Origin of the sequence: Flavobacterium sp. UBA5153 (assembly GCA_002413745.1) — a bacterium.
Taxonomy (GTDB): Bacteria; Bacteroidota; Bacteroidia; order Flavobacteriales; family Flavobacteriaceae; genus Flavobacterium.
In genome coordinates, this window is the sequence record DHXP01000070.1 from 57,672 (window position 1) to 112,822 (window position 55,151).

Genomic DNA, 55,151 nt, shown 5'->3' on the forward strand with positions numbered 1-55,151 from the left:
TATATTCAGCCAATCCCCTGATTGCAGGAATGGCTTGTTTGGGGTCTTTTCTATCGATAAGAACCGAGCCCCCGTGACGTAAATTATAGGACACGCTAGGAATTCCTTTGCCAAGTTCTATTTTACTTACAAATTTTGGATGAAATCGTCGCAAATACCAAATCATGGTAACAATATCATACAAACTTTGATGATTGGACACAAAAATCAAAGGAACATTTTCTGGAATTAATTCCCTGTTTTCAAAAGTATAAGTGGTTCCCAATAGATTCGTGCATCGCAATAAAAAAAAGTTCATATAATCAACGCTTACTTTATGGGCTTGATACCCAAAAACGTTCAAACAAACCCACTGAATTGGATGAAAAATAACCAAAACAAGTCCGAAGCACAAATAATAAATAATGGATATAGGATACGAAATTAGTTTTTGCATCTTGAAAATTTTAAGCTACAAAAATATGAAATATATTTTTAGCGGGATTTTAATCCCAAACAATAATGCCATTTAGGGTTTAATTGTACCTTTGCCTTCGAAAATCTTTGTTATTTTTTATACTAAAATGAACTTCACTTATCCAAAAAACGAAAAGCTAAAAAGTAAAATCACGATCGATTTGCTTTTTTCCAAAGGTAAATCCGTGTCAAAATATCCTTTGAGACTGGTTTATGTGGAAAGTGATTATGGCATTCCGGAAGGTTCAGTACAAAAATTAAAAATGGGCGTTTCGGTATCCAAAAAATATTTCAAGAATGCCGTGGACCGAAATTATTTCAAGCGTGTCCTTCGCGAAACTTATCGATTGAACAAGTATTTGCTCATTGACAATCTTGACACACCGTATGCTTTTATGTTTTTTTATCAAACGAAAGAGCGTTTGTCTTACGAAGAAATCAATACCAAAACGATTCAATTATTTGAAAAATTCCTGCTTCAAATAAAAAAAGAAGAATAGCGACTTCTTATTTTTCTCTAATCTCTTTATTTTAAAAAAAAGACTTCAATTTTGATAGATGATAATCTAAATTCTTTTTTGTAGTTTTAACTCTAAATTCAAACACTTATGAAAACCGTATTCTTGTTTTTGATGTTACTTTTATCCTTTTCAAGTTGTAAAAAAGCTGAAGAAGCTGTTGCGGCCGATACAATTGTTGACCAAGTAAAATTTGTTAAACCTGTTGTTGCAAAAGCAGAGGAAGTTACCCTAGAGGCTGATTCCAAAAATTCAATAATCGAACAAAAAATCATTAAAACCGGTGACATAAAGTTTGAAACCAATAATTTAGATTCTACTTACAAGCAAATCATAACGGCTGTAAAAAACCACAAAGCTATAGTTCAAAACGACACCGAAGGAAAAGATGATGAATCGGTTTTTAGAAGACTAATTGTCCGCATTCCTAGCAAAAACTTCGATCTGTTTTTAAGCGATATTTCAAAAGGTGTTGCCTATTTCGACAACAAAGAAATTTCGTCACAAGATGTAACCGAAGAATACATTGATATTGATGCTCGATTAAAAGCAAAAAAAGTGCTCGAATCTCGTTACCTTGAACTTTTGAAGAAGGCAAACAAAGTTACCGAAATGTTGGAAATCGAAAAGCAAATTTCTGTTATTCGCGAAGAAATTGATGCAAAAGAAGGGCAATTACGATATATGCAAAGTCGAGTTTCAATGAGCACAATTACAATTGAATTTTATAAAACCGTCGCCGAAAAAAGCGGAGTTAGAGTCTCTTATGGAACAAAAATTTGGAATGCAATAACATCTGGATTTAATGGATTTTCAAGTTTTTTCATAGGGTTATTAAGCATTTGGCCTTTCCTAATTATGTTGGTGGCATCGGCCTATTTTATTAGAAAACGATTTAAGAAAAAAACGATTTAAAAATGACTCCCTTTTTTAAAAAAAAATATATAATCCCAGTTGTCGCTTCGGCATTTTTGTTTGTAGGCGTTAGTTTCAAAGACAATTTTTTTGAAATCGCCAAGCAAATAGAAATATTCACTACGCTTTTCAAGGAGCTGAACATGAACTATGTCGACGAGACAAATCCAGGCGAGTTAATGGACAAAGCCATTAAGGGAATGCTGGCCAGTCTTGACCCCTACACGGTTTATTTCAACGAACAAGATGTAATAAAATTCAAAATTAACAACACGGGTGAATACACCGGAATTGGCGCCTTAATTACTCGAAAAGAGGATAAATTAATCATTCGGGAACCGTATAAAAATTTTCCAGCTGACAAAGCCGGACTTAAAGCCGGTGACGAGATTATTCAAATAGGCGACGTGAGAATATCGGATTTCAAAGATGATGCTTCACAACTCTTGAGAGGAGCCAAGAACACCAAAGTTGACATTAAATACATTCGTCAGGGCAAAACAATGGCTACCCAAATCGTTCTTGACGAAGTCGAAATCAAATCGGTTCCGTTTTTTGGAAAAATAGACGCTAAAACCGGCTATATCGTTTTGTCGCGTTTCAACAACAAAGCGTCGCTTGAAACCAAGGAAGCATTGGAACAACTAAAAAGAGAAGGTGCCGATAGAATTATTCTGGATTTAAGAGGAAATCCAGGAGGTCTTTTGAACGAAGCGGTTAATATTTGCAATTTATTCGTTCCAAAAAATGAAACAATCGTAACCACAAAATCAAAAATAGAGGAACACAACAACACCTATAAAACATCCAAAAATCCCGTAGATACCGATATTCCTCTGGTTATTCTTGTCAATGGAAGAAGCGCTTCGGCATCGGAAATTGTTTCTGGAGCCTTGCAGGATTTAGATCGTGCCGTGATAATTGGCAGCCGAAGTTTTGGAAAAGGATTGGTACAAAGACCGGTAGATTTAACTTATGGAACTCAGTTAAAAGTTACCATTTCTCGCTATTACACACCTTCCGGAAGATGTATTCAAGCTTTGGATTATACCCACAAAGACAAAAACGGAATTGCCACGAAAACCGAAGCTAAAAATTATAACGCTTTCAAAACCCGAAAAGGAAGAACCGTTTATGATGGCGGAGGCATTCAGCCAGACATAGAACTCGAGGAAACCAAGTCGAACCCAATAACGGAGGCTTTGGTGAAAAACGACGGAATCTTTAATTACGTTACCAATTATTATTACAAAAATCCAAATTTAGGCGACCAAATTCCAACATTTTCAGATGCCGATTTCCTCGATTTCAAACAGTTTTTAAAAGCCCAGAAATTCTCTTTCAACACCGAAACGGAACTCGCTTTGAAAAACACTTTGGCTGTGGCCAAAAAAGAAAAAATAGACGAAAGCATTAACCCGGAATACCAACAATTGCTGACCGCTCTTCAAAAAAGTGAAGACAATTTATTGGATAAAAATAAAATAGAAATCAAAAATTTAATTGTTGACGAAATCATAAAACGCTACCAATATCAAGAAGGGTTGTATCAATATTACCTACGAAATAATTCCGAAATCAAAAAAGCCGTGAACGTTTTGAACAACAGTCCAGAATATAAATCTATTTTGAAAATGTGATGAAAATTGCAATAAAATTATAACTGCTCTTTTTTCATCTCAATATGCGGAATATCATCTTCCAGATACATCTCGCTGGTTTGGATAAATCCGTGGCTTTCGTAGAATTTTTTTAGATACAATTGTGCGCCAATGGTGATTTTGCTTTCGCCAAAATGACTTTTAATTCCGGCAATTGCTTCTCGCATCAGGTCGTGACCCCATTTTCTGTCACGATAGTTTGCATCGACGGTGACTCTGCCAATTGATGAATTGTCAAAGGAAATACCGGCTTTGAAAAGCCTGGAATAAGCTACAATTTTGCCGTCGAATGTGCCAAAAAGATGCAATGCCAATTTGTCTTTCCCATCAAGATCGAGATAAACACAGTTTTGTTCCACCACAAAAATGGCACTTCTTAATCTGAGTATGTCATATAATTCGTGAGTCGAAAGATCCTCAAAAGACTTTATTTGCCATTGTAATTCCATGATATATATTGTTTTATTTTATTTTAAGATAATAATAGATTTGATAATAGACTCTAATTCGTGCATAAGATCTCGTTTTTTTCTCGACGGTGAATAGCAAAATCCCTCCAAAACCAGAATTCTGTCATGTTCCTTGTCCACAATAGCGTAATTAATGAAAGGCCCTGCCATAAAATTGTTTTTTAATTCCCAGGTTCCTTTGGTTTCATACGTTTCCTTTCCGTCTAATTTTATTTTGGAAAAATAGGGCGCATATCCTTCTTCAGTAATCATTCGGGAATCAGGTTCAGTTCCGTGAATATATAAATTCCCAATGGAATCACGCATTTTGATAATATTGGAAATCAGATTTGAATCTTTTTTTATGGAACTTATTGGAACTTGGTAAATTAACAAACTGTTATTGCCGCTGATGATTTCTTTTTTCAGCCAAATAAAATTACTCTTTTGAATAACGTACGAATAACCCGAAAGCACTTTTAAAGAAATATGGAATTTATTGGTGATTATTTTCGTGTTAAGTAATGCCTGATCAATTATCCTTTGGTTTTCGGTGATTTCGGTTTCCTTTATGATTTGAATTATTTTTGGCGCATTTTTTTCAATGTTTTCCAAAATATCATCATTTGTTTTACCAGAAATATGAAACACATTTTGAGGTAATGCGTATTGATTTTTCTTTATTTCAAATTTATTTTTTTCTTCTTTTTTTACAATTATAATCGTTCTGCTATCAGTCATAAATCCCTCCATAAGTTTGATGGGATATTGATTTATGGTAAAAAGAGGTTCCTCTTGTGGTAATCCAATCACTGGCGATGCAAATTTGTTTCGAATGCTGTCGCCAATCTCGCCATTCCATAACTGGTCGTCAATAATAACCGAAATGGTATTGATTTTGCCAGTAGCTTTTCTTGGCATATCTATATCTTCACCTTGTTTTTTACAGGAAAAAAACAAGAAGGGAATTAGAAGAAATAAAAAAAGATTTTTATTCATAGATCCGGTATTCTATAAAAATGTTAATTACCAAATGAAGAGAGAAAAACACCAACTTTTACAGAAAAAAAGAATGTTTAATGGGAATTAATTTTACTCTTTATGGAGGTAAATTAGTTGAATATTCCTAAAATCAATTGGTGAACCTTCATAATTTAAAGAAATCTTTCCCTCTTTAGAAGTTACTTCAACACATTCATTTACTAACTTTCCGTTCAAATATTGAGTACATTTTCCATTGAATGATCTGATGAGGATTTTATTCCATTGTCCAAAAGGATTCTCATTGCCACTAAATTTGGGAGAAACCACACTTGCGCCAGCCTCAACCAGCTTTCCATTTACTGTTGCTGTTACATTATCCAAAAAAATAAAATCACCGGTACTATCCTCTTTTATTTGAAATTGTATTCCTTTAGGCCAAATGTGATCGGGTGAATTTGAAGGCACATTATACATCACGCCACTATTTTTTTTTCCATCCCCTCTATAAAACTTTTCTTCTACATTCCACCTGAACTCTAAACTTAGCTCAAAATTTTTATAGACACTTTTTGTCATTAGATACCCTATGTTATCTCCATACATTCTTACCGTGCCATCAGTAAATTCATATACTTTTGAAGGGGCTAATCTTTCAGTACTGTTTTTAGTAAAAGCATACCAATCATTCATTGACAATCTTTTTTGTTTAACAGCACATGAATTTAAGAATAAAAGAAAAGCAAAAGCAAAAGTTATTTTTTTAAACATTGTAATCTTTTATTTAAATTAAGAACAATACTCTTTTTTATAGAGCCTAAAATGAAAGGAAAATTAGCTAAGATAAAATCTATCCAAATTGATTTATCCGTTAATTTTTAGCTTCATTCCGGGTTTAAGTTCTCCCCCACGAATATCATTCCATTTTTTTATATCCGAAATGGTCACGCCTGGATATTTTTTGGCAATACTATATAAGGAATCCCCTTTTTTTACATAATAATCAGTAGAAGTATTTTTAGACACGGACGCCAAATTTTCTTTTTTCTTGAAAGTATTGGCAGAGGCTCTATTCATAATTGCCACTTCATTTTTGGCAACAATTAAGGTGCTTCCCAAGGCGACATTATGGTCTTGCAAATTGTTCCATTGTTTCAAATCGTCCAAGGATGTTCCGAATTTTTTGGCTATCTTTCCTAAATTATCCCCTTTTAAAACTACGTATTCAATATTTTCTAACTTAGGAGTCGGAGCAGTTTCTTGCTTAATATCAGCCTCTTTATTGGCAATTTGTAATGATGCACCAAGCTGGATATTTACGTTCGAAAGATGATTCCATAATTTAATTTCTTCAACGGTAACATTATGGTTTTTGGCGATATTACCCAAATTATCTCCTTTTTGAACTACATAATAAGAAGATTTACCCTGTGATACCGTATCCGCTTTAGTTATAGTATTGTTTTTGACATCTGAAGCGGCAATTTTTTGGTTATTTGTAACAATTTCCAAAGGAATTTTATTAGTCTTAGGTTCTTTCCTTACGGTTCTAACAATACTTTCGTTCGTGATGATTTTTAAGCTTTTCCCATAAGAAACAGTATTCTTTTTTAATCCGTTCCATTTTTTCAAATCAGCAATAGTGACACTATATTTATCGGCGATTTCACCCAGATTGTCTCCGCGTTTTACCTTGTAATATTTTGTTTTGGGAAGTGTAATACTTTGTGTGGTATAATTAACTATGTCGTTCAGAGCAATTGCATTAGTAAGCTGAAATGGTTTTTCCCGAAGATCCATTTCGTGTTGAACGTAGGCATAAATTCGGTTTTCATTTGAAGTAAAAACGGCAATTTTTTCTTTTGGCAATCTCAAAAAATGATTTTGATTTTCATAAAACGGAACCACATTCAGCTTATAGGAAGGATTGAGCAATTGCAATTGTTCCACGGAAACATCGAGCAAATCAGAGATTTGTTTGAACGACATTTGCTTTTTAATCATTATTGTGTCGGTCGAAAAATGCTTTATAATCGACTTGTCAGGCCGTATTCCGTGTTCATTATGGTATTCGAAAATGTACATGGTAGCCAAAAATGCCGGAACGTAAGCTTGGGTTTCTTTTGGAAGATTTTTTCTGATATTCCAATAATTTTGCTGTCCGCCAGAGCGACGAATCGCTTTGGCAACATTGCCGGGACCAGAGTTATAGGATGCCAATACCAAATCCCAATCTCCAAAAATGGCATACATTTTTGTCATATAAGTTGCCGCGGCTTCACTTGATTTTAACGGGTCGCTGCGTTCATCAACATAGGAATCAATATTTAGATTGTATTGCTTTCCGGTTTGATACATAAACTGCCAAAGTCCCGTTGCGCCCACTCTCGAAACTGCTTTTGGATTCAATGCTGATTCTATAACAGCTAGATATTTTATCTCCAGCGGCACATTTTCTTTGGCCAAAGCCTCTTCAAATATTGGAAAATAAAAGTCAGAAAGAGCCAACAGCCTTGAAAAAGATTTTTTTCTGTTTTTTAGAAATGACTTGATGATGTTTTCCAGACCTTCATTGTATTCAATGTTGAATGGCGATTTTTCATCCATTGCTTTCAGTCTTGCTTTCAGCAAATCTGTCGGCAATTCATAATCCACTTTTTCGTCGATATTAATCGTTTTTATATCTTCGTTTAAGTTGTTGTACAAATCTAAATCTGTCAATTGCTTTGCCCACAAACTGTCAACGCAAGAAGCCATATCGTCCTTTACGAAAGTTTTTTTAATAGAATCTAAATAAGATAATTTGGTTTCAACTTTTGCAATTTCCTGCGAAAACAACTGAATTGACAACAACAGAAAAAATGATAAGGCGGCTTTTTTTATAATCATAATTTTTAATCAATAGGCTATATTCCAAACGATTATACAACCGTTTTTTTGCAAACATAATAACTTACAACTAAAACTCTCAGTAAATATTGTTAAAAATACCGTTTTTATTCCAAAATGGCTGCAATACCAGGTAATATTCTGCCTTCAAGCATTTCGAGCATTGCGCCTCCGCCTGTAGAAACATAACTCACTTTATCTTCAAAACCGAATTGTTTTACCGCTGCTACTGAATCGCCTCCGCCAACAAGCGAGAATGCTCCGTTTGCAGTTGCCTCGGCAATAAAGTTACCTAATTGTATCGTTCCATTTGCGAATTTTTCCATTTCGAAAACGCCTAAAGGACCGTTCCAAAGTATCGTTTTTGATTCTAAAATCACTTTTTTGAAGTTTTCCAATGATTTTGGTCCGGCATCCAATCCTTGCCATCCATCAGGAATTTCCCTTACATCGACAATTTTAGTATTGGCCGTATTCGAAAAATCATCAGCAGCAACAACATCAACCGGAATATGAATTTGAACTCCTTTTTCTTTGGCCAATCTTAATATTTCTAGTGCTAATTCTTGTTTGTCATCTTCACAAATAGATTCGCCTATTTTCCCTCCCAAAGCCTTCACGAAAGTAAAAGTCATTCCGCCACCAATAATCATATGATCCACTTTGTCCAGAATATTTTCGATAACCGTAATTTTAGAAGATACTTTTGATCCTCCAAGAACTGCAGTAACTGGTTTTTTAGAATCTTTCAAAACCTTGTTCAAACTTTCGATTTCTTTTGCCAATAATAATCCAAAACATTTTTCATTCGGGAAAAATTGTGCAATTATGGTTGTCGAAGCGTGTGCTCTGTGTGCGGTACCAAAAGCGTCATTCACATAAATATCGCCAAGTGAAGCCAACTCTTTTGCAAAAGCAACGTCTCCTGCTTCCTCTTCAGCGTGAAAACGTAAATTTTCCAACAATAAAACTTGTCCCGGTTGTAGGTTTTGGGAAGCCTTTTTGGCCTCGTCTCCAATACAATTTGAAGCAAACTGCACTGGTACCCCAAGAATTTCCGATGCTGTTTTTAAAATGTGTTTCAATGAATATTTTGCTTCAACCCCTTTTGGTCTGCCCAAATGCGACATTAAAATTACGCTTCCGCCATCGGCAAGAATTTTATCGATTGTAGGTTTTGCCGCTTCGATACGAGTGGCATCCGTAACATTAAAATTTTCGTCTAAAGGCACGTTAAAATCAACGCGAATTATGGCTTTTTTGTTTTTGAAATCGAAATCGTTTACAGTTTTCATAAGATCCTTATATTTAGTTTTTTTAGAAGAATAGCAAAGATAGAACTTTTAGGCTACGGATAAATCCAAAAATGGCAAAACAAGGTACTTTTTAGCAACGAAATCGATATAATTTAATAAATAATTTATATTTTAAGCTTATTTATTAAGTGGGAAGACGATTCATTTATCAAAATGACGGCAATAATTTCAAAAAAATTGGAATCCTCTTTTTATGAAACTTTACGACCGAAATTTAGAGAATCGTCCATTTTCTTCTATATTTGCCTTATGCAGTTTTCAGAAATTTTAGGGCAGGATTACATCAAGAATCATTTGACACGAAGTGCCGATTTGGGCAGAATTCCTCACGCACAATTATTTGTGGGACCGGAAGGAAGCGGTACTTTGCCAATGGCGATTGCCTATGCGCAATACATTTTATGCGGCAATCAAAACGGCGAAAATTCAGGTTCCAACGAAGCCTGTAATCTTAAATTCCAAAAAATTTCGCATCCTGATTTGCATTTTGTTTATCCAACGGTAAGCACCGAAGACGTGAAAAAAAATCCAAAAAGCCTCGACTTCATTACCGATTGGAGATTGTTTATTGCACAAAATCCTTACGGTGGTTTGTTCGATTGGTATTCCATTTTGGGCGTCCAGAACAAACAGGGCGAAATTCGGGTCGATGATGCCCAAGAAGTTTTAAAGTCATTATCCTTAAAATCATACGAAGGCGGTTATAAAATTATGATTGTTTGGATGGCCGATAAAATGAATATTTCTGCTTCCAATAAATTGCTAAAATTATTGGAAGAACCGCCGGAAAAAACAGTTTTCATCCTGATTTCGGAAAACGAAGAAGACATTATTCAAACCATTCGTTCCCGTTGCCAAGTCTTGCATTTCAACGGATTGAGCGAACACGTCATTGCCGAAGCTTTGGTTTCGCGTGAAAATATAGAATCAAAACTGGCCGCAAAAATCGCCCATCAGGCACAAGGAAATTACAATAAAGCCTTGTATTTACTCAAGGATGACAACGACGAATTCCCCTTCGAACAATGGTTCGTGGTTTGGGTTCGTGCGGCTTTTAAAGCCAAAGGAAATCCTGCCGTGATTGCCGACCTGATTCTTTGGAGCGAACAAATTGCAGTTTTGGGAAGAGAAACCCAAAAGAAATTCCTGCAGTTTTGCATCGATATTTTCCGTCAGGCGTTGCTATATAATTACGAAACTCCGAGTTTGGTTTATTTGGAACCTACGGTCGAAAATTTTACAATAGCAAAATTTGCGCCTTTTGTCAACGGCAACAACATCAACGAAATATTACAGGAATTGTCCGACGCCATTTATCATATCGAACGCAACGGAAATGCGAAAATTATTTTAACCGATTTATCTATAAAACTGACCCGTTTAATCCACAAAAAATAAGCTTATGAATAATGCCGCCTCTATTTTACTTTTGGTTTTTTTGGCCGTCACTTTTATACAATCCGGCTATGACAAACTGTTTTATTGGAAAGACAATCTCGATTGGTTAAAAGAGCATTTTGCCAAAACCCAATTGAAAAACCTTGTCCATTTAGCCCTGCTGAATATTCTGGTTTTAGAATTAATTTCGGGGGTTTTGTGTGTCGTTGGATGCGTCGAATTGTTTGTAAATAATGGAAGAACATTCGGATTATATGGTGCGGTTTTTTCTTGCATCACTTTATTAATGTTGCTTTTTGGACAACGATTGGCCAAAGATTATGATGGAGCCAGAACAATTGTCATTTATTTTATTCCGGCGGTTATGGCGGTTTATTGGTTAAATTAGAAAATATGACTCAAGTAAAACTGTTACAAACATTCTGTTTTTTAAACCATTAAGATATTAAGTTTCATTAAGGGAATATTATAAATCTTAATCAACTTAATATCTTAATGGTTTAAAATTGAAAAAAAAATAGTGTTTTTTGAATACAAAAAAATTAAATAAAAATGACTTCAAAACATCCTTCTGAATCTTTGACCGTATTAACTGATTTGGTTTTGCCAAGCGAAACCAATCCCTTGAACAATCTTTTTGGTGGCGAATTGTTGGCTCGAATGGATCGTGCCGCCAGCATTGCCGCCGGAAGACATTCCCGCAGAATTTCCGTTACGGCCTCCGTAAATCACGTGGCTTTCAACAAAGCCATTCCTCTGGGAAGCGTCGTTATTATTGAAGCAAAAGTGTCGAGAGCGTTCAAGACTTCAATGGAAATTTACATCGACGTTTGGGTCGAAGATCGACAGTCAGGAAACAGAACCAAGGCCAACGAAGCCATTTACACTTTTGTGGCGGTAGATGACAGCGGAAGACCTGTTGAAGTGCCGCACATAATTCCCGAAACGGAACTCGAAATTCAGCGTTTTGATGCGGCTTTGAGAAGAAAACAATTGAGTCTAGTCTTGGCTGGAAAATTGAATCCTCACGAAGCTACGGAATTGAAGGCGTTGTTTGTGTAAGAACTTGATTTTGTTAAATCAATTTAAAAGATAGTTGCAATTAGTAAAAACAAAACTTAGAAATGAAAAATAAGATAATAATAATGGGTGTTTTAAGTATAATACTGGGTTTAGTTGGTTGCAAAAAAGATAATCAAGAAAATAAAAATTCAAACAGCTCTTTAATGCAATTTGCAAAGCAAATTACGATTAATCAATTGTCCGAAGAATTACAAAAACTCAAAGATGGAAAAACTGAATTTGATTTTATTGGAATAACATCCAACGGAGTTGATTGTATTTACTTTGTAAAGGACGGAAACAACTTTCAAATTGAATTTGAAGCTATGGCTCAAGAACAAATTCCTTTTATTCAAAAACTTAAGCAATTTGCCAATTCAAGCGGCTTTATGTTTAAAATGACAACTTATGGAAATAAGCCACAATATAGTAACGAAAAAAAAGCTCCCGTAATTAGAATAGAGATAAACTCAAAGCTGACTAAAACAAGTGAAATTGGAAAAACGATTGAAAACATAATATTTGGGAATACTGAGAACACAAAATATGATGTTGTTCCATAAATAAATACCTCTAAAAAGAGATTTTTTTAAGAGCCTTATTAACCCAAAACATTCCTATTGCAACTTCCAAAAAAAGAAGTATTTTTACAAACGAAAAGCACAAAAACATATGAAAGAAAAGATGAAGGAAAAGACGAGTTCAGAAAAAGAAGCCAAATTAAAAGCGCTACAACTTACGCTTGACAAACTGGATAAAACCTACGGAAAAGGTACGGTTATGAAAATGGGAGACAAAGCCGTCGAAGAAGTGGAAACTATTTCATCCGGATCTTTGGGTCTCGATTTGGCCTTGGGAGTTGGCGGTTATCCAAGAGGAAGAGTTATCGAAATATACGGCCCGGAATCTTCGGGAAAAACAACCTTGACTTTGCACGCCATTGCCGAAGCCCAAAAAGCCGGAGGAATCGCTGCTTTTATTGATGCAGAACACGCTTTCGACAGAAATTATGCCGAAAAATTGGGTGTTGACATCGAAAATTTAATCATATCGCAACCTGACAACGGGGAACAAGCATTAGAAATTGCCGAGAATTTAATTCGTTCTGGAGCGATTGATATTGTCGTGATTGACTCGGTTGCGGCTTTGACTCCAAAAAGTGAAATCGAAGGCGAAATGGGTGATTCTAAAATGGGTTTACACGCTCGTTTGATGTCTCAAGCCTTGAGAAAACTGACTGGAACCATCAGTAAAACCAATTGTACGGTTTTCTTCATCAACCAGTTGAGAGAGAAAATTGGCGTAATGTTCGGAAATCCAGAAACGACTACGGGTGGAAATGCGTTGAAGTTTTATGCTTCGGTTCGTTTGGATATTCGTCGTTCCACGCAAATAAAAGATGGCGATAACGTACTTGGAAACAGAACCAAAGTTAAAGTCGTGAAAAACAAAGTGGCTCCACCATTTAAAGTGGCCGAATTTGATATTATGTACGGAGAAGGGATTTCAAAAACAGGCGAAATCTTGGATTTAGCCGTTGAATTTGAAATCATCAAAAAAGCGGGTTCTTGGTTCAGTTATGGCGAAACCAAATTAGGACAAGGCCGTGATGCGGTAAAATCTTTGATAAAAGACAATCCTGAATTAGCGGATGAATTAGAAGCCAAAATCAAGGCTTTGATAAAAGAAAAAAATGCTTAAAATTAGAAAAGAGTCCCGCAATGCGGGACTCTTTTTTTTTGCGACAGACATATTCTACTCTATTTGTCACGCTGGAAGCGTCTTAATTATGTTGCTCTAGTATGTTGAGACGCTTCCAGCGTGACAAATAGAACTAATTATTTAGGACTAAAAACTACTTTTTCTTCTGAAACTCTTCTAATTGTTTATGAATTGTTTTCCAGGACTGGTCTTTAAGACTATTCTTGTCGGCCATTGTTTTTCCTTTAGTTTCAACAAAAGGAAGAATTCGTACCCTCAAAACTCCAGGACTTCCGCTAAAAATCGTATAGGAAAAACGTTTTTTATTATCCGCAAAAGTAATGGGAACAATCGGTAATTGATGATTAATTGCCAGTCGGAAAGCGCCGTCTTTAAAGGTGTCCAAAAGTATTGATTCGTCATCGGGAACGCCGCCCTCGGGAAAAATACAAATGCTAAGTCCTTGATTTATTCTTTTTTGGGCCCTTTCGAAAACGCCGTGTTTACTTCTGGAACTATTTCTGTCGACCAAAATGCAGGTTCGTTTATAGAAAAATCCAAACAAGGGGATTTTTGACAACTCTTGTTTTCCCACAAAAACGAATGGTTTTCGTATCGTGACAAGCATCAACATAATGTCGACCATCGAAGTGTGATTGGCAACAAACATATAGCTTTTGTCGGATTCGAGTGTTTGATCTTTATCAATTTTATAATAAAATCCCATCCCAAAAAGAATGAATTTTGACCAAATTCTGGCCATCTTAAAAAAATACGGATAACCGCTTTCGGTCAAAATGGAAGCCACCAGAAAAGGAAACATAATAATAATGGGAATGGTCATTAAGACATAAAACCAAATGCGCCAAACCACCCAAAAAATAATTTTTATTCCTCTCATAGCGTCAAAAGTAAGGAAAAGTGTGTAACTTTTAGTAAAAGAATTAACTTTGTCAAAAATAGCAATCTTTTACAATGGCAAAAATACTCACCGGCGTTCAAAGTACAGGAACCCCGCATTTAGGAAACTTACTTGGCGCAATCATTCCCGCAATCGAATTATCGAATAATCCCGAAAACGAATCGTTTCTTTTCATCGCCGATTTGCATTCGATCACCCAAATAAAAGACGGCAAAACATTAAGAGCAAACACCTACAGCACAGCTGCAGCTTGGCTTGCCTGTGGTTTGAATGTGGATAAAGTGGTTTTTTACCGTCAGTCCGATGTGCCACAAACAGCGGAATTATCTTGGTATTTGAGTTGTTTTTTTCCTTTCCAAAGATTGACATTGGCCCATTCCTTCAAAGACAAAGCCGACAGATTAGAAGACGTAAATGCCGGATTATTTTCGTATCCGATGCTTATGGCTGCCGACATTTTATTGTATGATGCCCAATTTGTTCCCGTGGGAAAAGACCAGTTGCAGCACGTTGAAATTACTCGTGATGTGGCTTCCCGTTTCAATCACCAAATGGGAGAAACGTTCGTGATTCCTGAAGCCAAAATCCAGAAAGACACGATGTATGTTCCCGGCACTAATGGCGGAAAAATGAGCAAATCAGCCAATAATTTCATCAATATTTTCTTGGACGACAAAGCCTTACGCAAGCAAATAATGGGAATTGAAACGGATAGCACTCCGCTTGAAGACTCAAAAAATCCGGAGACTTGCAATGCTTTTGCCCTTTATAAATTATTGGCGAATGAAAGCGAAATACAAACAATGACTGCCAATTATCTAGGCGGAAATTACGGTTATGGTCACGCCAAACAAGCCTTATTTGAATTAATCATAGAAAAATTCAAAACCGAAAGGGAAAAATACAATTACTACATCAACAACCTCGCCGAAGTAGACGCCTTATTAAAAACTGGCGCCGAAAAAGCGGCTGTTGTTGCCAATGGCGTTTTGGGAAGAGTGAGGGAGAAATTGGGGTTTGAGGTAGTTTAATACCAATTATGTATTCGAAAAGACTTTCAAAAATTTTCGAGAGTCTTTTTCAAACTATAACAATTAAAATGAATCGTTTAAAAAATTCCAATCTGGATTAATTGTGTTAATTAATATTTCTTTTTTATCCCGTTTCAAATCTTTAATTTCTTTCTCACGAGCAATAGCAAGCTGTATCCAAGTAAAATGTTCATAATAAAGCAAAAATTCAACATTATATCGTGCAGTAAAACTTTTTGGATTTATTTTTTCTTTATGCTCCTGTAAACGTTTTTTTAGGTTATTTGTGACACCTGTATATAGTACTGTTTTATTTTTGTTAGTCAGGATGTAAACATAAAAATTGTATATGCCTTCTGTGTATTCTATCATAATGATTCTCTTAAAGTCAATTGTTAAGCCCTCTCAAATAGAGACGCTTCCAGCGTGACAAACGGAGTAGAGCGTTTTGGTTGCTCATACTATTTTCAACTTATTTTGTCACGCTGGAGGCGTCTCGATTTGTCACGCTGGAAGCGTCTCAATTTTCTGTTTTTTTCATTCGTTTATATCGCCTCAAACAATTTCCCGGGCAAAGGTCGAATCACGCCTTTCAATTCCATATTCAGGAGCATTCCCGATATTTTGTAAATGGGAAAATCACACCGTAGAGCAATAATGTCGAGCAATTCCTTTCCATTTTTAAGGAGGTAATCATACACTTTTTGTTCGTCATCATCGAGTGTGACAAAGAGTTGCTTTTGCACGGGTTTTGTCTTGCTTTCAATGTCCCAATTCAGGATATAAACCAAGTCGGCAGCACTGGTAAGCAGGTTTGCTTTTTGGGTTTTAATCAAGTTGTTGCATCCTTGACTGTATTTATCGGTTGTTCTTCCCGGCACGGCAAAAACATCGCGGTTGTAATCATTGGCCATATTTGCGGTAATCAAAGAACCGCCTCTTTCGGCAGACTCGATGACAATCGTAGCTTCGGAGATTCCCGCCACAATACGGTTTCTACGAACAAAATTTTCTTTGTCCGGATTGGACGAACTCCAAAATTCAGTCATAAATCCGCCGTTTTGCTCTACTTTGGCAACGTATTTCTTGTGGGGTTTAGGGTAAATTTGGTTTAAACCGTGCGCCACAACGCCAATAGTTTGCAGGTTGTTGTCCATCGCCAATTGATGGGCAAAAATATCGACGCCATATGCAAAACCACTCACGATTACAGGGTCAAGAGGAGCTAAATCTTCTATCAATTTTCGGCAAAATTCCATTCCATAAGAAGTGATTTGTCGCGTTCCCACAATGCTGATGATTTTTTTATTTTTTAAATCGATATTGCCAGAAGTAAACAACAAAACCGGTCCATCGATGCAATGTTTCAAACGATCCGGGTAATTTTCATCCTGAAAATAAGCGACGTTGATTTCGTTTGATTTTATAAAATTTAGTTCCTGTTCCGCCTTTTCGAAAACAGATTTACTTTTTAAATTTCGTAGCAACGTGGAACCAATACCGTCAATGGCAGCGATTTGGGAAGTTTTAGTATTGAAAACCGCTTCAGCACTGCCGCAATGGTTTATCAGTTTTTTGGCCATAATATCGCCAACACCCTCCACTTGTTGCAATGCCAATAAATGAAATAAATCTTGGTCTGTCATACTAATCGTTTGAGGTTGAAATGTATAAAAATTTATGCGGATTGTTAATAAAAATTGTGAATAAAATTTTGATAACTATTTTCAATGTATAACTTTGTGTCTATGAACATCGAACCATACATCGCGCAGCTTTTATACCGTTACCAATGTGTAACCGTTCCGGGTTTCGGGGCTTTTTTGACTGAAATACAGTCGGCACAATTAATTGAAAGTTCCAATTCGTTTTTTCCACCAAAAAAAATGATTTCGTTCAATGCTTATCTAAAAAATAACGATGGATTATTGGCCAATCATATTGCCCAAGCAGAAAAAACATCCTATGAATATGCTATTAGCGCGATTCAATATGAAGTTTTTAACTGGAAAAAAGCACTTCAGGAAAACGGATTATTCTCTATAAAAAACGTGGGGAATTTTTCGCTTAACGCCGATAAAAACTTGATTTTCACTCCTTATGACCAAACCAATTATTTGACCAATTCCTTTGGTTTAGGCGCCTTTGTTTCGCCAATGGTGAAAAGAGAAATTTTTGAACAAAAAATCGAAGCTCTTGAGGAAAATGAAGTAATTGTTTTCAATCCAGAAAGAAGAAGAACGAGCGCCTATTTGAAATATGCCGCTATTTTCGTCTTGGGATTAGGTATGACAGCGGGTATTGGATATCCTATTTATCAAGAACATATTGCATCAGAAACGATTCTTGTTGAAACAGCCGTTCAAAAACAAGTTCAGAACAAAATTCAAGAAGCCACTTTTTTTATTAAAAATCCAATTCCAGCCGTAACGCTTACCGTAAAAGAGGAGAAAATGTCCTACCATATTATGGCGGGTGCGTTTAGAGAAGAAAAAAATGCCCAAAGAACATTTGAAAAGCTTTCTAATCAAGGTTATAAAGCAAGAAGAATTCCACAAAATAAATACGGATTGTTTCCAGTTCTTTACGGAAGTTATGCCACTTTTACCGAAGCTGAAAAAGCAAAACAGGAAATCCAAAAAACAGTAAATCCTGATGCTTGGATTCTGATAGAATCACTATAAAAACGAAACCCATTCCTTAAATCGAATGGGTTTTTTTATACACGACAATTCATTTCAATATTTTAGATTCAAACTCGCTTTAAACATTCTCAGTTCTTCCCAACTAAATTTATCGCCATATTTTTCTTTAAGAGGTGAAATCGATTCTTCCTTATAGCCATAGAAAGCCTCGGTCAATTCCAGAATTTTATCCTCGGGTAAAACATCTTTTATGCTTATGGTTTGCGACTGAATTAATTTTGTTAAATGTCCTAGAATGGTTTCCTCAGTGAATTTTCTAATGGCCGCAATCTCTTTGATGGTGTTCTTTTCGAGCCACAATTCATACGTTTCCTGAACGGTCGATTTTTTGGGCTCTTTAGTAACTTTCTTCTTTGAAGTGTATCTTTCCAGGTCAATTTCGTCTTCGATTAAAGTTACGTTTACCGATTTGAAATCTTCTTGAATAGTTTTTAACTTATTGATTTTGTAATATTTAATTTCATCTGAAGAAAGTTTTTCTTTCGAAATTGTTTCGCCATTTACGACCGTTTCTATCAATAATTTAGCTTTCATTAATCGCAAAACGGCCTTGATTTGCAATTCTTCGAGTACAACCAATTCCTCATAAAACGCCTTTACCTTTTTAATGCGTTTTACTTCTTCAATCTTCCAAAGAATTTCGTGAACCAAGTTGTCCATTGGTAATAAAAAATAGTCGAATGCCGCTTGTATTCTTTCGGAAATATGATTTAAATCTGCGGTTTCCTGACTGAAAAGTTTATTCAATTGTGTTATGAATTTTTTGGATGGATCCAAAAGCGATTCGATGGCTTCCGTTTGTTTTCGTGCCCAAACGGCGTGTTTTGATTTCTCCGAACTTTCCCCTTTTTCATTGTAACTAAATTTATGATTGCGCCATTCCTGAGCCAAATCATCCCAATCGAAAGTGTTAATCAGGTAATTATGGATGAAATTTTTTGTTTCAAAATGCAGTGCATTTGCTAAAAACGAATCCGATGCTTTGTTAAGCGAATAATCCATCACGTCTTGATCGTTCGAAATACCATTCATTCGCAACGGAGAAAGTAAAATTAAGCCGTTTAACGAGCGTAAACGCGATAAAGCCACATACGCTTGTCCGGGAAGAAAAACCTGTGAAACATCGAGCGCAGCTTTGTCGAAAGTCAATCCTTGACTTTTATGAACCGTGATTGCCCAAGCGAGTTTTATTGGATAATGAACAAAAGTTCCCAAGACTTCTTCCTCAATTTCCTTGGTGTTTTCATCCACCTTATAGCGAATGTTTTGCCATTCATATTTTTCGACTTCTATGGTTTTATTTTCTTCGGGAAAATGAACAAGAATTTCCTGGCTCGAAAGCGATTTTATAAATCCCATTTTTCCGTTGAAATACTTTTTATCGAAAGACAAGTCGTTTTTCACAAACATAACTTGCGCGCCTACTTTGAGCCTTAAATTTTCTTCGACAGGAAATATTTTATCCGGGAAATCGTCAACGATTTCCGGTTTGTAGGTTACTAATTTTCCTTCCAGGTCTTCCAACGCTTGCGCATTCATTGCATCCGCTTTGGCATTGTGAGTTGTTAAAGTAATATACCCTTTGTTGGCTTTCAAATCGAAATCAGGTTTCACATATTGATTCAAAGCTTGAATGTCTGCCGAAGAAATTTGATTGTTTCTCAAATTGTTCAAAATCGAAATAAAGGCATCGTCAGTTTGACGAAAAATCTTGGATAATTCGATATATAAAGGCGGATTTTGCTGCACAACGTGTGAATGAAAAAAGAATTTTCCTTTGTAATAGGTTCGTAATGTTCGCCATTCCTCGTCCCGAATTACGGGAGGCAGTTGCAATAAATCGCCAATATACAATACTTGAACTCCGCCAAAAGGACTGCTTTTTTTGCGAACGGTTTGCATCATAAAATCCATTGCGTCCAGCAAATCGGCACGGAGCATACTCACTTCATCAATGATAAGCAATTCCATATTTCGAATAACCGACTTCTTTAAACCGCTCATTTTAAAGTGTCTGCGTAAGGTAGCCTTCGTTTCAAACTTCGTGTTTTCAGAAAAATGGGGAGCCGAATTATCCGGAATAAATCCGCCGAAAGGCAACTGAAACATTGAGTGAATTGTTACTCCGCCAGCATTTAATGCCGCAATTCCCGTTGGTGCTACCACAACCGTATTCTTGTGCGTGGTTTGAATAATTTCTCGAAGAAGCGTCGTTTTTCCAGTTCCAGCTTTTCCCGTAAGGAAAACAGAGCGATGGGTTTGATTGATAAATCTCAGGGTGTAAACGGCGGCTTCGGAAATAGTTTGCATTTGGCGTATAAATTAAAGGCTAAAAATATAGCTTTTTGACTAGATAAAACAAAAAATGTCACGCAATTGCGTGACATTTGATAAACTAATTTCAATAAAATTATTTTTTAACTTCCTCTTTTTTAGCGGGTGCTTTATATTTCTCGTTTAATAATTTGATGATGTCTTTCGTTATATCATATTTATCTTCAGCATATAAAATACTGGCTGCATCACCCGTTCCGTAGATGTAAGCATAACCTTTTTCTTTGCCGTATGCTTTGATGAATTTTTTAACTCCGCTAACCAATGTGTCCATTTCTACACTGCTTTCTTGTTGTAATTGTTGAGAAAGGGCTTGTTGAGCATAGTTTAATTGTTGTTCTCTTTTTTGCAACTCAGCTCCTTTTTGTTGTGCCCAAGCTTGACCATTTGCTTGTGCTTGACTCTGAAAGCTGGAAGCTTCTTGTTTGAATCTCGCAATTTCAGCATCAAGCTCTCTTCCTTTTTCGTCAGATTTTGCTTTGTATTTAGCTTGAAGGTCTTTCGCTTCAGTATATTCTTTCATTAAGACTGAAGTATCCACGTAAGCTGTTTTTACTTCCTTAACTTCTGCTGTTTTATTACATGAAACAATTGAAACCGAAAGTGCGATAATTAATAATGCTTTTTTCATTTTTAAGTTTTTCTAATTTTTAAGTATTGTTACAAAAATATAAAAAAATAAGTAGCATTCGGATAAAGTTTTAAAAATGCAAAATATTTGTGATATAAGTTTTTGTTATTGAAATTAAAATATTTATAATTTATAATTATTAAAGTCGAGCTTAACAGCGCTCAAATAAGCGGTTTTATTTAAAAAACTAATATCAAGCAGCAAAGCCTCAAAAACTATTTTTTAAATGCGCTTAAAATCAATTTTAGCTGTTTTTTATGATGTAAATGTGCGAGGAATATTCAAAATTCTTCCTAGCGTACCAATTGGATTGCAATCCGATAAAAAAGGCTTTTATAAAATTCATTTTTCCTGATTTGTATTTTTCGGAAAGCAAGCTCACATAAAATGAATCAAACTTCATTGGTAAGACTTTTTCCAATTGCATTTCTTCTTTTTCAAAAAGCAACTTTATCGCTGTTTTAGAAAAATGCCAAAAATGGATTGGCACATCATAAGCTGCCCAAAAATTTCCGTAATGTTTTGCGTCAAACGATTTAAAATTTGGAACGGCAATTATTAATGTTCCGGTTGGTTTTAACAATCGTTTCAATTCTTTAATTTGTTTGTCCAAATCAGGAACGTGTTCCAAAACGTGCCACATCGAAATCACGTCAAAAGAGTTGTTTTCTAATTCGCTTGTAAGTTTTACAAACGAAACTCCTTTGTTTTTAGCAATCGTCTTTGCTTTTTCACTTGGCTCTACTCCTATTATTTGCCAACCATCCTTTTTTGCAACCGCTAAAAAATCTCCTGTTCCGGCTCCAATGTCTAGAATCTTTCCCTTATTGGGTTGAAGCAAATTTATTAAATTGAGCTTGTTTTTTAAAGCTATGCTTTTTACGAAATGGTACGCTTTTTCAAATAGAGATCGTTTATTGTCCGTATGGGAAATGTAATCTTCACTTTCGTAATATTTGCCTAGATTGTCTAAACTTGGTTGCGGAAAAGTGATTAACATATCCAAAACTTCATCGTGATACAAGTCGAAAGTTTCTTTGGAAACCGAATAATCTTTTACCGTAAGAAAATGTTTTTTGTTTGAAATATTCATTTTTAAATTTTATTCTTTTAAAAAGTCTCAATAATACCAAGCATCTACAAGGTAGTTTCACGTGGAACAATATTAATTCTCCATCAATTCTATCTTCCCATATAAATCAATAATACAGAAACATCGCTTGGCGAAACTCCACTAATTCTCGAAGCTTGTGAAATTGTTACTGGACGAATCTTGCTTAATTTTTGTTTTGCTTCAATTGACATCGATTTTATTTTGTTGTAATCAAAATTTTCAGGGATTTTTACATCTTCCAATCGAGTTGTTTTATTGGCATTATTCCTTTCCTTTTCGATATATCCAGAATATTTCACTTGTATTTCGGCTTGTTCCAATATTTCTTGATCCAAATCGTTTTCCGCAACATAAGCCGCCACTTTTTCGAATTTAATGATGTCTTCCAAATCAATTTGTGGGCGAGAAAAAACTTTAAATAATTTGTCGCCTTGAGTAATCAAAGCCGTGTCTTTTGATTCCAAAATAGGATTTGCTTCAGCAACCGAAACACTGGTTTCTTTAAAGAAAGCAACCATTTTTTCGGATTCCTTCAATTTGTGTTCCATTCTGCGCAAGCGTTTTTCAGAAGCCAGTCCTATTTCGTAAGACATCGGCGTCAATCTAAAGTCCGCATTATCTTGACGTAATAATGTTCTAAACTCGGCACGAGATGTAAACATTCTGTACGGTTCTTCGGTTCCTTTTGTAATTAAATCATCAATTAAAACCCCAATATAGGCTTCATCCCTTTTCAAAATTAGCGGAGCTTTTTCCTGAACTTTTAATGCCGCATTAATTCCGGCCATCAATCCCTGCGAAGCCGCTTCTTCATATCCTGTGGTCCCGTTTATTTGTCCAGCAAAATACAATCCTTCAATTAACTTGGTTTCCAGCGTATGCTTCAATTGTGTTGGCGGGAAATAATCGTATTCAATGGCATATCCCGGACGGAAAAATTTAACTTTTTCGAAACCAACAACGGAACGCAATGCTTTAAACTGAATGTCTTCAGGAAGAGAAGTCGAAAAGCCATTCACATATACTTCGACGGTATTCCAACCTTCAGGCTCCACAAATAACTGATGTCTTTCCTTGTCGGCAAACCGATTGATTTTGTCCTCAATGGAGGGGCAATATCTCGGACCAATACTTTTTATTCGCCCATTGAACATCGGAGAACGATCAAAACCTTCCCTTAAAATATTATGAACTTCAAGAGAAGTGTAAGTCATGTGACAGGATTTCTGATGAATCAAAGGCTTGGTAATATCAGAATATGAAAATTTATCTGGTTTGGTATCTCCCTTTTCCTCATTCATTTTGGAATAATCCAATGAGCGTCCATCAACCCTAGGCGGTGTCCCAGTTTTCATTCTTCCTGCTTGAAAACCTACTCCCACTAAATCTTCGGTAATTCCGTAGGCAGCGCTTTCTCCAGCTCTTCCTCCTCCGAATTGCTTTTCACCAATATGAATTAAACCATTTAAAAAAGTTCCATTAGTCAACACTACCGATTTTGCCTTAATTTCTATTCCAAGCGAAGTTCGAATACCTTTGATTTTGCCATTTTCGATAATCAATCCTTTTACCATTTCTTGATAAAAATCAAGGTTTGGAGTTCGTTCCAACATCAATCTCCATTCTTCCGCAAAACGCATACGGTCACTTTGAACCCTAGGTGACCACATTGCCGGACCTTTTGACTTGTTCAACATCTTGAATTGAATGGCGGTATTGTCAGAAACGATTCCGGAATAACCACCAAGCGCATCAATCTCACGAACAATCTGCCCTTTGGCAATACCGCCCATTGCAGGATTGCAAGACATTTGAGCAATGTTTTGCAGGCTCATTGTGACCAACAAGGTTTTCGATCCCAAATTAGCAGCAGCAGCAGCAGCTTCGGAACCTGCGTGGCCAGCACCAACGACGATTACATCATATTCTTCTTGAAACATCTTTAATTTAGGATTTAGGATTTAGGATTCAGGATTGTTCATGCCGCATCATAAATCTATATTTGTTGTTCCACGTGAAACATTGCATATTTTAAATTTAAAAATAAAACTTTTCAAATCTAAAAATTTTGATTTTTAATACTATTGTTCCACGTGAAACATAGCCAATTTTTCATCTTCTTTATTTCTCATTATTAACGCGTCATTATCGGTTTTATCTTTGTATCCACAATAATGTAAAATGCCATGCACTAGAACTCTTTTTAATTCTTCATCAAATAAAACATCAAAATCGACAGCGTTGTCTTTTACTCTTTCAATGGAAATAAAAACATCACCATTTATTTCATTTCCAATACTGTAATCAAAGCTAATAATATCCGTCAATGTGTCGTGATCAAGATGCTCAAGGTTGATTTTATGCAAATAATCATCATCGCAAAATATGTAATTTATTTCGCCTTCTTTCTTGTTTTCTGACGCAATTACACTAGATAGCCACTTAGCTAATGTTTCTTCGTTCTCTAAGTTAAAATCGGTTTCGTAATTAAAATCTATCATTTTTGTTAAAATATACTTGAACTTTTTGGTTAAAATTCGAGCGCAAAGGTAAGGATTGTCTATTTAATATTTCAATGCTATTTAAATAATCCAATAATGATTCTGGCAGTGCTTTAGATTGATTATTGAACTCCTTCTTATTGGCCTCTGATTGACGTTTGTTTTCTTGACCTTGTTGCTGTAAAGCAGTATTAAGTTTTAAAAGTTCTTGTTTCACTCTGAGAATGTTTTGAAGTGTTTCGTTCTTAAAACCTTTGTTCAATAATTGTTTTTCAATTTGCTTCATTTGTTCTAAAGCATTTTGACCGCTCCCACCAATTCCTTGCTTGTCTAATTCATTCTGTAAAGATTCCCTTAATTGCTTTTGCTCTTTATATATTTCCATAATTGCCTTTGCATCTCCTTCTCCTTCTTCTCCATTTTGACCTTCATTGCCTTTTTTTTGACCCTCTTTCCCCTTTTCCCCTTCTTTGCCTTCACCTGGTTTTTGTCCTTTTTTTAAACCGTCCTGCATTTTCTTGACCAACCCGTCCTGTTTTTTAATAATGTCCGGCAATTGCATTCCTTCTCCTTGTCCGGGTTTTGGTTTACCAGCACCCCTACTTGACATAGACATTTGCATATTGTTTAAAATATCGGATAATATATTAGCTAGTTTATTGGCTGAAGAGACTGTGTATTGTTGATGCGAAACTCCTTTAGGGATTTGGGCATCAGACAAAGTCTCCAAAGACTTGTCTAAATTATATTGTGTGTTTCCAATCTCTTTTGTAATGTCTTCACCGAGTTTTGGATTTCGCAAAGACATAGCAAACAAGCTATCATCAATATGTTTGAACTGTAGTTTTAAATCTTGTTGGAGCTTTAAATTTTTATTAAAAGCCGGTGAACCCATTTGAAAACTTTTGAATTTGGCCATTAAATCTTCTTGTGAAAACGAAAAAGTAAGCAAATTATCGAGAATTTGGCGCAACATTGCGATGTCTTCTTCAAGTTGTTCCATTTCTCCACTTTCCATACTTTGCTCCATTTTCTGGGACATTTGTTTCATTTTTCTGGAAGCGCTTTTTTGTTTTGGTTTAGCATTTGCTTTTTTGTCTTTTTGCAATTCTTCAAATGCTTTTTTTAAGTCTTCATCAATACTTTTTTGTTGTTCCTTGTCAACTGAAATATCCAATGGTTTTTTAAGTTCATTGTTTTCTTTGTCCAATTCATTTAAATCCTGTTGAATTTTATCGAATTCGTTGCTGATTTCTTCTTGGTTTTTAGTATTGTTTTCTTTGTCTTTATTCGACAAATCTTCTTGCTTTGTGGAAAGTTTATCAAGTTTTTCTTTTAACTGTTCTGCTTTTTTCTGTACGTAATATTTTTTGGTCAGTTCAACTAATTGTTCTAAACTCCTAGTTTGGTTTTTTGCGTTTTGTTTGAACTTGTCCATTTTATCCATCAAGTCCTCCTGCTTGATTTTGTCATTCAGTTCTTTTAATTCATCCAATAGTTTTTGATTTTTTTCCAAATCCTTGTCTACATTATCCAGGCGTTTTTGCAAATCTTCTTTAAATTCGTCCTTTTTATCCATTTTGAATTTGTCAAGATTATCTTTCATTTTCTCTGCAAAATCTTTCATCAATTGATCTTGCTGTTTTTGACGTTTCAAGAAATCATCGATCTTTTGACGGTCTTTGAATTCGAGATTTTCTTTTTCTTTGTTGGCGTTTTGAAGTTTTTCTAAATCAGAAATTTGTTTGTCTTGGTTTTTCAATGATTTCTCTAAACTATTAACATTGTTGTTTTGCTGTTGCAAGTCCAGATCTTCTTTTTCGTCATCAGTAGCAATCCGATTGGAGAAAACGGATGATTTCGTACTTTTGAAATTATGGATTGCATCATTGTCGAAAACCTCGAAATAATATTCATAAGAAACGCCTTGTTCAACAGGTAAATTGGCGGGGAAAGCAAAAATAAATTGGTCAAAAACTGCTTTCTTAATGGCAATTGCTCCACGTTTAATAGCTTCTGGTTTGTTTTTGGGATAATAAACAACTTGCAGTTTAGAGAGTCCATAATCATCTGAAAGTTGTCCTAAAACAAAGCTTTTGTCAACTTTTAAACTATCCGGAGCGTTATTCACATTAATTATAGGAAACTGGTCTTTAATTACGGAAAGTTGATAATTGAGTTTTTCGTAATTACTTACCTTCTCATTCGATGTAATAATTTGATATCCCGTATTTTGCAATATATATTTAGAAAAAATAAAACTGTTTTCTGATTTCGAAAAGGGAAAATTAGACGTTAAATCCTTCCAATTAATGTTTTGGGTGGCTAGTGCGTTTATTTTCCAAGTAACTCGCGTTCCTTCCGGTACAATGGCGTTGCCTGTTCCTTTAATAAGTTCCGGTTTTTTATTCAAATAAAAAGGAAAATTCAACTGCATTTCAAAATTAGCAATCGAAGGAACGGTGACCACATTTAATTCATAATCAGGTGAGGAAACCGCATTGGCTTCCACGTGAAACGAAACATTTAAAATTGGTTTTTCGATTTTATATTGAAATTCTCCGGCTTTGGTTGATTCCATAAAATAACTTTCGTCACCAATGAAAATCATCACGTTTTCTGGAGTTATTTTACCTTTCGTTTTTATTCGAATGATAAAATCCTTGTTTTGTTCGGTTTGCAAATTATCATTCAATACCACAAATTGAAATGGAGCTGGAGGAGAAAATTGGTCTTGAAAATGCACCACTCTATTCAAACTCTGGGAAAGTATTATGCTGTTTCCCGACAAATAAAAGAACAAGAAAAAAAGAATTGGAATGATTGCTAGCGGTAAATACTTTCTATTTTTACTAAAGTTAATCGCATTCCCGAAAGGAATTGGCTGCAAGGCATTCGCTTTTTGTTCAATGGAAGCCAATAACAATTCGGATTGGTTTTTGTCATTCGACAATTGAATGAAATTTGTGAGTTTATCACTTACTTCCAGAAAATGATTGCCAATGATTTTTGATGCCTCATTATAATCAATTCCTTTTTTAAGTTGGAACAATTGGAATATTGGAAACAAAATAAAACGAAACAACAAAAAAACTTCAACTCCAACAAAAACCCAAAACAAGGCGGTTCGTCCCGTTGGCTTGAGCCAAAGAAAATATTCCACAAAAAGTGTGAACAAGAAATACAACAATCCTAAACCGATGAAGAAAATCATTCCTCGAATCAGCTCATTCGTGTAAAACTTCTTGATGAAAAGCTCTAACTTTTGATAAATAAAATTTGACGATTCCAAAATTTATACCTTGTTTTTATAACGGATAAAAGTAACCATTTTTAAATTCCATCAATGTTAAAAATATATTAATCGAATTTCTATATGGAAGCCTTAAATTATTCTCGTTTTCAAGTTCCTAAATTGACTAATTGAAATTGTATATTTGCAGCAAAATCTAAAAAAATGTCAAAGCAAGTTCGGGTGCGTTTTGCACCAAGTCCAACTGGACCTTTACATATTGGCGGCGTACGTACTGCCCTATTCAATTATTTGTTTGCCAAAAAAAATGGCGGTGTTTTCTTTCTTCGAATAGAAGACACCGATCAAAATCGTTTTGTTCCTGGAGCCGAAGAGTATATAATGGAAGCTTTGGAATGGTTAGGAATTGCACCTAATGAAACCATTGGAAAAAACGAAAAATTTGGTCCTTATCGTCAAAGCGAAAGAAAGCACTTGTACAAAGAATATGCCGATTTGTTGATTAATTCAGGAAATGCCTATTATGCTTTTGACACTGCCGAAGCTTTGGATGCCCATAGAAAACAACACGAAGAACAAGGAAAAACATTTATTTATAACCATCATAATCGGGAAAAACTGGATACTTCTTTGGTGATTTCTGCTGAAGAAACCGAGAAAAGAATTGCCAATGGCGAAGATTATGTCATTCGTTTCAAAACACCCGTTGACGAAACTTTGCATTTGCAAGATATTATTCGCGGCGAGGTTAAGTTTGAAACCAATTTATTGGACGATAAGGTTTTATTTAAAAGCGACGGAATGCCAACCTATCATTTGGCGAATATCGTTGATGATCATTTAATGGAAACTTCGCACGTGATTCGAGGTGAAGAATGGTTGCCGTCAATGCCGTTACACGTTTTGTTGTACCGGGCATTTGGTTGGGAGGTACCCGAATTTGCGCATTTACCTTTGATTCTAAAACCCATTGGAAACGGAAAATTATCAAAACGTGACGGTGATAAATTAGGTTTTCCAGTGTTTCCATTAGATTGGACGGATCCAAAATCAGGGGAAACATCATCTGGTTACAGAGAAAAAGGATTTTTTCCGGAAACGGTAATCAACTTTTTGGCCTTATTGGGCTGGAATGACGGAACAGAAAAAGAATTATATTCTTTAGAAGAATTAGTAGAAAGTTTTGATTTGAACAGAGTTCATAAATCAGGAGCCAAGTTCGACCCAGAAAAAAATAAATGGTTCAATCATCAATATTTGGTAAAAAAGAATGATGCGGATTTGGCGAAAAGCTTCGCTCCTATTGTTGCCGAAAAAGGTTTCTCTGTTTCTGAAAACACATTAACAAAAATAGTTTCCTTAATAAAAGAAAGAGCCCATTTCATTTCGGAATTCTGGGATTTAAGTGATTTCTTTTTTGTGGCTCCAACTTCTTATGACGAGAAAGCTTCGAAAAATTGGAAAGAAGAAACACCAGCTTTAATGCAGAAATTGATTTCGGTTCTTGGAGAAATAACCGATTTTACTTCATTGAATATCGAAACCATCGTGAAAGATTGGATGACGAAAAACGAAATTGGAATGGGAAAAGTAATGCAACCGTTTCGTTTAAGTTTGGTTGGTGCATTAAAAGGGCCGCATTTATTTGATATTGTGGAACTCATTGGAAAAGAAGAAACAATTAAAAGAATTGAGAAGGCGATAGATTCTCTATAATATAAAAAGCTTCCAGCCTTTTGAAAGCTGGAAGCTTTTATTTTTTTACAAATACAAAATAATATTACCGTTCAAAATTCCCGCATTTCCTTTAAAATGGACTCCTAAGTTTTTGTTATTCAAATTACCAAGCATATTATTAATTCCATATTGGTATGAAATATTTGCTCGGAAATGCTTTGCTCCTGCCGTGATTCCAACCGTTGGATAAAAATTGAATTTAGAAATGTCCTCAATATCTTTGGCGAGTAATGTCGTTCCAGAAATCACATTGTTTTCATTTGAATAATCCGTTTTTAGTTTACCATTGACTTGAACTATTGGTCCAAATTCAACTGTTAAATGGTTTTCGATTATTCTAAAACTTCCCATTAACGAAATTTGAGCTGACGATAATTTATAATTTACATCTTTATTTGATAAAAATCCACTGTTTGTGGCAACACTGAAATTGTTTTCGCTAAACTGCATCGCATAAACCATATCCCAATCATCATAAAAATTTCCTCGCATTGAAAGTCCAGCATTCCAACCTGTTCCTGGTTTTGTCTGGAAATTATTGGTGTTCAAGGTAAATTGGTTTACACCAAAAGAAATGCCAATTCTATTAGAATCCCTGTAATCATATTGCGCAAAAACAGCCATTGAAATCAAGACAAAGGCGAATGTGAAACATATCTTTTTCATAAAAATTAATTTAAACAACGGCAAACCTAAAGTTTTTTTGTAATTTAACAGTAATTTTTTAACTAAATTATACAAACTATGAACATTCCATTAGTCGTACTTCTTGTTTTCGGATTATTTATTTTTCTTTCCTCTTTTTTTACGGTAAAACAGCAGTCCTCATTTATTATCGAACGTTTTGGAAAATTTTTGAGTGTCAGAAATTCTGGACTCCAACTGAAATTGCCTTTAATTGATAGAGTTGCAGGCCGTGTAAACCTGAAAATTCAACAATTGGACGTTATCATTGAAACCAAAACTAAAGACAACGTGTTTGTGAAAATGAAAGTTTCTGTTCAGTTTAAAGTAATTCAGGACAAGGTTTATGATGCTTTTTATAAATTGGAATATCCTCACGATCAAATTACGGCATACGTTTTTGACGTCGTTCGCGCCGAGGTTCCAAAACTCAAATTGGATGATGTTTTCGAAAGAAAGGACGATATTGCAATAGCTGTAAAACGTGAATTGAATGAAGCTATGACTACTTATGGTTATGATATCATCAATACATTAGTAACGGATATTGATCCAGATATTCAGGTAAAAAATGCAATGAACCGTATCAATGCTGCCGACAGGGAAAAAACGGTGGCAGAATTTGAAGGTGAAAGCACAAGAATTAGAATTGTGGCTAAAGCCAAAGCGGAAGCGGAAAGCAAACGTTTACAAGGACAAGGAATTGCTGACCAAAGACGCGAAATTGCTCGCGGTTTAGTAGAAAGTGTTGAAGTTTTAAACAGCGTGGGAATTAATTCTCAGGAAGCATCTGCGTTGATAGTGGTAACTCAACATTATGACACTTTGCAAGCCATTGGCGCAGACGCAAATTCAAATTTAATTTTATTGCCAAATTCTCCGCAAGCCGGAAGCGATATGCTCAACAATATGGTGGCTTCGTTTTCTGCCTCAAACCAAGTGGGTGAAATGATGAAGAAAAAAAACAGAAAATTAAAAGCAAAAACCGAGGATTCTCATCCAAGTAATCCGGTTCCAAAAGCTCCAGAAGAACAAGTATAATACAAATACTTTTAATAAAAAAAGAGGCTTAATCGCCTCTTTTTATTTTGGATAACCATTTGATGGCTAATGGAATTGCAGCGCTAAGAAGCATTGAATACGAATTAGAAAGCAATGATTTAGAAGCCTCTAATAAATTACCAATCAAATTTTTAGGCTCAAAACTTTCTTTTATTTTTTGGAAATTCCAAATCACTTTTTGAAAACTGAGTTCTTTTTCAAGTTTCAAAATCTTTAATTCCGATTCTATTTCTGCAAAGGAAGAATATTTTTTTGTATCCATAATTTAGTCGTTGAAAAAGATTTCTGAAAATTTCTCTAAAATTGGCTCTTCAATTATTTTGTCTTTAAACAAAAATACAATTATTGAAATAACTAGATAAACTCCGCCAATTATTAAAAATCCAAATACATAATTGTCAAGTGTTTTACCAATTGCTAAAGCCCCTGCAACCGAAAAAAACATCAAAACTATTAAAAAAAACAAAAAAACAAAAGCAAATTTAAAAATCAACGTGGTAAGTTTCATTGCTACTTTGAAACTTTTTAATTTGTAGTAGGCAATATTACTTTCGATATAGGCTTGAGCCTCATCTTGAATATTTTCTGTGTTTTCTTTTAGTTCTTCAAAAGCCATAATTGAGTTATTTAGGAATTCGTTTTTTGTGTTGAAGCTTTATCCTTTTGAAGTTTGGCATTTTGTTCTTTTAATTCAGCTAATTTTATTTCCAAAAGAGATATCACATCTTCAGTTTTATGACTCATATTAGAAATCATATTTTCATAAGTTTCTTCTAAATCATTTTTGGCGTTTGAAAATTTACTTTTCAATTCTTCCGAGGCGTCTTTAAATTTATGTTTTAAATCACTTTTTGCATCATCAAAACCATCTTTGATTTTTTCTCTTGTTTTAGTTCCTTTATCTGGTGCAAATAAAATTCCAACACCCACTCCAATTACTGCTCCTGACAAAACTGCCAATAATGTATTTCCTGCGTTGTTTGACATGATTTTTACTATTTAAATTAATAATTTATTAAAGTTACAACATTTATTAACACCGCAATGTTAATAAGCCGTTAAAGTGGCCAATATTTTTTCAAAACACAATTTGAACAACTATAAATTCACAAATAATCAATAAGCATAATAGGAACTGTCGAACTAAAAAAAACGTCTTAAAATTGATTTATGAAAGCCGTTTTTGATTGGAAAATTCTATTATAAATGGAAATTTTATAAGGATTTACGATAATAAGAAAAACGCCCTAAAAAGGCGTTTTTCATTATCAAAAACTATAGTTAAATTTTTAAAATTTCAAATTATTTAATAAATCAAAAACTTTTTCGTTCTTCTCAGTATTTTTTAATTCTGAAAGTTGTGTTTTAAAATCGTTAAGATGATTCGGGTCGTTTTTTAAATTTTGAATGGCAAAAAATCTCGCCATTGGCAATTGACTTTTTAACGACATCGAATATAATTTTGTCAATGGTTCTTGTTCGATGTCTTTTGCTTGAACTTGATCAGAATAATTTAAAATCAAATTCGAGAACAATAAAGAATTGTTATCATTTTTAATATTCTTTACAATTGTATTATTTATCAAACTGAAATTATCAATGCTTTTTATGTTGTCAATAATTGATTTCAGAATAACATCAGCAGCATTCTCGTCTTTTTCTTTGACATATTTATTGATTTCTTTCTGGGTATTCATCAATAAATTTTCTTCTTTTTTACCTTTTTCTTCCCAAGCATCTTTGAGTCCAACGGTTTTGTTGAAAACTAATTTCTTTTTGTCTGAATCCTTATCAACATTGAAATACCCCAAACGTTGAAACTGGAATTTTTCTCCTGGTTTAACTTCTGATAAGCTTGGTTCCACGAATCCTTTCGCAATTTGCAAAGAATTTGGATTCATAAAATCAAGGAAGTTTTTCTCTTTGTGACTGTCTGGTGCTTCATCTATAAACAATCGGTCATACAAACGAACTTCGGCTTCAATGGCGTGTTGAATGGAAACCCAATGCAAGGTTCCGGCAACTTTTCTTTGGCTTGCTTCACTCCCACTTCCGCTACGAGAATCTTCGTCATAAACGGCGTGTATTTCGGTAATATTTCCTTCCGAATCTTTTACAACACTTTCTCCTTTAATGATATAAGCGTTTTTTAATCGCACTTCTTTTCCAATGGACAATCGGAAAAACTTGGCCGGAGCTTCTTCTAAAAAGTCATCACGTTCAATGAAAATTTCTCTTGAAAAAGGCACTTTTCTGAAACCGGCACTTTCGTCTTCCTGATTGTTTTCGGCTTCAAGCCATTCTTCTTTTCCTTCTGGATAATTAGTAATAACCACTTTTATTGGATCTAAAACCGCCATAACTCTTGGTGCGGTTTTGTTTAAATCTTCACGCAAACAAAACTCCAACAATGAAACTTCAATCACGTTTTCACGTTTGGCAACGCCAATGATATCACAAAATTTCCGAATGGAATTCGCCGTATAACCTCTTCTTCTTAATCCCGAAATCGTTGGCATTCTTGGATCATCCCAACCATTTACAATATTTTCCTGAACCAATTGCAACAGTTTTCGTTTGCTCATTACAGTGTAATTCAAGTTCAAACGCGCAAATTCATATTGGCTAGGTCTTACTTTGTTTTCGTCACAAATTTGGTCTAAAAACCAATTGTATAATTCACGGTGCATCACAAATTCAAGCGTGCAAATGGAATGTGAAATTTGCTCGATATAATCACTTTCGCCATGCGCAAAATCATACATTGGATAGATTTTCCAATCATTTCCCGTTCTATGGTGATGACGATGCAATACCCTGTACATCAACGGATCACGCATCAACATATTCGTCGATGTCATATCTATTTTGGCTCTCAAAACGTGACTTCCCTCGGGAAAATCACCCTTTTTCATTGCTTCAAATAAAATCAAATTTTCTTCAACAGAACGGTTTCTAAATGGTCCATCAATTCCTGGTTGTGTTGGCGTCCCTTTTTGGGCGGCCATATCTTCAGAAGACTGACTGTCAACATAAGCTTTTCCGTTTTTAATCATTAAAACCGCCCAATCGTATAACTGTTGGAAATAATCGGAAGCATAACGTTCTTCTGCCCATTGAAAACCCAACCAACGCAAATCTTCTTTGATGGCATCAACATATTCCTGTTCTTCTTTGGCTGGATTGGTATCGTCAAACCGCAGATTTACAGGGGCATTGTATCGCAACCCCAAACCAAAATTTAAGCAAATGGATTTGGCGTGGCCAATGTGTAAATAGCCATTAGGTTCTGGCGGAAAACGAAAGCGTAATTTATCTTGGGGAAAACCGCTTGCTAAATTGTCTTCGATAATTTGTTCTATAAAATGAAGTGATTTCTCTTCGGTTGACATAATTTTGTTTAATTTTAGCAAAGATAAAAAAAGAGTTTAGAAGTTTAGGTGTTTAGAAGTTTAGTTATTTCAAACAATCCTATATCTCTGAGCTAAACCCATAACCTTTTAAACTTATAACCTCTACCATGGGAACTATAAAACTAAAAAATATTCGAACCTACTCCTATCACGGCTGTTTATTGGAAGAAGGAAAAATTGGATCCGATTATTCGGTTGATTTGGAAGTTAAAACCGATTTGCAACAATCATCCATCTCAGATGATTTAAAAGACACCGTAGATTATGTGCTTTTGAATCGTATTGTTGTTGAAGAAATGGCTATTCGATCCCATTTATTGGAACACGTTGTTCAAAGAATTATTACAAGATCTTTAAAAGAAATACCATCCATTTGGTGGATAAAAACCGCGGTTTCAAAACTGAATCCTCCTATTGATGGTGATGTTGAAGCGGTTTCCATTGAAATGGAACAATCGAGAAATTAAGCCCCTTAACCCCCAAAGGGGAAATAGAGATCGCCTTTGAAAAGAAGTGAATTTTTCAAAATTTAGAATTCAAAATTCAAAATTATTTATTACTTTTGCCGTCCATTCAATAATGGCGTCGTGGCCGAGTGGCTAGGCTGGGCTCTGCAAAAGCTCCTACTCCGGTTCGAATCCGGACGATGCCTCAAGAAGAGATACAGAAATGTGTCTCTTTTTTTTATATCATTTTTTAAAAAAATGAATTAAAGTTATGGTTCGAATCCGTCCCGAAAGCTTTCGGAAGATGCCTCTAAAACCTTCAAGGAAACTTGAGGGTTTTTTTATATTTGTCATTCTGACGTAGGAAGAATCTAAAAAATTAGGTAAAGTTATGGTTCGAATCCGTCCCGAAAGCTTTCGGGAGATGCGGATGAAACCTTCAAGGAAACTTGGAGGTTATTTTAGTTTAATTTAAAAAAAAAGGTGATTTTTTGTTTATGAACCATTTCTAAATTTAGAATATAAAATTTAATAGCTTTTTTGTTTTTTAATAGTAGTGGAATTTTCCGTTATAACATAATTTTAGCAATATTTATACGGTGTAGGTAGTTTATTTAATTATTATCCTTTCATCTAATACAACTTCTGTAAGCCCACCATATCCAAATTTAACCTTAACTTTTTTGTCTTCAAGATATTCCAAAATAACTTCTTTGTTTACAGATAAATCAGAAAAGTGTTTTGGTATTCTAGTTTTTGATTCTTTTACTATAACAAATAGCATATATACTGACCAACCAAAAGAACCAATTCCAATTTGTTCAAACGCAATATTTAACTTATCTGCAAATTGATTGACAATTGCCTGTTTTGTTTTCTTTCCTATTTTAGGATCATAAGGGTTCCAATAATGATTCCAAATCTCTCTTTTTGATTCAAACGGAAGTTGTTTCCATTCATCAAAAGTGAAATCTAGTTCGATATTAATTTTATTATTCTTCATTTTTATTACCTACAAATCAAAATACACACAAGTTTATAGTTATTATTCTTATAACTATTTATCTATTTTTTCCAAAACGTGTTTCAACTTCTCTTTTTCCTTTGGAAACCAACCTTGAGTAATTAAAACAACCCCAAAAACCATTAAAACAATACTTATTCCTTTCTTTATTTTAAAAATGTTTGTCGGTGTCATTTTAGTTTTTAATTGCTTGGCTAATATTATTTTGATACAATCAACAAATAAATAGGAAAGAATCACGGTTGTAAAAAAGGTCATCATTCTAGAGGTTTGCATTTCTAGTTTTGGACCGATGGAAATAATAATTGCCAACCAAAACCCAAGAACTCCTATATTGATTATATTTAAAAAAAATCCTTTAACAAAAAGACTTGCATAGTTTTTCCTGATAATTTCCTGGTCTATAACTTTGGTGTTGATTTTATTTTCCTTGCTTAAGCTGATAAAAGAAATTACTCCATAAGCCAACATCAATATTCCACCAAACATAAAAAGGGCCGAGTTGTCTTTTAAACTTTTTATTAATCTATAACTTCCTAAATAAGCAATGGTAATAAAAACAATATCACCTAATATAACACCTAAATCGAATACTAAAGCCGCTCTAAATCCTTTTATAATACTTGTTTCCAGTAATATAAAAAAAACAGGACCTATCATGAAACTTAAAAAAATTCCCCACGGAATTCCTGATAAAATATCGTTTATCATTGAAAATAAAATTTATTAAAAATAGAAATACAATCAAATACTATTGTTTTTCCCTAATTGTTCCCCCTAAAATTGTTTTCTGGTTGATCTGTTTTGGTTTTCCATAAATATCTATGGAACCACCGGCTTTCACTTTTGCATCCACCAATAAAGTGGCATAAACTTCTGCTTGCCCTCCGGCTGAAACGGTTATCGATGTTTGTGAAGTATGTAATTCTTTCCCTTTAAAAACCCCGCCTGAAGAAACAATACAGTTCTGATTGGTCGCATTACCCGATAATTCAATTATTCCGCCGGAAACTGCTCTTACATTTGCTTTCTCGACATCTAAAACTACATTTATTTCTGATCCTTCACTGGCATCTAAATCAATCGATGTTTGCTTAAAAGTTTTGTCACTTGAAACATAACTTCCTTCATTGGCTTCAATAGTTTCTATTTTTTTGAAATATAATTTAATGACAATATCGTCGCCAGACAATAATTTTGGAAAAGGCATTCTTAATTTTAATTCTCCATTTTTATTCACAACTTCAACTTCATTTTCTCTGTTTCCCGTGATAATTATTTTATTTTCTGAGGATGAAATTAATTTCACGTTGAGTTTGTCAAATACTTTAACGGAATCAAAATCACCAAGATCTCTTGTGACTTGGGCGAATGTAACTTGGGCCAATAGTACGATCGCTATAACTAATACGTTTTTCATTTTTTTTATTTATTCGTTTCTTCTGATAAAATTAAAATCCAATTGTTTCTTCACTAAATCGGCATTTTTTACTTTAACGTAAATTTCGTCGCCTAATTGTAATAAAGCTTTAGTTGTTGCTCCAACCAATGCATATTGTTTTTCGTCAAAAGTATAATAATCGTCTTTAATTTCCCTAATTCGAATCATTCCTTCGCATTTATTTTCGATAATTTCCACAAAAATTCCCCATTCGGTTACTCCGGAAATTACACCTAAAAATTCCTGATCATTGTGATTCTGCATGTATTTTACCTGCATATATTTGATGGAATCACGTTCGGCATTGGTTGCCAAGCCTTCCATAGTGGAGGAATGTAAACATTTAACTTCATACTTTTCTTCATCAACAGATTTTCCTCCGTCGAGATAAAATTGCAATAATCGATGCACCATTACGTCTGGATAACGACGAATTGGAGAAGTAAAATGACTATAATAATCAAATGCTAATCCATAATGTCCAATATTATCAGTGGAATATTTGGCTTTACTCATTGTTCTAATTGCAAGAGTATCTATTAAATTTTGCTCTTTTTTTCCAACAACATCACTCAATAAAGCATTCAAGGATTTTGAAATATCTCCTTTATTTCTGAAATCTATTTTGTAACCAAATTTTGCAATCACAGTTTGCATCGCAATTAATTTATCTTCATTAGGTTCATCGTGAATACGATAAATAAAAGTTTTCTTTTGTTTTCCAATGTATTCCGCCACTTTTTTATTGGCCAAAAGCATAAATTCTTCAATCAAATGATTAGCATCTTTTGATATTTTAAAATAAACTCCCTCTGGTTCGCCTTCCTTGTCTAAATTGAATTTTACTTCTACTTTATCAAATGAAATGGCACCATTATTCATCCTGTCTCTTCTTAAAATCTTGGCTAATTGATCTAATTTTAAGGTCGCAGCGACAATTTCTGAAGGAACTTGATAAGAACTTCCTATGATGGAAATTTCCTCAGGAATTGTATCTCCTTTGGTTTCTATAATATGTTGGGTTTCTTCGTATGAAAATCGTTGATCTGAAAAAATTACCGTTCTACCGAACCATTGATTCACTACTTGAGTTTTTTCGTTGATTTCAAATATTGCCGAAAAAGTATATTTTTCTTCATGCGGTCTTAATGAACAAGCATAATTTGACAAAACTTCCGGTAACATTGGCACGACTCTATCCACTAAATATACCGAAGTTGCTCGTTGATAAGCTTCATCATCCAGAATTGTTCCTTCTTCGAGATAATAAGAAACATCGGCAATATGGACTCCAATTTCGTAATTTCCATTTTCTAATTTTTTGAAAGACAAGGCATCATCAAAATCTTTAGCATCTTTTGGATCAATCGTGAAAGTCAAAGTATCACGCATATCACGACGATTTTTAATCTCGCTTTCGTTTATTGTTGTGTCAATTTTTTGCGCATAAACTTCTACTTCTACCGGAAATTCTGCAGGTAAACCATATTCTGCCAAGATAGCGTGAATTTCAGTATCGTGTTCACCAGGTTTTCCTAATACTTTAATTACAGCTCCAAAAGGACTATCGGCTTTTTTAGGCCAATCTTCTATATGAACTAATACAACGTCTCCTTGTTCAGCCTCGCCTAATTTATCTTTTGGAATAAAAATATCGGTGTACATTTTTGGGTTGGCAGTCGAAACAAAAGCAAAATTCTTTTGAATATCAATTACTCCAACAAAATCTGTCTTTTTCCTTTCAACAACTTCAATAACTTCACCTTCAGGTCTTCTTCCTTTTCTTCTATTGTAAACATAAACTTTTACCGTGTCTTTGTCTAAAGCACGGTTTAAATTATTGGTTGGAATAAATACGTCTTCATCTAATTCAGGACAAACAAAATAAGCGGTTTTTCGACCAGTCATATCAATAGTTCCTTCGTAGTAATCTTGACTGATTGCTTTTACAAGATATTTTCCAGGTTCGGTTTCTACAACCTTTTTATTGGAAGCGAGAATTTTTAAATCTCTAATAATTTCATTTCTACTTTTAGTGTCATCTAAATCTAAAATAGCTGCTATTTGCTTATAATTAAACGCTTTATTGGCATTTTTAGCTAATATTTTTATAATTTTATCAGAGAAATCTTTCTCTTTTTTTTCGGGTTTTCTCAGTTTTTTACTCATAAATCTTTTCTTAAAAGTCTAAAATTACGAATAAGATTTCAAATTTAGTATTTAGAATTTCAGATTTATTAAAAATATAACTTTTGTATCTTTATAAAAATAAAAAAAATGGAAGAATTTAAAACCATAGCCATATTCAATTACATGCATGAAATCGTGATTCTAAAACATCTATTGGAACAAGAAGAAATTCAATACTTTTTCGAAAATGAAATGATGTCTTCGATTGCTCCATTTTATTCCAATGCATTGGGTGGAATTAAAATGAAAATTCATCCCAATGATTTCGAGAGGGTTCAAAACATATTAGATGAATTAAATAATAATTTAAAAATTGTTTAAAAATTCTAAAGTTGTCAACATCTATTAAAAACAACAAAAAGAAAAAGGAAATTTAAATTAATTTTTAATGGTTATTATAGCGTGTTAATAGTTACAATAACTTTATTTTTAAAACAGTTATTTTAAAGTTAGATGTTTTTATATTGATTTGTTAACATAGTTATTTTAGGTTAAAAGGTTTATTTTAAAGTAATTTTAAAAAATAATGAACAGTTGTTAATAATTATAAAAACATTGGTTTTGTAAATAAGTTTACTATTAAATTTTTGTTAACAACATCACTTTTTTTACCTATAACTATTCCATAAATTCACCAAACTAAATTTGTTTATTTCATTCCCATTTTGGATTACGTTTTTATTTAATACAAACGAGAAATACTTCTAATTTTCTATCTAAAGTTATAAACATTTAATGTTAATTTAAAGTTACCTGATTATCAAGTATTTATAAAAGGCTATTAACATTACATTATATTAATAATTTAGTTACAATAGAGCCATTAATTTAAATATTTTTATAAAAATTATTGATAATCTAGCAGTTATATATTTAATTTAAAAAAATTAAAAATCCACAATTCTTTCAGTAAATTTGCAGTACATAATTTAATAAAAATATAATGAAAATCTCCATAGGAAACGATCATGCAGGACCAGATTATAAAAAAGCAATTGTAGCGATGCTTCAATCAAAAGGACACGAAGTAATTAATTACGGTACTGACACAATAGATAGTGTTGATTATCCTGATTTTGGTCATGCTGTTGCTAAAGATGTTTCGGAAGGAAAAGTTAGTTTTGGAATTGTAATTTGCGGAAGTGGAAACGGAATAGCAATGACGGTGAATAAACACCCAAAAGTGCGTGCGGCTTTATGTTGGATAAAAGAAATTGCCACCTTGGCTCGCCAACATAATGATGCCAACATAATTAGTATTCCAGCGCGCTATACTTCGATTCCACAAGCTGTAGAAATGGTGGAAACTTTCCTTACTACTGAATTTGAAGGAGGAAGACATCAAAACAGGGTTAATAAAATTAGTTGTTAATATATTTTGGGAAACAATCATAGCCACAGTCACAAACACGAAGTACAAGGTAAAAACCTGTTATTTTCAATTTTTTTAAATATTGTAATCACTATTGCCCAAGTTATTGGCGGAATTCTTTCGGGAAGTTTGGCTTTAATTTCCGATGCTTTACATAATTTTTCAGATGTACTTTCTTTGGTTTTTAGCTATATCGCTCATAAATTATCCAAGAAAAAAGCATCTGTCAATCAAACTTTTGGGTACAAACGAGCGGAACTTATTGCCGCTTTTGTAAATGCCATGACGTTAATAATTGTTGCTTTATTTTTAATTTATGGAGCTACCGAACGTTTTTTCAATCCACATAAAATTGCATCTGAATTAGTAATTTGGCTTTCACTTTTAGGAATCATAGTAAATGGTTTGTCTGTTTTAATTTTAAAAAGTGACGCAGACAAAAACCTGAACATGAAATCCGCTTATTTGCATTTGTTTACAGATATGTTGGCTTCGGTCGCGGTTTTAATTGGCGGATTGTTAATGAAATATTTTCAATGGTATTGGGTTGATAGTGTAATGACGTTGATTATTGCCATTTATTTGATAGTTGTAGGTGTTGATTTACTTATAAAATCTACACAAATGCTGATGCTTTTTACACCTAGCCATATTGAAATAAAAGAAATTGTTAGAGAAGTACATAAAATTCCAGGCATAGGTAAATTACACCATATTCACGTTTGGTATCTCAACGAAGAAGAATTACATCTCGAAGCGCATTTAGACTGTCTTGAAGATATAAAAATGTCTGAATTCAATGAAATGCTACACAAGGTGGAATATGTTTTATTAGATAAATTCCAAATTAATCACGTTAATATTCAACCTGAATACAATAAAGAGGATCCAATGGATTTTATTGTCCAAGATTAACGTCAAAATAAAATAATGACCAACATACAATTCATATCCAAAACCGTTGCTACTTTACCAATAAACATTCAAAACACGGTTCAATTATTACAAGAAGATTGCACAATTCCGTTTATTTCCCGTTATCGAAAAGACAAAACCGGCAATCTTGACGAGGTTCAAATAGAACAAATTGCTAAACTTCAAAAGGAGTACGAAGTCATCGTAAAACGGAAAGAAGCCATTTTAAAATCTATCGAAGAACAAAATGCACTTACACCGGAATTAGATAAAAAAATCCAACAAAGTTTCGATTTACAGGAGTTGGAAGATTTTTATTTGCCCTACAAAAAGAAGAAAAAAACCCGTGCCGACGTCGCTCGGGAAAACGGATTGGAGCCACTGGCAAAAATCATTATGGCACAAAATAATGATGATGTCGATTTTATTTCCACCAAATATTTGAACGATAAAGTTCAAAATGAAGACGAAGCTTTGCAAGGCGCAAGAGATATTATCGCCGAATGGATTAACGAAAATATTTATGTTCGCAAGCAATTGCGCAGACTTTTTCAGCGCAAAGCAACCATCACAACCAAAGTCGTAAAAGCAAAAAGAGACGACGAAAAAGCCCAAAAATTCGACCAATATTTCGATTGGTCCGAAAGTTTAAGTAAAACACCATCGCACAGATTATTAGCTATGCTTCGCGCCGAGAACGAAGGTTTTGTCAAAATGAAAATTGAAGTTGAAAACGAGGAAGCTTTAGATATAATTGATGAACTAATTATCAAAAAGAAAAACAATACAACTCCGCATTTACAACTTGCCATCGAAGACAGTTTCAAAAGGTTGCTGAATCCGGCAATTTCAAACGAAGCTTTGCAAGAAGCTAAAGCCAAGGCAGACGCCAATTCTATTCAGGTTTTTGCCAATAATTTAGGGCAGTTGTTACTTGCTCCGCCTTTGGGCGAAAAAAGAATTTTGGCGATTGATCCAGGATTTCGTTCTGGTTGCAAAGTAGTTTGTCTCGACGAAAAAGGGGATTTGTTGTACAACGAAAACATTTATCCTCATGCGCCACAAAATGAAACGGCAATGGCGATGAAAAAAATTCGTTCGATGGTGAATGCGTATCAAATTGATGCCATTTCCATTGGGAACGGAACGGCTTCGAGAGAAACCGAGTTCTTTATCAAGAAAATTGCCTTTGACAAACCAGTTCAGGTTTTTATAGTTTCTGAAGCTGGAGCATCAGTTTATTCGGCATCAAAAATTGCACGAGAGGAATTTCCAAATTACGACGTGACGGTTCGTGGTTCAGTTTCCATAGGCAGACGACTTTCGGATCCTTTGGCCGAATTGGTAAAAATCGACCCGAAAGCCATTGGCGTAGGCCAATATCAGCATGACGTGGATCAAACCAAACTTAAAGAAGAATTGGATAATACGGTGATTCGTTGCGTGAATTCCGTTGGAATTAACATCAATACGGCGAGCAAACATTTGTTGAGTTATGTGAGTGGAATAGGAGAGAAGCTGGCCGAAAATATTGTGCAATATCGCTCTGAAAACGGTCCTTTTGAAGACCGAAAACAATTGAAAAAAGTGCCAAGATTAGGCGAAAAAGCCTACCAGCAAGGGGCTGCATTTATCCGAATTTCGAATGCAAGAAATCCATTAGATAATTCAGCCGTTCACCCCGAAGCGTATGGAATTGTCGAAAAAATGGCAAAGGATTTGAAAGTTTCCGTGAATGATTTGATTGCCAACAAGGAAAAAACCGCCCTGATAAAACCAGAAAATTATGTCACGCCTGAAATAGGATTATTGGGATTGAAAGACATTATAAAAGAACTCGAAAAACCAGGATTGGATCCTAGAAAATCGGCAAAAGTTTTTGAATTTGACCCCAATGTAAAAACGATAAAAGATTTGAAAACCGGGATGATTTTACCTGGAATTGTCAACAATATCACCAATTTTGGTTGTTTTGTAGATCTTGGAATCAAGGAAAGTGGCTTGGTTCACATTTCGCAACTCAAAGCTGGTTTTGTGAGTGATGTAAATGAAGTGGTAAAATTACACCAACACGTTCAAGTGAAAGTGACCGAAGTGGATGAGGAAAGAAAACGTATTCAGTTGAGTATGATAATTTAAGATAAAAAAAATATCCCGAAATCATCGGGATATTTTTATTTTGTTTCTTCTTCTTTTTTATCAGCTGGCTGATCGTCTTTGGCTGCGTTTTTGAATTCTTTAATTCCGCTACCCAACCCTTTCATTAATTCTGGAATTTTTTTACCTCCAAAAAGTAATAAAACAACTGCTAATATAACAAGGATTTCAGTGACACCTAATCTTCCCATAATTGAATAATTTATTGCCGAAGCAAATTTGTAATAAATCTTGTGACAAAGGTATATAGAAATATTTTACCTAAATTCATTTTAGGTTAATTATTTAGTTTCAAAAGCGTTAAATCTTTCGTAAAATAGGTTAGTTGTCATAAATTTCATTAAGAAAATAGGCTAATGATATCATAACATTAATTGTTATATTTGTAAAATAAACATAAAATATGTCTGAAAAGAGACTTAAAAGAAAAAGACTCCATAACAAATTATTCTTAAAAAACCGATTGGTTATTTTGAACGAGGATACATTTGAAGAAATATTCTCGTTCAAATTGAATCTGATGAATGTTTTTGTGACGGCTACTATTGGCGCTATTTTGTTAATTTCATTTACCACTTATATCATAGCTTTTACGCCCTTACGTGAGTTTATTCCGGGATACTCTTCTTCAAAACTAAAAAGAGATGCAACTGAACTTGCCTTAAAATCAGACTCATTGTCTGATGCATTAAAGAAAAATGAAGCCTATATAAAATCGATTCAAAAAGTATTGACTGGCGATTTAGAATATGCAAAATTCAACAAAGATTCCATACTTGCCTCAAGTAATGAAGCACCGCCCCAGGTTGATTTATCACCATCAAAAGAAGAATTGGAATTAAGGAAACAAGTGGACAAAGAAGAAAAAAAACCAATTTCCCCAAAAGCTAAATCAAAATAGAGTCTTGAACTATTTTTTCAAAAGAGTAAACACAAAAAATGTCAATAAAATCGTTTGCAGCAAAACTATTTGCACAAAAAATTTATACTAAAACCCAATTGTGGGTCAATCGCCCTGTTGAAATTCAAAATGAAGTTTTACAAAAATTAATAAAAGAGGCACAACACACCAAGTTTGGAATTGACCATCACTTCAATCAAATAAAAACAAGCGTAGATTTTGCGAATAATGTTCCGATTCGTGATTATGAAGAGTTAAAACCTTACATTGATCAAGTTGTAAAAGGCGAGGAGAATATTCTCTGGAAAGGCAAACCGCTTTATTTTGCAAAGACTTCCGGAACTACTTCGGGAGCAAAATACATTCCGCTTACCAAGGAATCTATGCCATATCATATTGAAGCGGCACGAAACGCGATCCTGCATTACATTCACGAAACAGGAAAAGCCGATTTTGTCGACGGGAAAATGATTTTCCTTCAAGGAAGTCCAATTCTGGAAGAAAAAAACGGTATAAAACTAGGAAGATTGTCGGGAATTGCGGCACATTTTGTACCGAAATATTTGCAAAAAAACCGAATGCCTTCTTGGGAAACCAATTGTATTGAAGATTGGGAAACCAAGGTAAATGCAATTGTCGAAGAAACTTTCGACCAAAATATGACGGTGATTTCAGGAATTCCGTCTTGGGTACAAATGTATTTCGAGAAATTACATCAAAAAGGAGGGAAGCCTATTGGTGAAATTTTCAAAAACTTCAATTTATTCATTTATGGTGGCGTCAATTATGAGCCGTATCGCGCCAAGTTCGAAAATCTCATAGGACGAAAAGTAGACAGCATCGAATTATTTCCAGCCTCTGAAGGATTTTTTGCCTACCAAGATTCCCAGAAAGAAAAAGGAATGTTGTTGTTGTTGAACTCCGGAATTTTTTATGAATTTGTAAAAAGCGATGAGTTTTATTTCGAAAATCCAAGGAGATTTACCATTGGCGAGGTAGAAATGGGAGTAAATTATGTATTGATAATTTCTACCAATGCAGGACTTTGGGGATATAATATTGGCGACACCGTTCAGTTTACATCATTAAAACCTTATAGAATAATTGTTTCAGGAAGAATCAAACATTATATTTCTGCATTTGGCGAACACGTAATTGGCAAAGAAGTCGAAAGTGCTTTGCAAGAAGCAATAATTGGCACAACTATTCGCATCAACGAATTTACCGTTGCGCCGCAGATTAATTCAACCGAAGGTTTGCCGTATCACGAGTGGTTCATAGAATTTGAAAACGAACCTGAAAACTTCGACACTTTTTCGGAAGCTTTAGACAATGCCATGCGGAAACAAAATATGTATTACGATGATTTAATAGTGGGCAGCGTATTGAGAAAAGTAGTTATTACAAAAGTGGTAAAAAACGGTTTTCAAGACTATATGAAATCCATAGGAAAACTGGGCGGGCAAAATAAAATTCCAAGGCTGAGCAATGACAGAAAAATAGTGGATTTACTTAGCAAACAATAAAAACCATACATTCGTATGCTTAGAATATACAATTAATGAAGGATATAAAGAACACCTCAAGATCTAGGTCACAAGAATCCTCGGCGGCAATTGAAAAAATGTACATCACAATGCGCCATTTGTTTAACAGAGGATTTTATAAACCTATGGGTGTTTCGGGCGAAACGCTACGAGAAGCATTACTTTCTTTGCGGCCTGAAATTTATGGAAATATTGCCGAAGAAAAAGTGGAATTAAGCGGACTTTTATATGTTATTGAGCGTCTTCCCACTGGAATTGAAGAATGTCGATTTATTAATTTAACTTCAGACGAGGGCTATTCCGGATCCCATTTCCAGGCAATTGTACCTCCCAAAAGAAAAAGAAATTGTTATCGCATTGACGAGGAACAAATGAATGTTGAAATTACCCGTGGGCGTTCGGATATTTATGATATTTTGACGCATTTGACGTTTATTTTCATCGAATCGCACAAGATAAAAAACAGGGTTTTGCTTGACGATGCCGGCGAAGTATCTCGCGATTGGCAAAAACTGGAGCAGGCCGTTTCTCAAAAGAAAAAACTTTCGCAAATAGAAAAAGAGAAAGCCGTTTCGCACGCCGCAAACATTCTTGGAAGAACATTTATAGAAGTATTGGACATATACGACGCCTTTGGATCGGAATTATCTCCAGATCGTTTTTTGCACGTTATCTTTTGGTTGGGAAAATTAGCAATTGAAGAAGTTGTAGACGACAACAAAAGAACGATAACGTTTAGTCCCATTTTAAGAGAACGATTAGGACACCATATTCACGGCGAAATTTGGGCAACCAATGTCAAGGAAGTTTTGAACGAAAACCAACTTTTAGACCGGCCAATTCATGTTATAAGTGCCAATATGCACAGCGTGATGAACTCCATCTTTGCCACGACAGCGTTGAAAACCAAGTTTAAAGATAAATCTGATTTCTTTATTTATGAAGAATTGAGCAAATCAGGGGCTTATGAGGTTAGAGACAAAGTGGAGGAATTTGCAAAATTGCACGGAATGATTTCGATTCCTGACACTTCTGGAACCAATATTGACGTTCAAATTTTTGACACGGCAAAAATGGATTGGGCAAAATCATCCTTTCCAACAGCAAATATTGGAGATATAAAACCAGTAATTATTGTGATGGATTATGCTTTTGGAGAACAGGCTTATGAAACCATCGATGAATTATTGAAGCCATACAAGAAAGACAACACCTTGTTAAACGTGGAATCTGTATCCATAATGGGAAAAGCAGGTATTCTGGAAGGCAGAAAAGGCGATATTATGATTCCTACGGCACATATAAATGAAGGAACGGCGGACAATTATTTTTTCCATAATGAATTAGCGGCTGAAATGTTTGAAGGCAATGACATTTCTGTTTTTGCCGGGTCAATGGTTACCGTACTTGGCACATCCTTGCAAAATAAAGATTTGCTAAGGTTCTTTCATGAATCTACTTGGGGAGTTATTGGATTGGAAATGGAAGGCTCTTATTATCAAAAAGCCATTCAGTCGGCCTCGAAAATCAGAAAAAGCATTCCTCTTGACGTGAAAGTTCGATATGCTTATTATGCATCAGATAATCCCTTGGAAACAGGAAGAACATTGGCTTCTGGAGGCTTGGGAACAACGGGTGTAAAACCTACTTATTTGATTACAATCAAGATATTGGAACAAATTTTTAATGTAAAATAAAAATCAGGGCATGAGTACAAATACACACAACAGTCAAGAAGACCAGCAAATTGATTTGTCCCAAATTTCCAAAAAAATAGGATTTTTTTTTCAAGAAATTAATATGTTTTTATTCAGGTGTATCCGGTTTTTTATTATAAATAGGATTATAATTTCAATTTTATTTATAGTGGGATTTGGCGCGGGATTTTATTTAGACATAACACAAAAAACCTATAATAATCAAATCATAGTGGAGCCGAATTTTGAAAGCACGGATTATTTATATTCAAAAATTGATTTAATTGAGTCTAAAATTAAAGAGGGAGACACCGTTTTTTTAAAAGAGGTTGTAGGTATAAAAAATCCTAAAGAAATCCTAAAAATCGAAATAAAGCCTATAATTGACGTTTACAAATTTATTGAAAATAAAGCAGAAAACTTTGAATTAATCAAGTTGATGGCAGAAGACGGTGATATTCAAAAAATAATTAAAGACAATTTAACCAGTAAAAATTATAGATTTCATACTATATCTTTTATAACCAATGAATCAATCAGCGATAAAGGAACAGTCCAACCACTGTTAAGTTTTTTAAACGATACGGATTATTACAAGAAGATACAAAAAGAAGTTTTAAACAATATTCAAGTTAAGATGAGCCAAAATGACACCATTATTTCACAAATTAATGGAGTCTTAAACGAATTTTCCAACACGATAAATGGCTCCAAAAAAAGCGACAAACTGGTTTATTATAACGAAAACACACAGCTTAACGATGTCATTAAAACCAAAGACGCTTTAATTAAAGAACAGGGAATTCATAGAGTTGAGTTGGTAGGTTTTGATAAAATCATAAAGGACGACAGTGCAATAATAAATATTAAAAACATTAAATCAATCAATGGAAAATTGAAATTTATTTTACCTTTCGTTTTGATTTTTGGATTTATCTTTGTCGGATTCTTCGGAAGATTTTATAAAAACCAAAAAACCATATTCTTGTTGAATAAATAAAAATACGGCAGAACTGTTATTGAAAGCGGGTTGCCAAACCCTTTTTTATATAAGAGATAATTAAAAAGGCAATCTTGCCCAAATTAACAATAAAAAAACACCATTGTTTGTGTTTTAAAACTATTAAAATGAATTTTATCACCACCAATCTAACAGGTTGTTACATTATAGAACCTAAAGTCATCAGAGATGAAAGAGGTTATTTTATGGAAAGTTTCAATGAAAATACCTTTCAAAAAGGAATTGGACAGCCAATTCATTTTGTTCAAGACAACCAGTCTTTTTCTACAAAAGGAGTGCTTCGAGGGTTGCACTATCAAACAGGAGTTCACGCTCAAGCAAAATTGGTTCGTGTTCTTGAAGGAGAAGTTTTGGATGTTGCAGTAGATATAAGACCCGATTCGCCAACCTATGGACAATATGTTTCAGTTGTACTTTCGGGTGAAAATCAGTTGCAATTTTTTGTTCCAAGAGGGTTTGCACATGGTTTTTTAGTGTTGAGCGAAACGGCAACTTTCTTTTATAAATGCGATAATTTTTATAACAAAGAGTCCGAAGGAGGAATTATTTTTAACGACCCAAAAATAAATATCGATTGGCACTTTCCAGAAAAAGAATTGCTGATTTCCGAAAAAGACCAACTATTGCCAACAATTGAAAACGCAAAAGCGGCATGGTAGTTTTAGTTACGGGAGCTTCGGGACAATTAGGGAATTCGTTGCAATATATTGCAAAAAAATATCCTGAGATACAGTTTATTTTTTGTTCATCATCAGATCTAGACATTACAAAAAAAGAAGACTGCCAAGCGGTTTTTTCTAAAATAGAACCGGATTTTTGTATTAATACAGCCGCTTATACCGCTGTTGATAAAGCTGAAAGCGAACCCGAAAAAGCGAATTTTATCAATGTAATTGGAGCTAGAAATTTAGCCGAAGTTTGCAAAGATTTTGGTACGACATTAATTCATGTTTCGACCGATTTTGTTTTCGACGGAAACAAAACAACGCCTTATACCGAAGAGGATATTACGAATCCTCAAAGCATATATGGAAAAACCAAATTAGCAGGGGAAAAGGCAATCCAAGAAGTATTTGACGATTATTTTATCATAAGAACTTCCTGGGTTTATTCCCAGTTTGGCAATAATTTTATGAAGACCATATTGCGGTTGGCCAAAGAAAGAACTTCGTTAAGCATTGTCAATGACCAAATTGGCACTCCAACAAATGCAGTGGATTTAGCCGAGGTGATTTTAACAATAATCAAATCCAAAATCACAAATCCAAAATCACAAGTCCCTTTTGGCATTTACAATTTCAGCAATGAAGGTCAATGTAGCTGGTATGATTTTGCCAAGAAAATACTTGAAGTAAATAATGTAAATATCGATTTACAACCAATTCCAACAACAAGTTATCCAACGCCTGCAGAAAGACCGAAATACAGCGTTTTAGATAAAAGCAAAATAAAAGGCACTTTTAATATTGAAATTAGAACATGGGAGGAAAGTTTAAAAGAAAAAAATTAAATCACAAAAAATAAATGGTTTTTAATAGAGAGCTGGATATAATTATTAAAAAATTAAATTTGAAAGCTACAGAAATAGGCTAGTTTATGGCATATAAAATGTAATGGTTAAAATTTGTTAAATAACTTGAATTTATTTTTGGCACCATTGAGAAAAATTAATAACATAACAACCCAATCTATTTCGTTCAAACAACTTCTTTCATCAGGAAGGTTGACTTTTTTGTATAGAATTTTGGGATTGTTTCTCAATTTCTTTATTACTTTTTTCATCACCAAAAATTACGGTGAAGGTGTTTATGGAAATTATTCCCTTATTTTCACCATGCTTCAGGCAAGTACCATGCTATTTGCTTTAGGACTTCCGAATGCCATAATTAGTTATTTGGGTTTGCACAAAATAGAAGATCATTTTTCCCAATTTATTTTAAAAAAAGGCTTAAAAATAGTCTTGATAGCAACCATCATTCCTTGTGGTTTTTATTTTTTTTTCAGGGAATTTATTGCATTGGATATTTTTGGGAACATAGAGTTGATTCCTTACCTGAAAATCATCGTTTTTACCTTGCCTTTTGCCATAATTCACGAACTCATCTTAAATTTTTTTATTGCCACAAAAAATTTCTTGAAGTTTAACATCTTTATGTTTCTGGTACCCAACTTCATTTTTTTACTTTTATTGGTAATCATCTCCATTTCAAAAGAAAATGAATCGATAACATTTGCTTTTTATTCTATCTCCATTTCAATAACGCTAATTGTTGAATGTTTTTTTGCTTTTAAAAAATCTGAAACGGCCATTTTTGAAAAATTATCCACAAAGCAGATCATTCAGTTTTCTTCCTCGATGATGTTAAGTAGCCTAATGTTGTTTTTATTAAACTGGACGGATGTTTTTATGCTGGGGTTCTTGACTTCGACAAGAGATGTAGGGATTTATAACCTGGCCTACAAACTAGCTTCCTTGACTATGTTAGTCATCATATCCATGAATGTGGTTTTGGCACCAAAAATTTCAGAACTATACCGGTCAAATAAGTTGGCAGAATTGCATAAAACCATAAAAAACGCCACAAGAATTGTTTTTCTAATAACAATCCCAATCGTATTATTCCTAATCGTTTTCGGTGAAATTATTTTAGGGATGTTTGGGGCCAATTTTATTGAAGGAAAAACGGCATTATTTATTATCGCTATTGGTATGTTGCTGAATGTAATGACGGGCAATGTGGATCAAATATTAAATATGACTAACAATCAAAAGATATTAAGGAACATAACCATTTTTGGTTTTGTTGCGAATGTAGCATTAAATACTTTTCTTATCCCAAAATATGGGATAAATGGCGCTGCAATTGCCAGTTTGATTACAAATGTTTTCTTTAATGCCGTATGTCTTCTGTATATCAAAAGGAAGCTGGGGTTTTATACCTTTGTCTAAAAATATACAACGTATGGAAATAGAACTATCAGTAATAATAGTTAATTATAACGGATTAAAATATTTAAAGGATTGTTTGGATTCGTTATATGACAAGCTTAAAAACTGTTTGTTCGAAATTATTATTATTGACAATAATTCCTGTGATGAAAGTTGTAATTTTATAAAACAAAATTATCCAAACATTGTTTTAATAGAATCCAAAGAAAATCTTGGTTTTGGAAAAGGAAATAATTTAGGCGTAAAAAACGCCAAGGGAAAAACAATCCTGTTGTTGAATAATGATACCGTTTTATTAGATTCAATTGAGCCGGCAATAGAAATCCTCACAAACGATGAAAACGTTGGAATTGTGACCGTAAAAATGCTTGGTGGGAATAAAAAGTATATCCCTTCAGTTGGAAAATTTCCTTCTCCATTGCGATTGCTTAAATTTTCTTTTTTGGATGAGGATAGGTCTGAATTTGTAACAGGGAATTTTGATTTGGATAAAACATTTTATGTAGATTGGGTGACGGGTGCATTTATGCTAATCAATAAAGATGATTTTGAAAAAACAGGCGGTTTTGACGATGATTATTTTATGTATGTTGAAGATGTTGATTTGTGCAAAAGAATGGCAAACAATGGTAAAACTTGTGTTTTTATCCCATCAATAAGTTATATTCATTTGGTTGGGTTTAATAAAACAAGGGAAAATTTATTGATAAATGGCTACGGAATCTATGCTGAAAAACATTTTAATGGTCTCCCCAGAATCGTTGCAAAAACGATGCTGTCAATTAATAAAAATATCAAAATACTAAAAAACAAGATTTAAAATGCATATAAAAACGAAAGACATATATATACCCCCTTTTTTGTTAATTGTTTTTTGCCAATTATACCTCCCTTCATTCCGTTTTAATATTTTTTTGCAATTAGTTGTTTTAATTTTATTTTTTTTGTTGGACAGTAAATCATTGACAAATGGGATAGTCAATAAAATACAACCATTGTTCCTTATTTTTTGTTTGGGATTATTGCCAATGGTGTTTTATGAATATAAAATCATCAATTTTATAAAAGACATAGCCCATTTTTTAAAACCTGTTTTGGGTATTTTATTGGGTTATTTTCTCTTCAAAAAGGTGGAACTTAAAGATTTTGTAAAAATAATTATCGTTTCAGGGTTTCTATCTGCAATAGTTCATCTTTTTTTGGTTTTAATTTCCGGCAAGCTTTTTTTTGGCAATATTAACGACATCAGAAATGACTTTGGGAAAGACGATTTTTTGGAGTTATTTGCTCTTTTATTTGCTCTTTTTTACGGTAAATTCCAAAAGCAGCAAATTTTCAAAAAATCATTTATCAACCCGATTATTATATTTATCCTCTTAATTTCAAATGTTCTCTATTTTTCCAGAACCATGATTGTCGGATTTCTATTCGTATTGCTCTCCATATACGGTTTTACAAAAATTAATAAAAAAAACATTAAGACGTTTTTATTTATAATCACAACAATTGGATTAATCTATATTTACCTTTTTACGGTAAAAATTGATAGAAACAAACCTGGTCTGGAATCTTTTTTATACAAAATAAAGATTGCTCCATCAGAGTTGTTTAAGGCAAATATAGACAGGGAAAACCACAAAGACCTTTGGGATCATTGGAGAGGTTACGAGGCAAAAAGAGCTCTGGCCTTGATGCGGGATAATCCGTCCAGCTATGTTATAGGTACCGGTTTTGGATCTTTGATAAATCTTAAGTTCAAAGCCCCCTTAAATGAAAAAGGAATGAAATATATCTCGGAGACCCACAATGGTTATATTTATGTTTTTTATAAAACTGGTATAATCGGATTGATTTTATTGTTCTATTTTTTGATTAAATTATATCTTCAAACCTACCGGAGACATTCTTTTGTGTCAGTTTTTATTTCTTCAATATCAGTTTTTTATTTTTTCACCACTTTAACAATCACCGGTATTTACAACCCTAGAGATGTGGTAATTTTTATTTTAGGAGGATTAATTGCACTTTTACACAGTGGAAAGTATCAAATGAATAATAAATGACAAACAACCTCAAAATATTTGTTGACTGCCACGTATTTGATGGAAGCCATCAAGGCACTACAACATACATTCGAGGATTGTATCAGGAATTGATCAAAGACAAAAACAAGCAATTTTTTTTTGGTGCCAATGATATTTCTGTTATTCAAGAAATTTTCGGAACAGCCGGAAACGTCCATTATCTAAAATATTCTTCCCAGAACAAAGTCTACAGGCTATTATTTGACATTCCCAGATTAATAAAAAAAAATAAAATTGATTATGCCCATTTTCAGTACATCGTGCCGCCTTTGAAGTATTGTAAATATGTTAATACAATTCATGACGTACTTTTTTTAGATTATCCAGAATACTTCCCTTTGAGCTACAGAATAAAAAACAGATTTCTTTTTAAATGGAGCGCAAAACATTCTGATATAGTTTTAACTGTTTCAGAATATTCGAAAAAACAGATACAGAAACACTTTGGAATTAAAAATAGTACAATAACTCCAAACGCAGTTGACCGTATTTTTTTTGAGCCTTATGAAAAAGAAAAGGTACAGGTCGAGGTTAAATCGAAATACAATTTTCAAGATTATTGGATATATATCAGTCGTTGGGAACCAAGAAAAAACCATCACACATTACTGGAAGTTTTCACGGAAAACGAATTTTACAGAAATTATTCCCTTGTTTTAGTAGGGGACAAATC

At 34.1% G+C, this 55,151-nt stretch carries 52 protein-coding genes and 1 tRNA gene (1 of these 53 only partly in view); 28 read left to right on the forward strand and 25 right to left on the reverse strand.

The annotated features are described in order from the left end of the window. Positions 1–436, reverse strand: the 5' portion of a protein-coding gene (locus tag B2145_RS14220; RefSeq protein WP_291103558.1) for a lysophospholipid acyltransferase family protein. Its footprint begins 299 nt before the window's first position; 436 of the gene's 735 nt are visible here — the first part of the coding sequence; its start codon is at positions 434–436; its stop codon lies beyond the left edge, outside the window. Between the two features lie 127 nt (positions 437–563). On the opposite strand from B2145_RS14220, the gene rnpA reads away from it, so the two are divergent. From rnpA to B2145_RS14235, 3 genes are all read left to right on the forward strand, one after another. After that, complete coding sequence (gene rnpA, locus B2145_RS14225) at positions 564–956, forward strand: ribonuclease P protein component (protein ID WP_291103561.1); 393 nt, start codon at positions 564–566, stop codon at positions 954–956. Positions 957–1,064: 108 nt separating this feature from the next. Continuing rightward, positions 1,065–1,889 carry a DUF4349 domain-containing protein gene (locus tag B2145_RS14230; RefSeq protein WP_291103563.1) on the forward strand — a complete coding sequence of 275 codons (825 nt, stop codon included), beginning with the start codon at positions 1,065–1,067 and terminating at the stop codon, positions 1,887–1,889. Between the two features lie 2 nt (positions 1,890–1,891). Continuing rightward, on the forward strand, positions 1,892–3,529 hold the full coding sequence (locus B2145_RS14235; RefSeq protein ID WP_291103565.1) for a S41 family peptidase: 1,638 nt from the start codon (positions 1,892–1,894) through the stop codon (positions 3,527–3,529). 17 nt (positions 3,530–3,546) lie between these two features. On the opposite strand, the gene B2145_RS14240 is transcribed toward B2145_RS14235, so the two are convergent. From B2145_RS14240 to B2145_RS14260, 5 genes are all read right to left on the reverse strand, one after another. Continuing rightward, positions 3,547–3,999 (reverse strand): GNAT family N-acetyltransferase, encoded by a 453-nt coding sequence (locus B2145_RS14240; protein ID WP_291103568.1) that lies wholly within the window; start codon positions 3,997–3,999, stop codon positions 3,547–3,549. 18 nt (positions 4,000–4,017) lie between these two features. Then, positions 4,018–4,998: a DUF4837 family protein gene (locus tag B2145_RS14245; protein ID WP_291103571.1), complete on the reverse strand. Its 981-nt coding sequence runs from the start codon at positions 4,996–4,998 to the stop codon at positions 4,018–4,020. 93 nt (positions 4,999–5,091) lie between these two features. Next, positions 5,092–5,673, reverse strand: coding sequence for a 3-keto-disaccharide hydrolase (locus B2145_RS14250; protein ID WP_291103574.1), 582 nt, complete (start codon positions 5,671–5,673; stop codon positions 5,092–5,094). A gap of 171 nt (positions 5,674–5,844) precedes the next feature. After that, positions 5,845–7,869, reverse strand: a complete 2,025-nt coding sequence (locus B2145_RS14255; protein ID WP_291103576.1) for a LysM peptidoglycan-binding domain-containing protein — start codon at positions 7,867–7,869, stop codon at positions 5,845–5,847. A gap of 107 nt (positions 7,870–7,976) precedes the next feature. After that, positions 7,977–9,164 carry a phosphoglycerate kinase gene (locus B2145_RS14260; protein ID WP_291103579.1) on the reverse strand — a complete coding sequence of 396 codons (1,188 nt, stop codon included), beginning with the start codon at positions 9,162–9,164 and terminating at the stop codon, positions 7,977–7,979. 270 nt (positions 9,165–9,434) lie between these two features. On the opposite strand from B2145_RS14260, the gene B2145_RS14265 reads away from it, so the two are divergent. The 5 genes from B2145_RS14265 to recA all read left to right on the forward strand — a co-directional run bounded on the left by B2145_RS14265 (position 9,435) and on the right by recA (position 13,346). Continuing rightward, entirely contained in the window at positions 9,435–10,583 is a 1,149-nt protein-coding gene (locus tag B2145_RS14265; RefSeq protein ID WP_291103682.1) for an ATP-binding protein, read from the forward strand. A gap of 4 nt (positions 10,584–10,587) precedes the next feature. Then, entirely contained in the window at positions 10,588–10,971 is a 384-nt protein-coding gene (locus B2145_RS14270) for a DoxX family membrane protein (protein WP_291103582.1), read from the forward strand. Positions 10,972–11,135: 164 nt separating this feature from the next. Further along, positions 11,136–11,645 carry an acyl-CoA thioesterase gene (locus B2145_RS14275; RefSeq protein WP_291103585.1) on the forward strand — a complete coding sequence of 170 codons (510 nt, stop codon included), beginning with the start codon at positions 11,136–11,138 and terminating at the stop codon, positions 11,643–11,645. 62 nt (positions 11,646–11,707) lie between these two features. Beyond that, on the forward strand, positions 11,708–12,208 hold the full coding sequence (locus tag B2145_RS14280) for a hypothetical protein (RefSeq protein ID WP_291103588.1): 501 nt from the start codon (positions 11,708–11,710) through the stop codon (positions 12,206–12,208). Between the two features lie 109 nt (positions 12,209–12,317). Next, positions 12,318–13,346 (forward strand): recombinase RecA, encoded by a 1,029-nt coding sequence (recA, locus tag B2145_RS14285; protein ID WP_291103591.1) that lies wholly within the window; start codon positions 12,318–12,320, stop codon positions 13,344–13,346. 154 nt (positions 13,347–13,500) lie between these two features. Here recA and B2145_RS14290 read toward each other — a convergent pair whose 3' ends face one another. Beyond that, positions 13,501–14,247 carry a lysophospholipid acyltransferase family protein gene (locus B2145_RS14290; RefSeq protein ID WP_291103594.1) on the reverse strand — a complete coding sequence of 249 codons (747 nt, stop codon included), beginning with the start codon at positions 14,245–14,247 and terminating at the stop codon, positions 13,501–13,503. 74 nt (positions 14,248–14,321) lie between these two features. Here B2145_RS14290 and trpS point away from each other — a divergent pair, with 74 nt between their 5' ends. After that, entirely contained in the window at positions 14,322–15,299 is a 978-nt protein-coding gene (trpS, locus tag B2145_RS14295; RefSeq protein ID WP_291103596.1) for a tryptophan--tRNA ligase, read from the forward strand. 63 nt (positions 15,300–15,362) lie between these two features. Here trpS and B2145_RS14300 read toward each other — a convergent pair whose 3' ends face one another. Then, positions 15,363–15,671, reverse strand: a complete 309-nt coding sequence (locus B2145_RS14300) for a GIY-YIG nuclease family protein (protein WP_291103598.1) — start codon at positions 15,669–15,671, stop codon at positions 15,363–15,365. Positions 15,672–15,844: 173 nt separating this feature from the next. Continuing rightward, entirely contained in the window at positions 15,845–16,945 is a 1,101-nt protein-coding gene (dprA, locus tag B2145_RS14305) for a DNA-processing protein DprA (protein WP_291103599.1), read from the reverse strand. 102 nt (positions 16,946–17,047) lie between these two features. Here dprA and B2145_RS14310 point away from each other — a divergent pair, with 102 nt between their 5' ends. Next, the gene (locus B2145_RS14310) at positions 17,048–17,983 is read left to right on the forward strand and encodes an SPOR domain-containing protein (RefSeq protein WP_291103600.1); all 936 of its coding nucleotides are present in this window, start codon (positions 17,048–17,050) and stop codon (positions 17,981–17,983) included. A 54-nt stretch (positions 17,984–18,037) separates the two neighbouring features. Here the strand turns inward: B2145_RS14310 and B2145_RS14315 are convergent, their stop codons facing one another. The 6 genes from B2145_RS14315 to B2145_RS14340 form a co-directional block, all read right to left on the reverse strand. Continuing rightward, on the reverse strand, positions 18,038–20,314 hold the full coding sequence (locus B2145_RS14315) for a helix-turn-helix domain-containing protein (protein WP_291103603.1): 2,277 nt from the start codon (positions 20,312–20,314) through the stop codon (positions 18,038–18,040). A gap of 100 nt (positions 20,315–20,414) precedes the next feature. Beyond that, entirely contained in the window at positions 20,415–20,969 is a 555-nt protein-coding gene (locus B2145_RS14320) for an OmpH family outer membrane protein (RefSeq protein ID WP_291103604.1), read from the reverse strand. Positions 20,970–21,213: 244 nt separating this feature from the next. Next, entirely contained in the window at positions 21,214–22,062 is an 849-nt protein-coding gene (locus B2145_RS14325; protein ID WP_291103606.1) for a class I SAM-dependent methyltransferase, read from the reverse strand. An 89-nt stretch (positions 22,063–22,151) separates the two neighbouring features. Next, the gene (gene mnmG, locus B2145_RS14330; protein ID WP_291103608.1) at positions 22,152–24,023 is read right to left on the reverse strand and encodes a tRNA uridine-5-carboxymethylaminomethyl(34) synthesis enzyme MnmG; all 1,872 of its coding nucleotides are present in this window, start codon (positions 24,021–24,023) and stop codon (positions 22,152–22,154) included. A gap of 141 nt (positions 24,024–24,164) precedes the next feature. Continuing rightward, positions 24,165–24,584: an rRNA maturation RNase YbeY gene (gene ybeY / locus B2145_RS14335; protein WP_291103610.1), complete on the reverse strand. Its 420-nt coding sequence runs from the start codon at positions 24,582–24,584 to the stop codon at positions 24,165–24,167. Next, positions 24,571–27,876, reverse strand: coding sequence for a hypothetical protein (locus B2145_RS14340; RefSeq protein WP_291103613.1), 3,306 nt, complete (start codon positions 27,874–27,876; stop codon positions 24,571–24,573). The genes ybeY and B2145_RS14340 overlap by 14 nt, the downstream gene beginning before the upstream one ends. Positions 27,877–28,041: 165 nt before the next feature. Here B2145_RS14340 and gltX point away from each other — a divergent pair, with 165 nt between their 5' ends. Further along, on the forward strand, positions 28,042–29,553 hold the full coding sequence (gltX, locus tag B2145_RS14345; RefSeq protein WP_291103616.1) for a glutamate--tRNA ligase: 1,512 nt from the start codon (positions 28,042–28,044) through the stop codon (positions 29,551–29,553). A gap of 45 nt (positions 29,554–29,598) precedes the next feature. On the opposite strand, the gene B2145_RS14350 is transcribed toward gltX, so the two are convergent. Next, a complete protein-coding gene (locus tag B2145_RS14350; RefSeq protein ID WP_291103618.1) occupies positions 29,599–30,240 on the reverse strand; it encodes a PorT family protein in 642 nt (213 codons plus the stop codon). Positions 30,241–30,318: 78 nt separating this feature from the next. Between B2145_RS14350 and B2145_RS14355 the strand changes: the two genes are divergently transcribed. Further along, entirely contained in the window at positions 30,319–31,299 is a 981-nt protein-coding gene (locus B2145_RS14355) for an SPFH domain-containing protein (protein WP_291103620.1), read from the forward strand. 28 nt (positions 31,300–31,327) lie between these two features. On the opposite strand, the gene B2145_RS14360 is transcribed toward B2145_RS14355, so the two are convergent. From B2145_RS14360 to B2145_RS14375, 4 genes are all read right to left on the reverse strand, one after another. Next, positions 31,328–31,582: a DUF6327 family protein gene (locus B2145_RS14360; RefSeq protein WP_291103623.1), complete on the reverse strand. Its 255-nt coding sequence runs from the start codon at positions 31,580–31,582 to the stop codon at positions 31,328–31,330. A 3-nt stretch (positions 31,583–31,585) separates the two neighbouring features. After that, entirely contained in the window at positions 31,586–31,936 is a 351-nt protein-coding gene (locus B2145_RS14365) for a competence protein (RefSeq protein ID WP_291103626.1), read from the reverse strand. An 11-nt stretch (positions 31,937–31,947) separates the two neighbouring features. Continuing rightward, on the reverse strand, positions 31,948–32,307 hold the full coding sequence (locus B2145_RS14370) for a YtxH domain-containing protein (RefSeq protein WP_291103629.1): 360 nt from the start codon (positions 32,305–32,307) through the stop codon (positions 31,948–31,950). Positions 32,308–32,609: 302 nt separating this feature from the next. Continuing rightward, positions 32,610–34,712 carry a glutamine--tRNA ligase/YqeY domain fusion protein gene (locus tag B2145_RS14375; RefSeq protein ID WP_291103631.1) on the reverse strand — a complete coding sequence of 701 codons (2,103 nt, stop codon included), beginning with the start codon at positions 34,710–34,712 and terminating at the stop codon, positions 32,610–32,612. A 128-nt stretch (positions 34,713–34,840) separates the two neighbouring features. Between B2145_RS14375 and folB the strand changes: the two genes are divergently transcribed. Continuing rightward, positions 34,841–35,200, forward strand: a complete 360-nt coding sequence (gene folB, locus B2145_RS14380; RefSeq protein WP_291103634.1) for a dihydroneopterin aldolase — start codon at positions 34,841–34,843, stop codon at positions 35,198–35,200. Between the two features lie 114 nt (positions 35,201–35,314). Continuing rightward, a tRNA-Cys gene (locus B2145_RS14385) sits at positions 35,315–35,385 on the forward strand. 404 nt (positions 35,386–35,789) lie between these two features. Here B2145_RS14385 and B2145_RS14390 read toward each other — a convergent pair. The 4 genes from B2145_RS14390 to rnr are packed head-to-tail and all read right to left on the reverse strand — an operon-like array spanning position 35,790 to position 39,813. Then, positions 35,790–36,182 (reverse strand): hypothetical protein, encoded by a 393-nt coding sequence (locus tag B2145_RS14390; protein ID WP_291103636.1) that lies wholly within the window; start codon positions 36,180–36,182, stop codon positions 35,790–35,792. A gap of 54 nt (positions 36,183–36,236) precedes the next feature. Next, on the reverse strand, positions 36,237–36,914 hold the full coding sequence (locus B2145_RS14395) for a LysE family translocator (RefSeq protein ID WP_291103638.1): 678 nt from the start codon (positions 36,912–36,914) through the stop codon (positions 36,237–36,239). A 40-nt stretch (positions 36,915–36,954) separates the two neighbouring features. Beyond that, positions 36,955–37,623 carry a head GIN domain-containing protein gene (locus tag B2145_RS14400; protein ID WP_291103640.1) on the reverse strand — a complete coding sequence of 223 codons (669 nt, stop codon included), beginning with the start codon at positions 37,621–37,623 and terminating at the stop codon, positions 36,955–36,957. Positions 37,624–37,632: 9 nt separating this feature from the next. Continuing rightward, on the reverse strand, positions 37,633–39,813 hold the full coding sequence (rnr, locus tag B2145_RS14405) for a ribonuclease R (protein ID WP_291103643.1): 2,181 nt from the start codon (positions 39,811–39,813) through the stop codon (positions 37,633–37,635). Between the two features lie 108 nt (positions 39,814–39,921). Here rnr and B2145_RS14410 point away from each other — a divergent pair, with 108 nt between their 5' ends. The 4 genes from B2145_RS14410 (at position 39,922) to B2145_RS14425 (ending at position 44,260) form a co-directional block, all read left to right on the forward strand. Further along, the gene (locus tag B2145_RS14410) at positions 39,922–40,155 is read left to right on the forward strand and encodes a putative signal transducing protein (protein ID WP_291103645.1); all 234 of its coding nucleotides are present in this window, start codon (positions 39,922–39,924) and stop codon (positions 40,153–40,155) included. 622 nt (positions 40,156–40,777) lie between these two features. Then, positions 40,778–41,206: a ribose 5-phosphate isomerase B gene (gene rpiB / locus B2145_RS14415; RefSeq protein WP_291103647.1), complete on the forward strand. Its 429-nt coding sequence runs from the start codon at positions 40,778–40,780 to the stop codon at positions 41,204–41,206. Positions 41,207–41,212: 6 nt separating this feature from the next. Then, positions 41,213–42,121 (forward strand): cation diffusion facilitator family transporter, encoded by a 909-nt coding sequence (locus tag B2145_RS14420; protein WP_291103650.1) that lies wholly within the window; start codon positions 41,213–41,215, stop codon positions 42,119–42,121. A gap of 15 nt (positions 42,122–42,136) precedes the next feature. Then, positions 42,137–44,260, forward strand: a complete 2,124-nt coding sequence (locus B2145_RS14425; protein ID WP_291103651.1) for a Tex family protein — start codon at positions 42,137–42,139, stop codon at positions 44,258–44,260. A gap of 35 nt (positions 44,261–44,295) precedes the next feature. Here B2145_RS14425 and tatA read toward each other — a convergent pair whose 3' ends face one another. Beyond that, positions 44,296–44,469 (reverse strand): twin-arginine translocase TatA/TatE family subunit, encoded by a 174-nt coding sequence (gene tatA / locus B2145_RS14430; protein WP_291103653.1) that lies wholly within the window; start codon positions 44,467–44,469, stop codon positions 44,296–44,298. Between the two features lie 212 nt (positions 44,470–44,681). Between tatA and B2145_RS14435 the strand changes: the two genes are divergently transcribed. From B2145_RS14435 to B2145_RS14480, 10 genes are all read left to right on the forward strand, one after another. Next, positions 44,682–45,179, forward strand: coding sequence for a peptidase (locus B2145_RS14435; RefSeq protein ID WP_291103655.1), 498 nt, complete (start codon positions 44,682–44,684; stop codon positions 45,177–45,179). A 38-nt stretch (positions 45,180–45,217) separates the two neighbouring features. Beyond that, complete coding sequence (locus tag B2145_RS14440; RefSeq protein WP_291103656.1) at positions 45,218–46,705, forward strand: GH3 family domain-containing protein; 1,488 nt, start codon at positions 45,218–45,220, stop codon at positions 46,703–46,705. 35 nt (positions 46,706–46,740) lie between these two features. Beyond that, positions 46,741–48,423, forward strand: a complete 1,683-nt coding sequence (locus B2145_RS14445; protein WP_291103658.1) for a DUF6909 family protein — start codon at positions 46,741–46,743, stop codon at positions 48,421–48,423. 10 nt (positions 48,424–48,433) lie between these two features. Further along, complete coding sequence (locus B2145_RS14450; protein ID WP_291103660.1) at positions 48,434–49,423, forward strand: hypothetical protein; 990 nt, start codon at positions 48,434–48,436, stop codon at positions 49,421–49,423. A gap of 128 nt (positions 49,424–49,551) precedes the next feature. Further along, complete coding sequence (gene rfbC, locus B2145_RS14455) at positions 49,552–50,103, forward strand: dTDP-4-dehydrorhamnose 3,5-epimerase (RefSeq protein ID WP_291103661.1); 552 nt, start codon at positions 49,552–49,554, stop codon at positions 50,101–50,103. Continuing rightward, on the forward strand, positions 50,097–50,954 hold the full coding sequence (gene rfbD, locus B2145_RS14460; RefSeq protein WP_291103662.1) for a dTDP-4-dehydrorhamnose reductase: 858 nt from the start codon (positions 50,097–50,099) through the stop codon (positions 50,952–50,954). Before rfbC ends, rfbD begins: the two co-directional genes overlap by 7 nt. 147 nt (positions 50,955–51,101) lie before the next feature. Further along, the gene (locus B2145_RS14465) at positions 51,102–52,394 is read left to right on the forward strand and encodes an oligosaccharide flippase family protein (protein ID WP_291103664.1); all 1,293 of its coding nucleotides are present in this window, start codon (positions 51,102–51,104) and stop codon (positions 52,392–52,394) included. Between the two features lie 13 nt (positions 52,395–52,407). Beyond that, complete coding sequence (locus B2145_RS14470; protein ID WP_291103665.1) at positions 52,408–53,214, forward strand: glycosyltransferase family 2 protein; 807 nt, start codon at positions 52,408–52,410, stop codon at positions 53,212–53,214. A 175-nt stretch (positions 53,215–53,389) separates the two neighbouring features. Beyond that, positions 53,390–54,457 carry an O-antigen ligase family protein gene (locus B2145_RS14475; protein ID WP_291103668.1) on the forward strand — a complete coding sequence of 356 codons (1,068 nt, stop codon included), beginning with the start codon at positions 53,390–53,392 and terminating at the stop codon, positions 54,455–54,457. Continuing rightward, the coding region (locus B2145_RS14480; protein ID WP_291103672.1) for a glycosyltransferase at positions 54,454–55,151 on the forward strand (698 nt) is incomplete at its 3' end. The genes B2145_RS14475 and B2145_RS14480, both read left to right, overlap by 4 nt.

What these genes read in the sequence shown, in the direction of transcription:
- rfbC (WP_291103661.1), top strand. Translation starts at nt 49,552, where the DNA reads ATGAATTTTATCACCACCAATCTAACAGGTTGTTACATTATAGAACCT.
- B2145_RS14230 (WP_291103563.1), top strand. Translation starts at nt 1,065, where the DNA reads ATGAAAACCGTATTCTTGTTTTTGATGTTACTTTTATCCTTTTCAAGT.
- B2145_RS14435 (WP_291103655.1), top strand. Translation starts at nt 44,682, where the DNA reads ATGTCTGAAAAGAGACTTAAAAGAAAAAGACTCCATAACAAATTATTC.
- B2145_RS14470 (WP_291103665.1), top strand. Translation starts at nt 52,408, where the DNA reads ATGGAAATAGAACTATCAGTAATAATAGTTAATTATAACGGATTAAAA.
- B2145_RS14280 (WP_291103588.1), top strand. Translation starts at nt 11,708, where the DNA reads ATGAAAAATAAGATAATAATAATGGGTGTTTTAAGTATAATACTGGGT.
- B2145_RS14240 (WP_291103568.1), bottom strand. Translation starts at nt 3,999, where the DNA reads ATGGAATTACAATGGCAAATAAAGTCTTTTGAGGATCTTTCGACTCAC.
- B2145_RS14235 (WP_291103565.1), top strand. Translation starts at nt 1,892, where the DNA reads ATGACTCCCTTTTTTAAAAAAAAATATATAATCCCAGTTGTCGCTTCG.
- B2145_RS14360 (WP_291103623.1), bottom strand. Translation starts at nt 31,582, where the DNA reads ATGGATACAAAAAAATATTCTTCCTTTGCAGAAATAGAATCGGAATTA.
- B2145_RS14400 (WP_291103640.1), bottom strand. Translation starts at nt 37,623, where the DNA reads ATGAAAAACGTATTAGTTATAGCGATCGTACTATTGGCCCAAGTTACA.
- dprA (WP_291103599.1), bottom strand. Translation starts at nt 16,945, where the DNA reads ATGACAGACCAAGATTTATTTCATTTATTGGCATTGCAACAAGTGGAG.
- B2145_RS14365 (WP_291103626.1), bottom strand. Translation starts at nt 31,936, where the DNA reads ATGGCTTTTGAAGAACTAAAAGAAAACACAGAAAATATTCAAGATGAG.
- B2145_RS14355 (WP_291103620.1), top strand. Translation starts at nt 30,319, where the DNA reads ATGAACATTCCATTAGTCGTACTTCTTGTTTTCGGATTATTTATTTTT.
- B2145_RS14245 (WP_291103571.1), bottom strand. Translation starts at nt 4,998, where the DNA reads ATGAATAAAAATCTTTTTTTATTTCTTCTAATTCCCTTCTTGTTTTTT.
- B2145_RS14255 (WP_291103576.1), bottom strand. Translation starts at nt 7,869, where the DNA reads ATGATTATAAAAAAAGCCGCCTTATCATTTTTTCTGTTGTTGTCAATT.
- B2145_RS14370 (WP_291103629.1), bottom strand. Translation starts at nt 32,307, where the DNA reads ATGTCAAACAACGCAGGAAATACATTATTGGCAGTTTTGTCAGGAGCA.
- B2145_RS14395 (WP_291103638.1), bottom strand. Translation starts at nt 36,914, where the DNA reads ATGATAAACGATATTTTATCAGGAATTCCGTGGGGAATTTTTTTAAGT.
- B2145_RS14320 (WP_291103604.1), bottom strand. Translation starts at nt 20,969, where the DNA reads ATGAAAAAAGCATTATTAATTATCGCACTTTCGGTTTCAATTGTTTCA.
- B2145_RS14450 (WP_291103660.1), top strand. Translation starts at nt 48,434, where the DNA reads ATGAGTACAAATACACACAACAGTCAAGAAGACCAGCAAATTGATTTG.
- rpiB (WP_291103647.1), top strand. Translation starts at nt 40,778, where the DNA reads ATGAAAATCTCCATAGGAAACGATCATGCAGGACCAGATTATAAAAAA.
- B2145_RS14290 (WP_291103594.1), bottom strand. Translation starts at nt 14,247, where the DNA reads ATGAGAGGAATAAAAATTATTTTTTGGGTGGTTTGGCGCATTTGGTTT.
- rnpA (WP_291103561.1), top strand. Translation starts at nt 564, where the DNA reads ATGAACTTCACTTATCCAAAAAACGAAAAGCTAAAAAGTAAAATCACG.
- tatA (WP_291103653.1), bottom strand. Translation starts at nt 44,469, where the DNA reads ATGGGAAGATTAGGTGTCACTGAAATCCTTGTTATATTAGCAGTTGTT.
- B2145_RS14410 (WP_291103645.1), top strand. Translation starts at nt 39,922, where the DNA reads ATGGAAGAATTTAAAACCATAGCCATATTCAATTACATGCATGAAATC.
- mnmG (WP_291103608.1), bottom strand. Translation starts at nt 24,023, where the DNA reads ATGTTTCAAGAAGAATATGATGTAATCGTCGTTGGTGCTGGCCACGCA.
- B2145_RS14250 (WP_291103574.1), bottom strand. Translation starts at nt 5,673, where the DNA reads ATGAATGATTGGTATGCTTTTACTAAAAACAGTACTGAAAGATTAGCC.
- recA (WP_291103591.1), top strand. Translation starts at nt 12,318, where the DNA reads ATGAAAGAAAAGATGAAGGAAAAGACGAGTTCAGAAAAAGAAGCCAAA.
- trpS (WP_291103596.1), top strand. Translation starts at nt 14,322, where the DNA reads ATGGCAAAAATACTCACCGGCGTTCAAAGTACAGGAACCCCGCATTTA.
- rfbD (WP_291103662.1), top strand. Translation starts at nt 50,097, where the DNA reads ATGGTAGTTTTAGTTACGGGAGCTTCGGGACAATTAGGGAATTCGTTG.
- B2145_RS14375 (WP_291103631.1), bottom strand. Translation starts at nt 34,712, where the DNA reads ATGTCAACCGAAGAGAAATCACTTCATTTTATAGAACAAATTATCGAA.
- B2145_RS14300 (WP_291103598.1), bottom strand. Translation starts at nt 15,671, where the DNA reads ATGATAGAATACACAGAAGGCATATACAATTTTTATGTTTACATCCTG.
- B2145_RS14265 (WP_291103682.1), top strand. Translation starts at nt 9,435, where the DNA reads ATGCAGTTTTCAGAAATTTTAGGGCAGGATTACATCAAGAATCATTTG.
- folB (WP_291103634.1), top strand. Translation starts at nt 34,841, where the DNA reads ATGGGAACTATAAAACTAAAAAATATTCGAACCTACTCCTATCACGGC.
- B2145_RS14315 (WP_291103603.1), bottom strand. Translation starts at nt 20,314, where the DNA reads ATGCAAACTATTTCCGAAGCCGCCGTTTACACCCTGAGATTTATCAAT.
- B2145_RS14270 (WP_291103582.1), top strand. Translation starts at nt 10,588, where the DNA reads ATGAATAATGCCGCCTCTATTTTACTTTTGGTTTTTTTGGCCGTCACT.
- B2145_RS14260 (WP_291103579.1), bottom strand. Translation starts at nt 9,164, where the DNA reads ATGAAAACTGTAAACGATTTCGATTTCAAAAACAAAAAAGCCATAATT.
- B2145_RS14390 (WP_291103636.1), bottom strand. Translation starts at nt 36,182, where the DNA reads ATGAAGAATAATAAAATTAATATCGAACTAGATTTCACTTTTGATGAA.
- B2145_RS14425 (WP_291103651.1), top strand. Translation starts at nt 42,137, where the DNA reads ATGACCAACATACAATTCATATCCAAAACCGTTGCTACTTTACCAATA.
- ybeY (WP_291103610.1), bottom strand. Translation starts at nt 24,584, where the DNA reads ATGATAGATTTTAATTACGAAACCGATTTTAACTTAGAGAACGAAGAA.
- rnr (WP_291103643.1), bottom strand. Translation starts at nt 39,813, where the DNA reads ATGAGTAAAAAACTGAGAAAACCCGAAAAAAAAGAGAAAGATTTCTCT.
- gltX (WP_291103616.1), top strand. Translation starts at nt 28,042, where the DNA reads ATGTCAAAGCAAGTTCGGGTGCGTTTTGCACCAAGTCCAACTGGACCT.
- B2145_RS14325 (WP_291103606.1), bottom strand. Translation starts at nt 22,062, where the DNA reads ATGAATATTTCAAACAAAAAACATTTTCTTACGGTAAAAGATTATTCG.
- B2145_RS14445 (WP_291103658.1), top strand. Translation starts at nt 46,741, where the DNA reads ATGAAGGATATAAAGAACACCTCAAGATCTAGGTCACAAGAATCCTCG.
- B2145_RS14310 (WP_291103600.1), top strand. Translation starts at nt 17,048, where the DNA reads ATGAACATCGAACCATACATCGCGCAGCTTTTATACCGTTACCAATGT.
- B2145_RS14440 (WP_291103656.1), top strand. Translation starts at nt 45,218, where the DNA reads ATGTCAATAAAATCGTTTGCAGCAAAACTATTTGCACAAAAAATTTAT.
- B2145_RS14275 (WP_291103585.1), top strand. Translation starts at nt 11,136, where the DNA reads ATGACTTCAAAACATCCTTCTGAATCTTTGACCGTATTAACTGATTTG.
- B2145_RS14350 (WP_291103618.1), bottom strand. Translation starts at nt 30,240, where the DNA reads ATGAAAAAGATATGTTTCACATTCGCCTTTGTCTTGATTTCAATGGCT.